The organism is Clostridium cylindrosporum DSM 605, assembly GCF_001047375.1.
GTDB lineage: Bacteria > Bacillota > Clostridia > Clostridiales > Caloramatoraceae > Clostridium_AB > Clostridium_AB cylindrosporum.
Genome location: NZ_LFVU01000003.1, coordinates 57,458 through 115,128, shown reverse-complemented (window position 1 = coordinate 115,128; position 57,671 = coordinate 57,458). Strand labels below are relative to the sequence as shown.

Below are 57,671 nucleotides of genomic sequence, written 5' to 3'. Positions count from 1 at the left end.
TATTATGGAACTCCAACACCTATTTCAGGTCTTGCGTCTGTATCAACTCCTGAAGCTAGAATGATAGTTATTCAGCCATGGGATAAAAGTGCGATGAAAGAAATTGAAAAGGCTATTCAAAAATCTGATCTTGGACTTAATCCTACAAACGATGGTCAAGTTATAAGACTTCTTGTTCCTGAGTTAACAGAAGAAACAAGAAAAAATCTTGTGAAGGTTGTTAAGAAAAACGGAGAAGATGCAAAGGTTGCTATTAGATCCATAAGAAGAGATGCAAATGATAAGTTAAAAGCTCTTAAAAAAGAAGGTGCTTCAGAAGATGAAGTGAAGTCTGCAGAAGAAGTTATCCAAAAGAAAACAGATAGTTTCGTTAAAGAAATCGATAGGCTTGTTGATGCTAAAGAAAAGGAGATTCTAACTGTATAATGGATATTTCTATTCTCCTAGGAAAAACTTTAAGTGAAGCTAAGGAATTAATAGGAAAAAATATTGAAGATTATTCTCCTTATGAATTTATTAAAATTTTAAGTCCTAAAGAAGATATAATTGGACATGAGGAAAGAGTAATAAAAGTAGAAAAAAAAGATAAGATAATTATATACTATTCTTTATTTTAAACCCCTTATTTAAGGGGTTTTTGATTATGATTTTTAGGAATTAACCTGTAAGTTTATGGAGGAAATGACTTACTATGATATTTAAAGATTTTTTGAAAAAAAAGAAAAAAATAGAGTTCCACGATTTAGATATGAATAATATACCTAAACATATTGCTATTATAATGGATGGGAATGGTAGATGGGCTAAAAAAAGAGGACTCCCTAGAAGTCTGGGGCATAAAGCTGGAGTAGAAACTATAAGAGAAATTGTTAAGACTTCATCTAAAATAGGGGTGAAATTCCTAACCCTATACGCTTTTTCTACAGAAAATTGGAAAAGACCAAAGGATGAAGTAAATGCTTTAATGAAACTATTATTAGAATATCTTAAAAAAGAGGTTGAAGAACTTAACAAAAATAATGTTATTATTAATTTTATTGGTGACATTTCCATGTTACCTGAAATTTGTCAAGATGAACTTAAAAAGGCTAAAGAAAAAACTAAAGATAACTCGGGACTTTGCTTAAATCTTGCTCTAAATTATGGAGGAAGAGATGAAATTGTTTTAGCTGTAAAGCAAATTGTAAAAGATGTAAAAAATGGATTATTAGATGAAGAGAATATAAATCAATCTACAGTATCTGAAAGACTTTTTACAGCTAATATGGATGATCCTGATATAATAATTAGACCAAGTGGTGAATATAGATTAAGTAACTTCTTACTTTGGCAGTCTGCTTATAGTGAATTTTGGTTTTCTAATATATTTTGGCCTGACTTTACTTCTAATCACCTTTACCATGCAATAATTGACTTCCAAAAAAGAGATAGAAGGTTTGGAGGAATAAAAAAATAAAAGAGGGATATTATGAATATTAGACTTATTAGCGCATTAATTGCATTTCCTATATTAGTGTTTTTTGTCGTAAGCGGAGGATATGTTTTCAAGGTAGGTATAGGAATAATTACTGCTATAGCAATTTATGAGTATACCAAGGCATATAAACCTGCTAAGATAAATGTAATTTGGCCTATAATGGCTTTAGGCTTTTTTATTTCATATTTATTAATATTTTTAAATAAACCTGGCTATAGTGATGTAATTATATATTTTATAACACTAATTTCAATGGCTACGCCAATATTTAATCAAAAGTATAATGTACTTAGCTCCGCTGTTACTGTAATAGGATATATTTATATTGTTAACTTTTTTGAGCTACTTATACCTATTAGAGCACACCAATATGGCTCTAGTCTAATATGGCTAGTTCTTTTAATTTCATTTTTCTGTGATACATTTGCCTATTACATAGGAAAAACATTTGGTAAACACAAGCTATGTCCCATAGTTAGTCCTAAGAAAACTGTAGAAGGGTCCATTGGTGGGATTATCGGTAGCGTGATTGGAGTTGTACTATGGGGAGTATTAAATCCAGGTATTAACTTTACTTGGACTACTCTAATTATTTTAGGGATAGTATCTTCGGTAATTTCCCAAGTAGGAGATCTTTCAGCATCGATTATTAAAAGATACTCAGGTGTAAAGGATTATGGAAAAATTATGCCAGGTCATGGTGGAATTTTAGATAGATTTGATAGCATACTTTTCACTGCACCAGTAGTATACTATTATATAATATTTTTTATAGGATGATTGTTATGATAAAAGAAAACAAGGCAATACTTAAGGCTGTAGTAATTACTTTTATAATTGTAATACTGCTTAAGATTAGTCTTGTTTTTTTATGGCCATTTCTATTTTCATTGATTCTAGTGCTTATAATGGAACCTATAGTAAAGTACTTTATATCAAAGGGATTTAAAAGAAATTTATCTGTTATATTTACATTTACTATTTTCTCTATGCTTATTCTTATATTCGGGGCCTATATTTGGAGTTATATCGGAGAAAGATTAGTACTATTTACAGATAGTATACCAAAGCTCATAGATTCATATAAAGATTTTCCTATTCTGAATACTTTAAATGAAAATTATGAAAGAATATTAATAGAATTAAAAAATATAATTATAGAGTATAAGGAAAAAATATTAACTACTATAATATCAACATTTAATGGGTTCATATATGTTTTTATAGTAGTTTTAGCAGCAGTATTTATGAGTATTGATCTTGATTATCTGTCTAGAAGTTTAAGGTTTTTATTAGGAGATAGTATATATAGACCTATAAGAAAGTCTTTAGTAAACATTAACATATTATTATCTATAGAGTTTAAACTAGTTAGTATTACTGTTATAGTAACTACTATTTCCTTTATGGTATTGGGATTTAAAGACCCTTTATCAATAGGAATAATTTGTGGTATACTTGACTTATTACCTATAGTAGGCCCTTTAATAATTTTCTTGCCAATTATAATATACTTAATAACAGTAAAACAAATTTTTATAGCAATGGGTTTGATTTTTACATATATTCTAATAATAGTATTAAGACAGATTGTAGAGATAAAACTTTTACAAGGAAATCTTGTTTTAAAACCTATTTTTGTTATATTCTCATTATATTGTGGAGTACTATTATTTGGAGGTTTGGGAGTATTATTGGGACCACTTGTACTAATAATGTTCAAGGAAATCTATAGGAGCTTAGAGAAAGGGGACCTTACACATATATGAAAAACTTAGTTATACTAGGGTCTACAGGTTCTATAGGAACACAAGCACTAGAAGTTATAAGACAGAAAAAGTCCAGCTACAATGTTCTTGCACTATCTGCTAACTCTAATATTGAAGTTATAATTGACCAATACAAAGAATTCAAACCTAAATACATAGTTATAAGCAATTACGAAAGTTATAAAATATTAAAAGATAAATTAAAAAATGAAAATGTTAATATTTTATACGGTGTGGAAGGTTTAATAGAAGTATCAACACTTAAAGAAGCAGACATGGTGTTAACTTCAGTTATGGGAATGATCGGATTAAAACCAACAATAGAGGCCATAAAAAAAGGAAAGCATATTGCACTAGCAAATAAAGAAACAATGGTTGTAGGTGGAGAGATTATAAAAAACCTTTTAAAGAAATCTCCATCTAAGATAATACCTGTTGATAGTGAGCACAGTGCTATTTTTCAATGTTTACAAGGAAATAGACATTGTGATGTAAATAAAGTTATACTAACAGCATCAGGAGGACCATTTAGGGGTAAAACCTTAAGAGAGCTTGAAAGTGTTACACTTTCAGATGCCCTTAAGCATCCAAACTGGAGTATGGGCCAAAAGATAACAATAGATTCTGCTACACTAATAAATAAGGCCCTTGAAGTAATTGAAGCTCACTACTTGTTTGATATGTCATATGATGATATTCAGGTAGTGGTTCATCCACAAAGCATAATTCATTCAATGGTAGAATATAAGGATGCATCTGTTATTGCTCAAATGGGAGTTCCAAGCATGAAGCATCCTATTCAATATGCTTTTGAATATCCAGAAAGGAGCACAACTTCATCTTCATATCTGGATTTTTACAGCTTATCATCTTTGACATTTGAAAAACCTGATACTAGTGTATTTAAGGGATTAAGTCTTGGATATATAGCAGGTAGAGAAGGTGGTACAATGACAACTGTATTTAATGCAGCTAATGAGGAAGCGGTTAAGCTCTTTTTAGAAGGTAAAATTTCATTTTTACAAATTCAAAGATTAGTTGAAAAGGCAATGGAGAAACATAAAGCACAACACGATTATACAGTTGATGATATACTTTTAATTGAAAGGGAAACTAGAGATTTCGTAAATTTATCTAAATAATTATTAGGTGGTGGATATTTTGACAACTTTTTTAGCGGCTATTCTAGTCTTTGGTCTTTTAATAGCAACACATGAGTTCGGGCACTTTATTACAGCTAAACTTTCTAAAGTAAAGGTTCTTGAGTTTGCAATTGGAATGGGACCAAAAATTTTCTCATTTACTAAAGGGGAAACAGACTATACTTTAAGACTTTTACCTATAGGAGGTTATGTAAAAATGTTAGGAGAAGAGGATGGTTCCGATGATCCTCGTGCTTTTTGTAACCAAAATCCATGGAAAAGACTACTAATAATAGTTGCAGGAGCTGCATTTAACATTATAACCGCAATAGTTATATTTACACTTGTTTTCTATAATCAAGGATCAATTAAACCTATTGTTAGTAGTGTAGACAAAAATTATCCTGCATATGAGGCAGGTATTTTACCTAACGATAAAATCATTCAAATTAATAATGAAAAAATTAGAACTTGGAATGAAGTTATCATGTTTATTTCAGAAAATAAAGAGAAACCTTTCAATGTAAAAGTTGAAAGAAACAATACTATAAAGGAAATAAAATTATCTCCAAAGTATAATGAAAAAGAAAAAAGATATATGATAGGAATGGCTCCAACACTAGTTAAAGGAAATATTTTAGAGGCTTTTAAGGATGGATTTACAGAAACATTTTCATCAATAAAGCAAATGGTTAGCTTTATTGGAACTTTAGTTACTGGAGGAGCATCTATGGATTCCTTCGGTGGACCAGTTGCTATAGTTGACCTTTCAGGTAAAGCAGCACAAGCAGGCATATGGACATTTTTATCCTTTGTTGCTTTTTTAAGTATAAACCTTGGAGTATTAAACTTAATACCATTCCCTGCACTTGATGGAGGATGGGTTATTATATTACTAATTGAAGCTTTAACAGGAAAGAAAATTGATCAAAATAAAATAGGAGTATTAAACTTTATTGGTTTTGCACTTCTAATGGCGTTTATTGTTTTTGTTACATATAACGATATTCTAAGATTTTTTAAATAGAAGGTGATGTACATGAGAAGAACATCTCGTAAAGTTAGGGTAGGAAACATATATATAGGTGGAAATGAAAAAATAACTGTTCAATCAATGACTAACACTAATACTAGTGATATAAGTAAAACTACTCTTCAAATATTAGAACTTGAAAAAGCAGGATGTGAAATAGTAAGGGTTGCAGTACCTAACCTAGATGCTGCAAATGCTATAAGTGAAATTAAAAAAAATATCCATATTCCACTTGTTGCTGATATTCATTTTGATTACAAATTAGCTTTAAAATCAATGGAAAATGGAATAGATGCACTTCGTATTAATCCAGGAAATATTGGAAGTCCTCAAAAAGTTAAAGAGGTAGTTAGTAGAGCTAAGTACTTTGGAATTCCAATAAGAGTAGGAGTTAATGCAGGATCTCTTGAGAAAGATATTCTAGCAAGAGACGGAAGACCTACCCCAGAGGGATTAGTGGAAAGTGCACTTAGAAATGTAGAACTTTTAGAGGATAATGGATTTTATGATACCGTAATATCAGTTAAGTCCTCAAATGTAATGGATAACATTAAAAGTTATGAACTTCTAGCAAAAAAAACAGACTATCCTCTTCACCTTGGAGTTACTGAGGCTGGAACAATATTTTCTGGAACAATAAAGTCATCAGTTGCAATAGGGCATCTTCTTGCAATGGGAATAGGAGATACCATAAGGGTATCCTTAACAGACAATCCTGTAGAAGAGATTAGAGCAGGAATAGAAATATTAAAAGCTTTAAATCTTAGAAAAGGTGGAATTGAAATTATTTCCTGTCCTACCTGTGGTAGAACTCAAATAGATTTAATAAACATTGCAAAAAAAGCTGAATTAGCTTTAAGTGATATAGACAAAAATATTAAAGTTGCTATAATGGGTTGTGCAGTTAATGGTCCTGGGGAGGCTAGAGAAGCTGATATAGGAATTGCAGGTGGAATAGGAGAGGGACTTATTTTTAAAAAAGGTGAAATAGTAAAAAAGGTTCCTGAAGATAAGCTTTTAGATACTCTCATTGAAGAAATAAAGCTACTTTAAATTTAAATTTTTAAATAGGAGGAAGTTCAGTGGAGAAAACTTTAAATAGTATACTTAACTTAAACAATGATGTAGTTGATACTTCCTTTAAAGAAATATTAGATAAAACTTATTTAAAAAAAGTATATGTAAGTAAATCAAACAAAGAGTGGAATATTGTTCTTTCCACTCTTTGTGATGTTAAGGAGGATATATTAGAAAAAATAAAACATCTAATTAAAGAATCCTTATCTATTAATGGAAGTGTACAATTATTTATAGAAAAAAACTCACAGGATATTCCAAAGCTTTCAGATATCTTAGAAGATAGTGATAAATTTAAAAACTTTATTTTTAATATCTTTAGATCAAGCCCTACAATTCTTTGCTTTTTGCAAATATCTAAATTTACATTGGAAGACAATAAAGTAATTATTGAAGTTGAAAGTGATTTTGCAAAAAAGGTTCTTAAGGATAAATCTATAGATAAAGAAATAAGAACACATATTAATTCAATTTATAATGAAAACTTATTAGTTGAATTTAAAACTATTGATAAAGCCTTTAACTATGAGGAATTTAAAGCTAAGGAAGATAGTAAAATAGAAACTGTGTCCTCTGTAGAAATACCTAAGGAGGTAAAGCCTAAAACCGTTAAAATAACCTCTACAAATAAAGTATCTAGCTCAGATGTTATATATGGTAGAGTTCCTAAGGAATACTTTAAGTGTAGTATTTCAGATTCATTAGATGAGGAAGATTTAGTAACTATAACTGGAGATCTATTTGGCATAGATACTAAAGAACTTAAAAGTGGGAAAATTCTACTTATGTTTAATGTTACTGATTATACAAGTTCAGTTAATATTAAAGTGTTTCTTAAGCCAGAGATTGCTGATGAAACTATTAGTAAGTTAAAAGAAGCTTCACGTGTAACGGTACATGGAAGGGTTACCTTTGATACATTTGCCAAAGAAACAATAATCATGGCAAGTTATGTTGTTAAAGAAGAAAAGAAGAAAGTTAAAGATAATTCAAATGAAAAGCGAGTTGAACTTCACGCGCATACTCAAATGAGTTCTATGGATGGTGTTTGTTCTGCATCATCACTGATAAAAAGGGCAAAGGAATATGGCCATAGTGCAATTGCAATTACAGACCATGGGGTTGTTCAAGCCTTTCCTGAGGCTATGGATGCTGCAGGTGAAACAGGAGTTAAGGTTATATATGGTGTTGAAGGTTATCTAGTTGACGATGGGGAGTCTATTGTTATTAACTCTAGAGAATATAATCTTGATAATGAATTTGTTGTATTTGATATAGAAACAACTGGACTTAATAAATCTTCAGAGGAAATTACAGAAATCGGTGCTGTAAAAGTAAAGGATATGAAGATTATTGATACTTTCTCAGCGCTTATAAATCCTTTAAAGCCAATTCCATATGAAATAACCAATCTTACTGGAATTACCAACGAAATGGTAAAGGACAAGGATACTATAAAAGAAGTCATGCCAAGATTTTTGGACTTTATAGGTGATTGTCCTGTCGTTGCCCACAACGCTAAATTTGACACAGGATTTATAAAAGAAAAATGTTCTAGAGAATCGCTTGAATTCAATAGCACAATAATAGATACTTTAACACTTTCAAGATGGCTTGTTAAAGGTATAAAAAAATACAAGTTAAATATTTTAGCGCAACATTTTAATGTACAACTTGAAAATCATCATAGAGCTGTTGATGATGCTAAGGCTACAGCTGAAATATTCATAAAGCTTATTGAAATTTTAAAGGATAAAGGCGCTAATACAATTGAAGATATTAACTCTTTATATTTAAATGAGTTTGATATAAATAAAGCTGAAACTCATCATGTAATTATATTAGTTAAAAACTATAAGGGTCTGTATAATTTATATAAACTAATTTCAGACTCTCATTTAAAATACTTCCATAAAAGGCCAAGGCTTCCGAAAAGTCTAATTGAAAAACATAGAGAAGGACTTATTATTGGTTCAGCTTGTGAAGCTGGGCAAATATTTAAGGGAGTACTAAACAATACCTCGGAAACCGATATAAAAAGTTTAGTAGAGTTCTATGATTATTTAGAGATACAACCTATTGCTAATAATGAATTTCTTTTGGAAAAAGGTATTGTAAAGAATAGAAGTTGTTTAAAAGACTTAAACAAGAAAATAGTTGAACTTGGAGAAAAGTATAATAGACCTGTTGTAGCAACTGGAGATGTACATTTCCTTAATCCACATGACGAATATTATAGAAGAATACTAATGGCAGGTAAGGGATTTAGCGATGCAGATAATCAACCTCCATTATATTTTAAATCAACAGATGAAATGCTAGAGGAATTTAGATATTTAGGTGAGAGTAAGTCATATGATGTTGTAATAAAAGCACCTAATGAAATAGCGGATATGGTTGAGGTTATAAAGCCAATACCAGATGGGACCTTCCCCCCTAAAATAGATGGTGCAGATGATGAAATTAGAAACATGACAATGTCACGTGCATATAGTATATACGGCGACCCACTTCCTGAAATAGTTCAAAAAAGGCTTGATAAGGAGCTAAACTCTATTATCAGCAATGGATATGCTGTACTGTATCTTATTTCACATAAAATAGTAAAAAAGTCATTAGATGATGGATATCTTGTAGGTTCTAGAGGATCTGTTGGTTCATCATTTGTTGCAACTATGACTGAAATAACAGAGGTTAACCCTCTTCCTCCACATTATGTATGTCCTAAGTGTAAGTACTCTGAATTCTTTACCGATGGTAGTATAGGGTCCGGTGCAGACCTTAAGGATAAATCATGCCCAAAATGCAATGAGAATCTTATTAAAGATGGATTTGATATACCATTTGAGGTTTTCCTTGGATTTGAAGGGGATAAGGAGCCTGATATTGACCTTAACTTTTCAGGTGAGTATCAACCTAATGCACATAAGTATACTGAAGAATTATTTGGTGAAGGTTATGTGTTTAGAGCAGGAACAATTGGAACCATAGCAGAGAAAACTGCATTCGGATATGTAAAGAATTATCTTGATGAGAGAAATGTTAAGTCAACAATGGCTGAAGTGGAAAGACTAGTTAAGGGGTGCACAGGAGTAAAAAGAACATCTGGTCAGCATCCTGGTGGAGTAATGGTTGTACCTCGAGATAATGATATTTATCAGTTTTGTCCTATTCAAAGACCTGCTGATGATGTAAACTCTGAAATAATAACTACTCATTTTGACTATCACTCTATAAGTGGTAGACTTTTAAAACTTGATATACTAGGTCATGACGATCCTACAGTAATTAGAATGCTCCAGGATTTAACAGGACTTGACCCTACAAAAATTCCACTTGGAGACGAAAAAGTATTAAGCCTATTTACCTCAACAGACATCCTAAATGTAAATAAAGAATACTTTAAGTGTGAAGTTGGAACTTTAGGTCTTCCTGAGTTTGGAACTAAGTTTGTTAGGCAAATGCTTGTAGATACCCAGCCACATACCTTTGCAGAACTTGTGCGTATATCAGGTCTATCACATGGAACAGATGTTTGGCTTAATAATGCTCAAGATCTTATTAAGGATGGATATGCTACACTGAAAGAAGTTATTTGTACAAGAGACGATATTATGAACTATCTAATCCTTATGGGAGTAAAGCCTAAAAACGCCTTTACGATAATGGAAAGAGTAAGAAAAGGAAAAGGTCTTCGTGATGGTGATATTGAGGAAATGAAGGAGAATAATGTTCCTCAGTGGTATATAGACTCTTGCAATACAATTAAGTATATGTTCCCAAAGGGTCATGCTGTAGCCTATGTTATGATGGCAATTAGAATTGCATACTTTAAAGTTTATTACCCTGAGGCTTACTATGCAACTTATTTTAGTGTTAGAGGTCTTGAAGATTTTGATGCAAGTATTGTGTCTAAGGGACAACTAGCTGTAGTATCAAGTATTAAAGAAATAGAGGCTAAGGGAAATACCTTAACTACAAAAGAAAAAGGGTTTTTAACAGTACTAGAGGTAGCAAATGAAATGTTTGCTAGAGGAATTACTATGCTCCCTGTAGACCTTTACGAGTCTGATAGTATTAGATTCAAAGTTACAGATAAAGGAATTCTCCCTCCTTTTAGAGCACTTCAAGGTGTTGGTGAAACAGCTGCTAAAAGTATAGTTGAAGCAAGAAAAAATGGAGAATTTATTTCAAAGGAAGATTTAAGACTTAGAACTAAGATATCAAAAACAGTAATCGAGATTATGAGTCAACATGGCTGTTTAAATGGAATGCCTGATACAAGTCAGCTTACATTGTTTTAACTTGGAATATAATATATATTCATAAAACCTTGATAAGACAATGGTTTAGAAAAATAGGCTTCCTAAAATAACATAACAAAATCTAATTAAATATATTACTTATTTTTTAACCGCTGATATTTTTTCATTTGGTAACACATGTGTATAAATATTGGTGGTTATTTTTATGTCGGAGTCACCTAGTAAATTAAGTTGAATATTAACTTAAAACAATCTTGTTGCGTCTTTAAAGCTCTAGATTGATATATAAGTAAAAGAGAAAAAATTAGCATAAGTGATTGTTCTATTACGGAAGCTAGAGAGTTAATTAATTATTTATTATTGGAATATGGTAATATGGTAAAGTATACAAGAGAACATGGGGTGAATTTTATTTATATAATTTGCAGACAAATAGGAATTTGCGTGAAGGTAGGTTGAGGGCTAAAATGAGCAAAACAGATGAAGTAGTGGGATTTTTATCAAAATACTCATTGGAAGATGTTCTGTCTGGAATAATCGAAATGCAGATGCTGCTATATGGTCAGGGTGTAGACTCACTAATATCTGCATCTGAGTATTTTGTAACTAATGCGTTATTCGCATGTAAAGAGAGTGGAAATGAGCCATTTGAATGGGACGATTATCTTAAATTAGAAAAGTATTGTAAAGAGGCTTTTACTCCGAATATTGAAGAATTATTTACTGAAGCACTAAAGATGGTAAATGCAACAGATGAAGAGAAAGAGGCATTTTTACAAGCACAACATATGAAAGTAAAAAATATGGCATTTCGTGGAGACGGATATATTCATCAACTTATTAGTTTTGCAGAAAACTTATATTCTCCATTAGATCATGAAATAAAAGCTAAGTTGGGATTTTCTTTTACTTCATGCAAAAAGATGATCTTATATATTTTTCATACATATGGAGTTAGAGTAGTAAGAGCTTATTCAGAAAAATATAAAATTCAAAATATGATAAAAGCATTTTGTGGAAGAATAAAACCGCAATTGCCGAGTATAAAAGAAGGATATATTTTCAGAATAAATAAAAAGAATTTGCGAAGTGCTATTGGTTCAAAAGAAGTAGATTATATTTGCGATTATTTAAGTGTTAAGGCTTTTGCAGGAGATTACAAAAAAGTAGATTTAGCGGAATTTAAAGTTTTGATATCAAAGCCATTTGTTGACTTTGGAGAATATATATACATGCCATTGCTATTTTCATCATTAATGAATTTACCAAAGCTTTTTCACTATACTTTTATAGCTGAGAAAATTTTTGATAAAAAAGTGGTAGGAATATATAGCAAAAATAGGGGTAATGTTGTAGAGGATTTAACTCAATTGTATTTTGAACGAATAGTTAACAAAGAAACTATACTCAGATCGCTAAAATATACAGATGAAGATGGCGAAGCAGATGTAACTGTATGTATGCCAGAAGGAACACTTTTTTGTGAGTGTAAAAGTAAACTTCTAACACTTAATGCGTTAAAAGGAATAAATGATGATATTAAAAAGGATGTGTATAAAGCAATTGGCACGGCGTATGCCCAAGGAGTTCGTTCAATAAAGCGAGTACAGGATGGGAAAGCATTTATAGAATGTGTTGACGGAACAGAGCAGGAGGTTCATATTGATGATACTGCAGTGAAATATATTATTTGTGTAACTGCCGAGAATTTTGGCATTATTCCTTCAGAAATTACAAAGTATGTTGAGATTGATAAGGTCGTTAACATAGTTCCATATGTTGTAAATATTTATGATTTTGATATTATTACACAGGAATGCGACTCTTACGAGGAGTTTCTCGGATATCTTAATTTTAGGCAAATAAATCACAAACTTATTTCAGCTGTAGATGAATTAGATGTGTTTGGTTTCTATAAAGAGCATGGTAATAGAGAAATAGAAATTAAAGGTGATGAACTGCATATAACAGCTTACACTCAACAGTTTGATAGAAAATATGTGAAAAAGTATAAAGAGTGTTTGCAAAATTACAAGTAATTGAAATACAAATTCCAATTTATTTAATTGATTTAATCAATTGTATCTTACTTCTCATGTTTTAATTACATAGTAAATAATTTTTTAAAATACCGTATTATTCAAATTGAATAAGCGGTATTTTTTATTACATAAAATGTTTATATTGTGAAGTAAATAGGTTCTTTGAAAAATTAATAATACGGTATTTAAAGTTGAATTATTTTCCAAATTATACTAGCATGATAATATATAGATAGGTAAGATACAATATGAGTATAATGAGTTAATTCTTATTTGTTTTATTATGTATATTAGTCTATTCATAAATATATTATAGTAACATCAGATATGTATTTTGTTAGAGTATTTATTAATAACGTTAAATTTATCTAAATAAAAAGGGAGGATGAATAAATGGCTAAAATTAATACTTTTAAAAAGGTGTCCGTAGGTGCGGGTGCTTTAATCGCACTTGGTATATTTGCTTCTTCTATTGGAAGTAAGTACATATCACAAGAAGGTTCTTCGGGTGACGTGTCAATTACTGTTTCCACCGAGACTCAAAAGCAAATAGAAGCATCACTTATTGGTGATAAGAAAGAGGGGTATTTCCCTGTTGGGTGAGGTAAGTTTATTTTTGTCAAAAGGCCCTAATATCATGTCTAAATCATAACATGTTTATTGCATGACTTAATGATAAAGTAAATATTTAATAAAGATACCGTATTATTCAGATTGAATTCTATGATATTTTTTATGTCACAAAATAAGGACAATGTGTAGTCGAATCTAATAAATTGAGAAGAGGTAAGTATAGGCATACGTACACATTAGCATATGATAATCATTATGGAGGTACAAATATATTTTTATTTATAAGTTAAAATAAATGAGTTTAATCTACACACTATATATGCAGGTGTCGGATCTGTTCATTCCAACATGTAAAATACAAAAAAGCACTTATAGCTAGGTGAATGATTCGCTCCTTACTAATTGATTATAGGTGCTTTTTCTACTGAGATAACGTTATGATTAATTTAATAACATAATAGATAATATCATAATTGATAAACAAAATAAATATAATAGAAAATAAAACACAGAAAGAAATAAAAATAAGACTACTAGGCAAGTAAATTAGTTTGTAATATTTGGAATGAATATCTTCTTTCTTGTAGATGTATGCTATGAAGAAGGAGTGATGTAAATGACTGATATTAGAAATGAAGCAATAGATGAACTAATTACTGAAGCTATAGAGGAATTAAAGCAGTTTAAATCTAATTTAAATACACAGAGAGTACTAAAAGAAAAATATGAAGTAAAATATAAATTAAAGGACTTATACAAGGACGGTGTATTTGAATCTGAATATGAAAATCTTAAAGAAGGAATAAATAAAAATATTGACTCCTTACATAATGATATAGCTAGAGTAGAAGCTATAGTAGATGAGTTGAATTCAATTAAAAGATGTAATTAAGAACTCCATAGGGGTTCTTAATTATTTGTTTAATGCCCTAGCTTGAGTATATAAGCGACATAAAAATATGGAAGTTAAATTTAATACCTGGCTCATAGCGAATAATAAGGTGTTTAAAAAGAGATGAATTTATATAATGAATGTAAGTAACAATGAGTACCTTTATATAATATATTAGTAATAATGAAACGAAATTTTAGTAATTCTGGAGATTTAAACTTCTTGCCCGTGGGGAGATTATGGATATAAATAACGACAAGAAGTAGTTTTTACGGAATTGTAAGATTATATATTATTAATTTATTTAGAAGGTGAATGAGTATGGCAACGAGACCACAAATTTTACGTGCAGGAGATACGATCGGAATAGTTACTTTAGGGAGTCCATTATCTGCGAATGTCATTAATGTAGGTATACAGACTCTTAAGAATATGGGGTTTAATGTAGTTCTAGGGAAATACGTATATTCTTCTAGTGGATATATTGCAGCAACAGAAGAACAGAGAGCCTCTGATTTGATGGAAATGTTTAAAAACCCTGAGGTGAAGGCTATTATACCCTCGAGGGGTGGAGTAGGCGTTGCAGGTATTATACCATATCTTGATTACTCTGTTATCGCACAGAATCCTAAAATTGTCACAGGGTATAGTGATATAACAATTTTATTAAATGTTTTGTATATGTGGGCTAACTTAATTACTTTTCATAGTCTTCTTTTAATAGACTTTAGGTCGACTACTCCTGCATACAACTTTAATCAATTTTTCACTGCGACGTCTACACTTACCTCACCAAGGAAGCTTGAAAATCCTCCTGGAGTACCTCTAATAAGCAGAGTCCCCGGAAATGTAACGGGAAGTATAATAGGGGGTAACCTTACATCTTTTGTAGATAATCTTGGCACTCCATTTGAAATTGATACTAGAGGAAAGATAATATTAATAGAAGAAGTCCATGAGCCTATTAATACAGTTTACAGGTATATAAACCATCTAATATTAGCAGGTAAATTTAAGGAATGTGCAGGGATTATTATGGGTGAATGTACGAATTGTGAGATTGCATATAATAAGTCATATGAAGATTTAATTAATCAAGTTATGGTGCCATTGAATAAACCTCTTATGACAAATTTAGCATCAGGGCATGGTAGATACAAGATGGCTATACCTATAGGTGCAAAGGCTAACCTTAACACTTATAACAATACATTGACAATACTTGAACCAACAGTAAGTATATAAAAAAATAACAGGGCAAAAGATAAAAACTATAAGTGCAAATAAAAATCTCTACGAGCTTTTAATACCATCGCTTGTAGGGAGTAGGTTAAAATAGATTAGAAGCCTATTATACCTTAACTTGAAATATAATATAACAAGTGTTATAATGATAATAAATAACATATAACTTAGTTTTAAAGAGTGGGGAAACCCACTCTTTAATTTATGCTTTCATGCATAAGTGATGTACTTTTATACAAATAATACAAAAAAGAGATAGGAGGGCGGAAATGAGTAAGAAAAACATAGAATTAACTATTGAAGAATTTGCTTCTCCATTGGTAGAAGGTTTAGGATATGAACTAGTTGACATAGAATTTATAAAAGAATCCGGTGAATGGTATCTTAGATTTTATATAGATAGTGATAATAGTGATGGCATCAATATTGATGACTGTACGACAGTAAGTAGAGCTTTAAGTGCTAAACTTGATGAAGTAGATCCTATTGAAGAATCTTACTATCTTGAAGTTTCATCTCCAGGACTTGATAGACCACTAAAGAAAGATACTGATTTTATTAAATACTCAGGTAAAAAAATTAAAATTAAATTCTACAAGCCTTTTATGGAAAAGAAAGTTATGGAAGGTATATTAAAAGGACTTGTAGAAAGTAAGATTATAGTTACTGTTAATAACACTGATATAGAAATAGATAAAGATATTGTAGCTTCTGTACGATTAAATGATTTTTAGAATTTTGGGAGGAATTTAGAAATGATTAACAATGAGTTTATAGACTCACTAATTGAAATAGCAAACCTAAAGGGAATTGATCAAGAGATTATATTTGAATCACTAGAATCATCTCTTATTTCAGCATATAAGAAAAACTATGGCACATCTCAAAATGCTAAGGTTACTATAAACAAAGAAACTGGAGAAACTCACGTGTACGCACAAAAGAAAGTAGTAGAGGATGTTTATGATAATCTACTTGAAATAAGTCTTGAGGATGCAAAGGCAGTAAACCTTACATATGAGCTTGATGACGTAGTTGATGTTGAAGTTAATCCAAGAGAATTTGGTAGGGTTGCAGCACAAAATGCTAGACAAAGAGTTATTCAAGAAATTAAAGAAGCTGAAAGAGACGTTATATATAAAGAACTTGTTGAGAAAGAAAATGATATAATTACAGGTATAGTACAAAAGAAGGAAAAACAAAATATCCTTGTAGATATTGGAAGATTAGAAACTTTCTTAACTCCAACAGAACAAATGCCAAACGAAGTATATAAGCATGGAGATATTCTTAAGTTTTATGTTGTTGAAGTTAAAAAGACTTCAAAGGGACCAAATATCTCAATTTCAAGAACACATCCTGGAATTATAAAGAGATTATTTGAAATGGAAGTTCCTGAAATATTTGATGGAACAGTAGAAATCAAAAGCATTGCTAGAGAAGCTGGTTCAAGAACAAAGATTGCAGTTTATTCAAAGGATGAAAATGTTGATGCAACAGGAGCATGTGTTGGACCAAGTGGAATGAGAGTTCAAAGTATAGTTTCAGAGCTAAAGGGAGAAAAAATTGACATTGTTAAGTGGAGCAAGGAACCTGCTGAGTTTATTGCTAATGCACTAAGCCCTTCAAAGGTTGTAAGTGTTAAAATTAACGAAGACGAAAAAAGTGCTAAGGTTGTAGTTCCTGACTATCAACTTTCACTAGCAATAGGAAAAGAAGGACAAAATGCTAGACTATCAGCAAAACTTACTGGATGGAAAATTGACATTAAAAGTGAATCTCAAGCTGCAGCTATTGAAGAAGAAGTAGATATTATACCTTCTGGTGATATAGTAGAAGATACTGTTATAGAAGAAAATACTGTTGAAATTTCAACTGATGCAATTGAAGGAGAGGATGCATAGTGAAGGTAAAGAAAATTCCTGAAAGAATGTGTCTTGGATGTCAAGAAATGAAGCCGAAAAAAGAACTTGTTAGAGTCGTTAAAAATAAAGATGGCGATATTAAGGTAGATCTTACTGGAAAATCTCCAGGACGTGGATCATATGTTTGTAAATGTATTGACTGTTTTGATAAAGCTTATAAAGCAAAGCGTTTTGAAAGAGCGCTTTCATCACCTATATCACCTGAAGTATATGAAAATTTAAAGAAAGAACTTCAAAGTGAATAAGCTATATAGTTTTCTAGGACTTATACAAAAAGCTGGAAAGTTATCTTCAGGTGATGATACTGTGGAACTTGATATAAAAAAGAACATGGTAAAGCTTTTAATAATATCAGAAGATGCAAGTGAAAATACAAAAAAGAAGTTCGAACATATGGCAAGTAGCAGAAAAATAAACTTCGTGTTCTTTGGAAACAAGTATGATTTAGGTGCTGCTATAGGAAAATCTCCAAGGAGTATACTGGCTATTAAAGATAGCGGTTTTGCTAAGGCCTTTACTGATAAAGCTTCTAACATAATTAATGGGGGTGAGTGTATTGTCAAAGGTTAGAATATATGAACTAGCTAAACAAATAGACATTAGTAGTAAAGAACTAATCGATCTTCTAAATAAGGAGTTTGGAATAGAAGTTAAGAACCACATGAGTGTTATAGAGGGTGATGAAGCTACTATAATTACTGAATTTATAGAAGACCTTAAAAAGTCTAAAGAAAATGGAGATGAATCAGCTCCAGTAAGTAAGTTTGAAGAACATGAAAAGTATGAAGACCATGATGTTGTAGAAAAAACTTTCGTAAAAAAGAAAAACAAAGGTAAAAGTAAGAGAGATGATAATCTTTCAAGTAAGGATGATGATGATATGGAAATAGGACTTATAGCTATTCCTGAGAGTATTAGGGTTAAGGATTTTTGTGAAAAGATAAATAAGCCAACAACAGAAGTTATAAAAAAGCTTATGCTTATGGGTGTTATGGCAAACGTAAATAATGAAATAAATTTTGAAACTGCTGAAAAAATTGCAGAACAATATGATTTATTACTTGAAGTAGAACAAGTTAAAGAAAAAGAAGAAGTACTTGTTAACGACTATGAAGATGATGAAAAAGATCTAGTAAAAAGACCTCCTGTTGTTACTGTAATGGGACACGTTGACCATGGTAAAACATCACTTCTAGACTATATTAGAAATGCTAAGGTTACGTCAACTGAAGCAGGTGGAATTACTCAGCATATAGGTGCATATACAGTTAATGTAAATGATGAAAAAATAGTATTCCTTGATACACCAGGACATGCGGCATTTACTTCAATGAGAGCAAGAGGAGCACAAGCAACTGACATAGCAATTCTTGTTGTTGCTGCAGATGATGGTGTAATGCCTCAAACTGCTGAAGCTATAAATCATGCTAAAGCCGCTGGAGTTCCAATAATAGTTGCTATTAATAAAATGGATAAACCAGCTGCTAACCCAGATAGAGTTAAGCAAGAACTTACAGAACATGAATTACTTGCTGAAGACTGGGGTGGAGATACTGTTTGCGTTCCTGTATCAGCGAAAACAGGAGAAGGTATCGATAACCTACTTGAAATGGTAATTCTTTTAGCTGAAATGCAAGATCTTAAGGCTAATCCAAATAGATTAGCTAAGGGTATAGTTGTAGAGGCACAACTTGATAAGGGAAGAGGACCAGTTGCAACTATCCTTGTTCAAAATGGAACTTTGAAAGTTGGAGACTCAATTGTAGTTGAATCTGCATATGGTAAAGTAAGAGCAATGATTAATGATAAGGGGCAAAATGTTAAGGAAGCAGGACCATCAATTCCTGTTGAAGTACTTGGACTTTCACATGCTCCATCAGGTGGAGACATAATCTATGCTGTACAAGATGAAAAAACTGCAAGACAAGTGGCCCAAATAGTAGAAACTAAAAACAGAGAAAAATACTATGCAAGTACTGCAAAGCTTTCTCTTGAGGAACTATTTAGCCAAATTCAAGAAGGTAATGTTAAGGACCTTAATCTAGTTGTTAAGGCTGACGTTCAAGGTTCAGTTGAAGCTGTTAAGCAATCACTTGAAAAACTATCTAATGAAGAAGTTAGAGTTAAGGTTATTCATGGTGGTGTAGGTGCTATTACAGAAACAGATATAACCCTAGCATCAGCTTCTAATGCTATAATTATAGGATTTAATGTTAGACCTGATTCTATAGCTAGACAATTAGCAGAAAAAGAAAAGGTTGATATCAAAACTTATAGAATAATCTACCATGCAATTGATGATATTACAGCTGCTATGAAGGGTATGCTTGACCCTGTATATAAAGAGGTAATTACAGCAAAACTAAGTGTAAGAGCTACATTTAAAGTTTCAAGTGTTGGAACAATAGCTGGGGCTTATGTTGATGAAGGTAAACTTAATAGAAATAATGGCATTAGAGTAATTAGAGACAGTGTTGTTATTTTTGAAGGAAAATTATCATCACTTAAGAGATTCAAAGATGACGTTAAGGAAGTTGCCACAGGATATGAATGTGGTGTAACTATAGATAGATTTAATGATATTAAAGAGGGAGACGTTATCGAGGGATATACTATGGAAGAAATTGAAAGAAAATAGAGGTGAAGTAGTATATGGCATTTAATAGAACTGTTAGGCTTTCTGAAGAAATTAGAAAGATCCTAAGTGAAATAATTCAAAATAATCTAAAAGATCCTAGAATACCTATTCTTACTACTGTAACAAGAGTAGATGTTACTAGAGATTTAAGATATGCAAAGGCATATATAAGTGTATTTGGAGAAAAAGAAGATAAAGTTAAGTGTATTGAAGGTTTAAGAAGTGCATCAGGATATATAAGACGTGAAGTTGGAAGTAGAATTAAAGTGAGATATACTCCAGAGATTCTATTTGAAATCGATGAGTCATTAGAACATGGCCTACACATTAATAAAATACTTTCAGATATAAATAAAGGTGAATAATATACAAGATATTATAGACCTAATAAATTCTAATAATAATTTTGCAATAGTATCCCATACATCTCCTGATGGAGATTGTATGGGTTCTATGTTAGGTCTATATAATAGTTTAGTCTCATATTCAAAGTGTGTAGATGTATATCTTGACGATGAAATTCCTAAAAGACTATCATTTATTCCTGGAGCCCCAAATATACTTAATTCATTTAGTCCCAAAGAATATGATATAATTTTTGCTCTTGACTGTGGAGATATTAAGAGACTTGGTAGTTTCTCAGAATCTCTTTTAGCTAGTGGAAAAGTAGTTAATATAGATCATCATCTTTCTAATGATATGTATGGTGATGTTAACCTCGTAATTCCTGACATGTCAAGTGTTGGAGAAATTATTTATAATATTCTAGCTGAAGGTAATCTTCCAATTAATGAAAAGGTAGCAATGTGTCTATATGTATCAATTCTTTCTGATACAGGAGGTTTTAAGTATTCTAATACTAAACCCTCTACATTGATAACTGTTTCTAAACTTTTAGAATTTAATATAGATCATTCAAAAATCTATACTAAACTTCTAAGTGAAAAAACTAAGGAACAAGTTATCCTTTCATCACTAGTTTCATCAAATCTTGAACTATATTTTAATGAAAAAGTAGCTCTTTTATATGTAACACAGGATATGTTAACGAAATCTAATGTTAATGAAAATGACTCTGGAGATCTTGTTAATATTGCAAGGGACATAGACACAGTAGAAGTTGGAATACTTATAAAGGAAAAACATCCTGAACTTTATAAAATCAGCTTAAGGTCAAAGGATTACTTTGACGTAAGATGTGTTGCTGAAACCTTCGGCGGTGGTGGTCATACTAAAGCTGCTGGTTGTGCAATAAATGGAACTTTTGAAGAAATTAAAGCAAAGTTACTAGCTGAAATAAAGGGGAATTTACTATAATATGAATGGAATACTTAACATACTAAAGCCACCTGGAATGACTTCACATGATGTTGTTTCATTTGTTAGGCGTAATCTAAGAACTAAAAAAGTAGGTCATACAGGAACACTTGATCCAGGTGCTGCTGGAGTGTTGCCTATTTGTATAGGTAAGGGAACAAAAATTGTTGAATACCTTACAGAACAAGGCAAAGAATATATATGTGAAGTTACATTTGGTAATGAGTCTGATACATGTGATAAATATGGTACTTTTATATATGAAGAAGATAAAGATTACTCTCATATAACGAAGGAAATGGTAAATGAAAAGTTAGAACTTTTTAAAGGACGAATAACACAAACTCCTCCAATTTATTCTGCAATTAAGATAAATGGTCAAAGAGCATATGACCTTGCAAGACAAGGAATAGAGTTTGAAGTTCCTAAAAGAGAGGTTACTATATATAATATAGAGCTTTTAAGCTTTAACCTTCCTAAAGCACAAATCAAAATCAATTGTTCAAAGGGAACATATGTTAGAAGTATATGTAGAGATCTTGGTAATTCACTTAATTGTCCTGCTTATATGAGTTTTCTTCTTAGAACAAAAACAGGACCTTTTGATATTGATGGATCTGTAATTCTAGATGATATTAATTTAGAAAATATAGATAATATACTTTACCCTATAAATTATGGTATCTCTATGAAAGAGTTATTCATAGATGATAAGTTTAGTGATAAAGTTTTAAATGGGAATCCTATCAAGCTTGATGGACTATCTGGATATAAAGATGGAGAAAAAGTAAAGGCATTTATCAAGCCTAGCACATTTATTGGTGTTGGACATATTAAATCAAATATTTTTAAAATTGATAAGTTAATGGTGTAAGTAACAAATTTAAAGGTGTTTATTATGAAGATATTTAAGGGGAATTTTGAAAGCCTAAAGCTAAGTGAAGAAGTGTGTATAGCCCTTGGAACCTTTGATGGAGTACATAGAGGTCACCAAGCTATTATAAGAGAAGCAGTTGAAACTGCAAAAGAAAAAAACCTAAAAAGTGCTGTTCTTACCTTTGATATTCATCCAAGAAGCTTACTTTACAAAGTAAATGCACCTAAATTAATTACAGATAATCAAAGTAAGTCTAAGATTATTGAAACATTAGGTGTAGATTATTTACTTTTCGTAAAATTTGATGAATCTTTACGTAATCTTGATGATCTAACCTTTTTAGAAGGACTTGTAAAAAGACTAAATGCTAAAGCTATAGTATGTGGTTATAACTATACCTTTGGCAAAGGTGGTAGAGGAAACTCTGATCTTTTAAATCATTATAGTGATTTATTTCACTTTGACTTAAAAGTTGTTGATAGAGTATCCTTTGGAAGTGAAAAAATATCAAGTACTGTGATTCGTGAAAAAATAAGTCAAGGTAATATTAAGGAAGCTAATAGACTTTTAGGATATAACTTATTTTGCATAGGTGAAGTAGTAAAAGGTAAGGGCCTTGCCCATACTATTGGATTTCCAACTGCAAATGTTATCATAGAAGATAATCTATGCTTTAAAAATGGTGTTTATATTACACTAACTCATATAGATAATAGTATTTATCCATCTATAACCAATGTTGGCTATACACCTACTGTTGAAAGTAAATACAGGGTTATGGAAACTAACATATTTGATTTTTCTAATAACATTTACGGTAAAAATATAAAGGTTGAGTTTTTAGAATTTCTTCGTGGTGAAACTAAATTTCCATCTGTAGAAGATTTAATAAAAAGAGTAAATATAGATATTAAAGATAGTAAAGAATACTTTAAAAATAATATTTACAACAATTAATGCGTTTGATATAATACTTAAGAACCTATGCTAAGTTTATCGATTCTCCAACGATTTTCTTGGCATATGGGGATAATAATTTATTTGGAGGTAATGACAATGGAAAAAGCAATAAAGCAAGAAGTTATACTTAAGCACCAAAGACACGAAGGTGATACAGGTTCACCAGAAGTTCAAGTTGCAATTCTTACAAAGAGAATTAACGACTTAACAGGACATCTTAAGGAACACAAAAAAGATCACCACTCAAGAAGAGGTCTACTAAAGATGGTTGGAGCTAGAAGAGGTCTTCTTAACTACCTTAAGAAGAAGGATATCGAAAGATATCGTGCTATAATAGCTGAACTAGGAATAAGAAAGTAATAAATAGGGCGGTTAATCCGCTCTATTATTTTATAGTTTTTTATTTCACCAAAATATTTAAACATTACACAATATTGTTATGATATAATATTTTTATACATAGTGTAAAAATTATAAAAAGTATCCATAATATAATTATGGTACTTTCCGTGCTGATGAAAGGAGGCTGCTTAATGCACCAAATATTTGAAACTACTTTTAAAGATAGAAAACTTAAAGCAGAAGTAGGTAAATATGCGCTATTATCTAATGGCTCAGTTCTTATAAGCTATGGAGATACATATTTACTTGTAAATGCAAACTCAACAGCAAAACCTAAGGATGGGATAGACTTTTTCCCACTAAGTGTAGATTATGAAGAAAGATTATATTCAGTAGGAAAAATCCCAGGAGGATTTATAAAGCGTGAAGGTAGACCTACAGAAAAGGCTATACTTTCAGCAAGAGCAATCGATAGACCTATTAGACCACTTTTCCCTAAGGGATATTTTAATGATGTTCAAGTGGTGTGTACTGTTTTATCAGTAGATTCTGACAATTCTCCAGAAATACTTGCTATAAATGGAGCTTCACTTGCACTTTCAATATCCGATATACCTTTCCAAGGGCCACTAGGTGCAGTTCTTGTTGGTAGAGTAGATGGGAAGCTTATTATTAACCCTACTTTAGAACAAAGAGAAAAAAGTGATCTTCGTCTAACTGTTTGTGCTACTAAGGAAAGAGTTATGATGATTGAAGCTGATGGGGATGAAATTCCAGAGGATATAATGTACGAAGCTATTATGCTTGGATTTGAAGCATGTAAGGAATCAGTAGCATTCCAAGAAGAAGTTATATCTAAGGTTGGAAAAGAAAAAGTTGTTCCAGAACTTTACAAGGTTCCAGAAGAAATTGAAACTGCAGTTACAGATTTTGCTTATGATGAACTTTGGGAAGCTATGAAGTGTACAAATAAAGAAGAAAGACAAGAGAAAGTAGATATACTTAAGGATAAAGTCTTCTCACACTTTGAAGAGATATTCCCTGAAAAAGAAAAAGACATTGATAATGTAATATATAACATGCAAAAAAAGCAAGTTAGAAAAATGGTTCTTGATGAAAAAACAAGACCTGATGGAAGAAATTTTGATGAGATAAGAGAACTTACAAGTGATGTATCAATTCTTCCAAGAACACATGGTTCAGGGGTATTCCAAAGAGGTCAAACTCAAGTACTTACAGTTGCAACTCTTGGTGCTCTAGGAGATGTTCAAGTACTTGACGGGCTTAGCGAAGAAGAATCAAAGAGATATATGCATCACTACAATTTCCCTCCATATAGTGTTGGAGAAGTTAGATTCTTAAGAGGACCAGGAAGACGTGAGATTGGGCACGGAGCACTTGCAGAAAAGGCACTTGAACCTGTGATTCCAGATGAAAATGAGTTCCCATATACAGTAAGGCTTGTATCTGAGGTTATAAGTTCAAATGGGTCAACTTCACAGGCGAGCGTTTGTGCAAGCACACTTGCACTAATGGATGCAGGAGTTCCTATTAAGAGACCTGTTGCAGGTATAGCTATGGGACTTGTAACTAATGATGATGCTAGTGAATTTGAAGTTTTAACTGATATCCAAGGTATTGAAGATTTCTTTGGAGATATGGACTTTAAGGTTGCAGGAACAGAAAAAGGTATAACAGCTATTCAAGTTGATACTAAGATTAAGGGTATCCCTGAGGATATTATAAAGGAAACAGTTGAAAAAGCTAGAATTGCAAGAATGAAAATTCTTGAAAATATGCTAGCTACTATTCCAACTCCTAAGAATGATCTTTCACCATATGCGCCAAGAATACTTTCTATGAATATACATCCTGATAAGATTCGTGATGTTATAGGACCAGGTGGAAAGACTATAAATAAGATTATAGCAGAAACAGGAGTTAAAATTGACATCGAGGATGACGGAAGACTATTTATCTGTGCTCCAAATACTGAGTCAGGTAATAATGCTAAAACTATAATCGAAGGTATAGTTAAAGAAGTAGAAAAGGGAGAAATTTATCTTGGAAAGGTTAACAGAATTACCGCATTTGGTGCTTTTGTTGAAGTTCTTCCAGGTAAAGAAGGCCTTGTTCATATTTCAAAACTTGCACATGAAAGAGTTAATAAAGTTGAAGATGTAGTTAGTATCGGAGATGAAATTCTTGTTAAAGTTGTAGAAATAGATCAACAAGGAAGAATTAATCTTTCAAGAAAAGATGCTATAAAGAAGGAAACACCTGAAAATACAGAATCAACAGATATAAATGCAGAACCAACAGATACAAAAGAATAATTTCTAAAAGGGCTTATAAAAGCCTTTTTTTTATGTTCTTTTATCAATGTATTATTAATAAAATTAACTGTATAGTAATTTTTATAAAAGGTGTAATATGTTTAAAAAGAAACCAATACTACGAATGATAACTTTTTTAGGGGTAGGAATGCTCTTAATGTTAGGTGTAGGACTTTTATTTAATGGTGATAAGCCAGTATTTAAAAGTAGCATAACCCCCATAGATAAAATTCAAACCGATAAAAAAGTTGTAGCAATTGCATGTAATGTTTATGAAGGGGAGGACCTTCTACCTTCAATGCTTGAAACACTAAAGAAACATGATACTAAAATAAGTTTCTTCATAGGAGGAGTATGGGGTAAAAAGAATATAGAAATGATAAAACAAATGAAGGACTCTGGCCATGATATTCAAAATCATGGATATTATCATAAAAAGCCTACGCAACTTAGCTTAGAAGATAATATAAAGGAAATAAACCTTACTCATGACCTTTTAAAAAGTGAACTTGGAATTGAAACTACAATATTTGAACCCCCATATGGAGATTTTGATGAGTATACACAAAAAATTGTAAATCAAGCTAATCATAAGTTAGTAACTTTTAATATTGATACAATTGATTGGAGAGATGATGCATCAACTGATATTATTCTAAAAAGGGTTAATAAGAAGCTTAATCCAGGAGGAATTATTCTTATGCATCCTAAAGAGATTACAGAAAAGTCACTTGACTCTATTATTTCATACATAAAATCACAAGGCTATGAAATAATAACTGTTAATGAGATATTAAATATTACAGAATAGTTTTTATTGATTTAACAAGTTATATAATCTATAATCGATTTATGTAATAACGACTTAGGAGGTACTTTATGTACAAAAGATACACACTAAATAACGGACTTAAAGTTATTTATGAACATATACCATATGTAAAGTCAATAAGCATAGGTGTATGGATAAAAAGCGGCTCAAGGTTTGAGAATCAAAATAACAATGGAATTTCTCACTTTTTAGAACATATGCTTTTTAAAGGAACTAAAAATAGGACTTCAAAGCAAATATCAGAGGAAATAGAATCACTTGGTGGTCAATTAAATGCCTTTACATCTAGAGAATCTACTTGTTATTATGTAAAACTGTTAGACACACATTTTGATACTGGAATTGATGTTTTATCTGATATGGTTATTAACCCTAGCTTTTTAGAAGAGGAAATAGAAAAAGAAAAATCTGTTATACTAGAAGAAATAAGTATGTATGAGGATCTTCCTGAGGACCTAATTTCAGATATTCAATTTAAAGCTTTATGGGGAGACAATACCTTATCCTATCCTATTCTTGGAACATATGATACTGTCTCAAGTTTTTCAAGAGATATAATAATTGATTATTATTCAAAAAAGTATACTCCTACTAATACAGTTATATCAGTTGTAGGAAACTTTGAAGAAGATAAATTGATTAGTGAAATTGAAAAAAGATTTTCATCATGGGAAAATAATAACGGATATAAAATAACAGAAGACTCTCCAGTAGCTCAAGGTGGCTTCCTGGTTAAAAATAAACCTATTGAACAGGTTCATGTAGCCTTAACTTTAAAAGGCCTTGAATCCGGAGATAAAGGCCTATATAGTTTGCTTGCAATTAATAATTACTTTGGAAGCGGCACTAGTTCTAAGCTTTTCCAAAGGATAAGAGAAGATAAGGGATACGTTTATAGTATATATTCATATCCATCATCTTATAAAAATACAGGAATGTTTAGTATATACTTTGCATGTAACCCATCATGTGTAGAGGACGCAATTCGTCTTGTAAAAGAAGAAATCTCTAATATATATACAGAAAAGATTTCATCAAGTGAAATAGAGAAAATTAAAGAACAACTAAAGGGAAGTTATATATTAGGTCTTGAGGGTGTATCTAATATAATGTTTGGTATAGGAAAAGCTGAACTAATCCTTGGAAGAGTACTTACTACAGATGAGGCAATGGAGAAAATTGATTCAATTACTAAGGACGATATTGATGAAGTTATAGATTATATCTTTAAAGATGGAATTATATCTGCAGTAGCTGTTGGACGTGATATAGCAGAAAATGACCTAATAAAATATGTTAATGGGAATTAATTATACTAAGGAGGTATGGCTAAGCTAAATAGCCAAAATGTTTATGAAACTTTTCATTAAAAGATTACAAAATGATATTCCCCTACCTAAATACATGACAAGTGGAGCAGCAGGTATGGATCTTTATGCTGCTGTTAATGAAGATACGGTATTGAAAAAAGGGGAAATAAAACTTATCCCAACAGGAATAGCGATATCTATAGATTCAGGTTATGAAGCACAAATCAGACCAAGAAGTGGCCTTGCTATTAAACATGGAATAAGTCTAGTTAATACCCCAGGAACAATCGATAGTGACTATAGGGGGGAAATTAATCTTATTATGATTAATTTTGGAGCTAGAGATTTTATAATCAAAAGAGGAGATAGAATTGCTCAAATGGTTATAAATAAAATTGAAACTCCAACTATTGTAGAAGTAGAAGTATTAGATGAAACATCAAGAGCAACAGGTGGTTTTGGATCAACAGGTCTATAACCACCTGTTTTTTAATATACATAATAATAATTAATAAAAACTTTAAAAGAGGTGTTTCAAATGAGTAAAAGACTATCAGAAATTATGAATCTTGAAATAATAAATATTTATAACGGAGAAAAATATGGTTATATTGGAGAATGTGAAATAGTTTTTTCCAGAGATAATGGAGAGCTTTTAGGTATAGAAGCATATGAGTCTAAAACATCTTTATTTTCATTTAAAGATTCAGGAGGCCTTTTTATGCCATGGAGTTCTAAAATGAAAGTTTGCGATAAAACATTAATTTTTGATTATAAAGTTTAAAGTTTTTTTCACACTCTTTTTATATAGGTATAATATATAATATGTAGCAATATTTGTAGTAATTAAGGAGGAGTAGTATGAATATACTAGTTCAAAAATTTGGAGGTACCTCCGTTGCAACTGAAGAAAACAGAGAACTTGTTGCAAATAAAATACAAGAAGCTAAAAATAATGGATACTTACCAGTAGTTGTTGTATCAGCTATAGGAAGGAAAGGTGCTCCATATGCAACAGATACTTTATTATCTTTAATAAACTCAAAAACTTCAAATGTTCAAAGAGAAGAAAAAGACTTGATGATGTGTTGTGGAGAAATCATCTCGGCAGTTGTACTTTCAGAGGTGCTTTCTAAAAGAAAAATAGAAACTAGGGTTCTTACTGGTGGACAAGCAGGAATATTAACAGATAATAATTTCGGTAATGCTGAAATTTTGAAAGTAGATCCTATAAAAATATATGATTTATTACTTGAGGGAATCGTACCAATTGTTACTGGTTTTCAAGGAGTTACAATTAATAACGAGTTCACAACTATTGGTAGAGGAGGCAGCGATACCTCTGCTACAGTACTTGCTGAGGCTTTAAAGGCTACAGCTGTAGAAATATACACCGATGTTGATGGAATAATGACTGCAGATCCTAAAATAGTAAGTGAAGCTAAGGTTATTGATAGCATTAGTTATAGTGAAGTATTTCAGTTAGCAGACCATGGCGCTAAAGTAATTCATCCTAGAGCTGTAGCATATGCTCTAAGAGGAAATATACCGATATATATTAAAAATACAATGACAAATGCAAAGGGTACTGAAATTTCATCAAAGGAAGAAATAAAATCTAATCATATTATTGCTGGTGTTACACATATGCCGAATAGAACACAAATAAGCATAAGATTTAATGAAGCAGTCGATAATTCTAATGACTTATTTTGTATTCTTGCAAAGGAAGGCATAAGCATAGATCTTATAAATGTATTTCCTCAATATAAGGCATTTACAATAGATGACAATGATACTGAAAAAGTTGAAAAGATTTTAAAATCTAATGGTTATGAAGCTTCTATTATAAGGAATTGTAGTAAGGTCTCTTTAATTGGAAGTGGAATGAAAGGAATTCCAGGAGTAATGTCTAAAATTCTTAAAGCACTTAATAGTGAAGATGTAAGTGTACTTCAAACTGCAGACTCCCATATGACAATATGGTGCCTAGTAAATGGAAATGATACTAATAAAGCAATTAATATTCTTCATAAAATATTTAATCTTCAAAAATAGTATGTATTAATAAAAAGGTTAAGGGAAAACGTAGATTTCTACTAATTCTCTTAACCTTTTTAGCATATTATTTTAATTTTGAAAGAAACTAATAGTACTAAAAATATAATGAGGTGAAAATATTGATAATTAATAATTTAGATAATAACAATTTCAATAATGCAGAACCAACTGTTCCAAGTGTTAATCCAGTAAGTCAAAATCCAGAACTTGAAAACTTAAAGGAGCTTGGAGGTACTACTATTCCATCTGGCTCTGAGGAGATCTTTACTATAAATATTATAGGACAAATTGAGGGACACAACATACTTCCACCTCAAAGTAAAGCAACCAGATATGAACACGTAATTCCTCAGCTTATAGCTGTAGAACAAAACCCAACTATAAAAGGAGTACTTGTTGTACTTAACACAGTTGGTGGAGATGTAGAGGCTGGTCTTGCAATTGCAGAGATGTTAAATAGTATCACTAAACCTTCTGTATCACTTGTAATAGGAGGAAGTCATAGCATTGGAGTCCCACTTGCTGTATCAACTGACTATTCCTACATATCTCCGACAGCAACAATGATTATTCATCCAGTTAGAATGAATGGTCTTGTAATAGGCGCTCCTCAAACATTTGAGTATTTTAACAAAATGCAGGATAGAATATCTAATTTTATAACTAGAAACTCTCAAATCTCACCTGATAAATTAAGATGCCTAATGATGCAAACCGACGAGCTTATGAATGATATGGGAACTATTTTAATAGGTCACCAAGCTACTGAAATCGGCCTTATAAAGGAAGTTGGAGGAATCGGAGAAGCATTAAGTAAACTTAAACAACTAATAGATGAAAAAAAAGAGGTATAAACTTTTTAAAAACTTTGTTAATATATTAAATATATTAACAAAGTTTTTAGGTCTTTTTGATAAAATATTAAGGTTATGATATAATTCATTTGCTTTAAAGGAAAAACCATACCAACTGAAGAATTAATCATAAAGGTGGTGATATATTTGCCAAAAAAAGTTAAAAAGCAGAGGAACACTTCTTCGAAAGAATCTAATAGGTTTAAAACCGAAATCTATGGATTATTCTTGCTTGCATTTTCTATACTTGTAGGCTTTAGTATATATATAAAACCATCTGGATTAATAGGTATTTGGATACGCAACTTCTTCTTTGCCTTATTCGGTATAGGAACATACTTAATTCCTATAATCATGCTTATTGCATCTGTGGTATTTATTGCTAATAAAGGCCATATAGAAATTGAAAGAAAGCTAGTAGCAATTCTTGTTTTTATATTTAATATAATATCTATGATACATATTGGATACTCAGTATCAAGTGGAGAAAAGAGATTTTCATCAAAGTTAATTTTGGCGGCAGAACATGGTATGGAGAAAAAAGGTGGTGGAATTTCTTGTGAAATTATAATATCTCCACTTATATATATGTTTGGTAAAGTAGGGGCATATATTATACTTATTTGTATTGGAATTGTACTTGCTATTATTATAACAGAGGTATCACTTACAGATCTTTTTAAATCAATAGCCCAAAAGGTTTCAATTGGAGTAAAACAAAGATTAAATGACTTAAAGTTGAAAAATAATTTTAATAATCAAGAAAATAATACTTCCTTAGAACCTAAAGACCTTAAAGAAGAAAAACCTCAAAACTTAGTTAAGAATGCTAATTTTGATCCACGCAATATAAAAATATTTGATTCACTTGAGGATTTGGAGTCTACAGTGCAAAGTAGTATTCCACCTGATATTACATCAACAGTTAAAAATCAAGGGATGTCAAGCTTAGCTTCCTCTGAAATAAGAAAAGAATCAGCAGCAACAAGTATAGAGGTAGATTATAAAGAAGAGAAAGAATATATTTTTCCTGATATAAAACTTTTATATCAGTCTAAAGTGACGTCTAATAAAGATGATAAGAAATATTTATTAGAAAATGCAAAAATGCTTGAGGATACACTCCAAAGTTTTAATGTAGATGCAAAGGTTGTTCAAGTTAGACGTGGCCCATCTGTAACAAGATACGAACTTCACCCAAGCCCAGGTGTAAAGGTTAGTAAAATAGTAAATCTATCCGATGACCTGGCACTAAGCCTTGCAACATCATCAGTAAGAATTGAAGCTCCTATACCTGGTAAAGCAGCCGTGGGAATAGAGGTTCCTAATAGTGAGGTTTCTCCCGTATCACTTAGAGAAGTTATAGAATCACACGAATTTACTGAGTTTGGTTCTAACTTATCATTTGCACTAGGTAAAGATATAACAGGGAAATGCATGGTAACAGATATTGGTAAAATGCCTCACTTACTTATTGCAGGTGCTACAGGGTCTGGTAAAAGTGTTTGCATAAACACTCTTATAACCAGTCTTATTTATAAGTCATCTCCAGATGATGTAAAAATGATAATGATAGACCCGAAGGTTGTTGAATTATCAATTTATAATGGGATACCCCATCTTTTAATACCCGTAGTTACTGACCCTAAAAAAGCGGCCTCTGCACTTTATTGGGCTGTAAATGAAATGACAGATAGATATAAAATTTTCGCTGAAAATAATGTTAGAAATATTGATGGATATAATAATCTAGTAAAAACAAAATCTATTGGCAAAAAGATGCCTAAAATAGTTATAATTATAGATGAGCTTGCAGACCTTATGATGGTTTCACCAAGCGATGTTGAAGATTCTATTTGTAGACTATCACAAATGGCAAGAGCTGCAGGTCTACACCTGGTTATTGCAACTCAAAGACCTTCTGTTGATGTTATTACTGGAGTTATCAAGGCTAATATTCCATCAAGAATATCATTTGCTGTATCTAGCCAAACTGACTCAAGAACAATTCTTGATATGGGAGGTGCAGAAAAACTTCTTGGTAGAGGAGATATGTTATTTCTTCCTATTGGCGAAAATAAACCTATAAGAGTTCAAGGTGCCTTTATCTCAGAGGAAGAAGTAGAATCTATTGTAGAGTTTCTAAAGGAATCTTCAAGCGTAGAATACAGTAGTAAAGCTATTGAAGAGATTGAAAAGGCAAAACCAGATGCTGAACTGTCATGTGATGAAGATGATGTTCTTTTAAGTGAAGCAATTAAAATAGCAGTAGATTATGGTCAAGCATCTGCTTCTATGCTACAAAGAAGACTTAGAATAGGATTTAATAGGGCAGCGAGACTTATTGAAGTTATGGAGAGCAAGGGGATAGTTGGTCCCCAAGATGGAAGTAAACCTCGTCAGGTTTTAATTAGTAAAGAAGATGCATCAAACTTATAATAATTAAGTTACTTCTTATTGTCCAACAAACTCAAATTTGATATCATTTAAATTAGATGTATTGTCAATAATGGATGTGCTTTGTAAGTATATATATTAATACGTAAAAACAAGTAAATTTAAGCAAACTATAAATAATTAATGAAATTGCATATATTTCCATAGAAATAATAATTAGGAGGACTTGACATGACTTATAATGTAGGAATGGTATCATTAGGATGCGATAAAAATAGAGTTGACGCAGAAATTATGCTGTCTATACTTTCTAGAGAAGGATATAACTTAGTTACAGACCCAAAAACAGCAGATGTTATTATAGTAAATACATGTGGGTTTATTGAATCAGCAAAGGAAGAGTCAATAAACACTATTCTTGAAATGTCAGAAAATAAAGAATTAGGTAAATGTAAATCTGTAATTGTTACAGGATGTATGGCAGAAAGATATAAAAACGAGCTTATGTCTGAAATGCCAGAAATTGACGCTATAATTGGAACAGGGACTTATAGACAAATAGCTGAAATTGTGAAGAAAACTCTAAGTGGAGAAACTGGTATAATAAATACTGGAGAAATTAACTACGATTTAGACTATGAGAAAAGAATATTATCAACACCTTCACATTACGGATATGTAAAAATAGCTGAAGGATGTAACAATAACTGTAGTTATTGTATTATTCCAAAATTACGTGGTAGGTTCAGAAGTAGAAGTATGGAAAGCATTGTTAAAGAAGTTAATGACATCGTAGATCAAGGAGTAAAAGAGATTATACTAGTTGCTCAAGATACTACTAAATATGGTATTGACATTTATGGTGAAAAGAGACTTCCTAAACTTATAGCTGAGCTTGAAAAAATAGAGAATCTTAAATGGATACGTATTATGTACAGCTATCCTGAGGATGTAACTGATGAACTTATTGATACTATAGCAAACAGCCCTAAAGCTTGTAAATACTTTGATATTCCTATACAACATATTAGTGATAATGTTCTTAAATCTATGAGAAGAACAACTTCAAAAGAAGAAATTCTAAATCTAATAACAAAGATTAAAACTAGGATTCCAAATGCTATTATTAGAACATCATTAATTGTAGGATTCCCTGGTGAAACAAAAGATGACTTTGAAGAACTTAGAAGCTTCATAAAAATGAATCTTTTAGATAGAGTAGGTATATTTACTTATTCACCTGAAGAAGGAACAGTTGCAGCAAATCTTGAAAATCAAATAGAGGAAAACATAAAGGAATCTAGAAAGAATACATTAATGCAACTTCAATCTTCAAATTCATTAGAAAATAACAAAAAACTAATAGGAGAGGTTTTTGAAGTACTAATTGAAGGAAAAAGTGATAATAATCAATACTATGGAAGAACATATCAGGATGCTCCTGGTATCGATCAAAATATATATGTTAATTCTGAAAGTAAGTTGAAGCTAGGGGACTTCGTAAATGTAGAAGTTAAAAAGGCCTATACTTACGACCTAATAGGAGATGTTTATAATGAATCTAGCAAATAAAATTACAGCACTTAGAATACTTTTAATACCTTTATTTCTATACTTTGTATATACGGATTTAAAGTACCATATTTTAATTGCAACAATAATATTTGTTTTTGCAGCATTAACAGATAGTTTAGATGGATATATAGCTAGAAGTAGAAACCAAGTTACTAAGTTCGGTAAATTCATAGATCCTCTAGCTGATAAATTAATGATTACAGCTGCATTACTCTCTTTAGTTGAACTTGAAAGAATCGAAGGTTGGATTGTTATGGTCATTATTGCCAGAGAGCTGATAATCACAGGTCTTCGTGCGGTTGCAGCATCAGACGGTGTTGTTATTGCAGCTAGTATGTGGGGAAAGGTAAAAACTGTTACACAAATAGTAGCTGTTGTATCCGCACTACTTGCTATTCCATATTACAATATATTTGTTATCATAGCCTTAATATCAACAATTTTATCAGGAGTGGATTATATATATAAAAATAGAAAAATACTTAACGCTGATAAATAACAGTTACCCCTATATTTGATATAGGGGTAACTGCATATATGTGGAAGTTAGGGATATACTCACTAATGACTTGTAAATATTTGAAAATACCTTTGACAGTTTATAAAAGTCATATTATAATATAGTTAGAACCTTTGTTCGATAACCATGAAAGGATTTGATTAGATGAACGCTGAAAAACAAAAAGCTCTTGAGTTGGCACTTGGACAAATAGAAAAACAATTCGGTAAGGGGTCAATTATGAAACTTGGTCAAGATTCAAAACTAAATCTTGAAGCAATTTCAACAGGCTCTCTAGACCTTGATATAGCACTTGGAATCGGTGGAGTTCCTAAGGGAAGAATCGTAGAAATATATGGACCTGAAAGTTCAGGTAAAACAACTGTAGCTTTACATATAGTTGCCGAGACACAAAAATCAGGTGGAACCGCTGCCTTTGTAGATGCTGAACATGCCCTTGACCCACAATACGCAAGAAACCTTGGAGTTGACACTGAAAACCTAATAGTTTCTCAACCTGATACAGGAGAGCAAGCACTAGAAATCGCTGAAGCCCTAGTAAGAAGTAATGCTGTAGATGTAATAGTTATTGACTCTGTAGCAGCACTTGTACCTAAGGCAGAAATTGAAGGAGAAATGGGAGACTCCCATGTAGGGCTACAAGCTAGACTTATGTCACAAGCACTTAGAAAACTTGCAGGTGCTATAAATAAATCTAACTGTGTTGCTATATTTATTAATCAGCTTAGAGAAAAAGTTGGTATTATGTTTGGAAATCCAGAAACTACTTCAGGGGGTAGAGCTCTTAAATTCTACTCATCAGTTAGACTTGATGTTAGAAGAATTGACTCTATAAAACAAGGTGAAGCTATTGTTGGTAATAGAACTAGAGTAAAGGTAGTTAAAAACAAAGTTGCTCCACCATTTAAAATAGCTGAGTTTGATATTATGTACGGTGAAGGTATTTCAAAGGTTGGTAATATACTAGATGTTGGTGTTTCTAATGAAATAGTACAAAAAAGTGGAGCTTGGTTCTCCTATAATGATCAAAAACTTGGTCAGGGAAGAGAGAACTCAAAATCTTTCCTAAAGGAAAATCCTAACCTAGCTTTGGAAATTGAAACAAAAATCAGACAAAAGTATTCTCTTCCAGTTTCAGATATACCAGTATCAGCTTCAACAGACCCTAAAATAAACGATAATAAACTAAAAACAGAAAGTTAATAACTTTAAAATAAATTAAGCATCCAAATGGGATGCTTAATTTTGTTTAATACTTTAATGGAGACTTTATATGAAGATTTTAAATATAAATAAAAATAAATGGAAAGATGATTATACACTTGAATTAGATAATGGAGAAACATATATAATCTCTTTAGAACAGATTGTTAAATATAAACTAAAAGAAGGTAAAGAAATTGAATATGACAACTTAAAAGAAATACTTTATGAAGAAAATGAAAAGCAAGCATTTAATAAAGCATTAGATATTATATCTCTTAGGGACAATACCTCCTTTGAAATAAAATCTAAGTTATCAATTAAAGGATATGATAGTGAAGTCATCGAAAAAGTTTTGCAAAAACTATTAGATTATAATTTTATAAATGATGAAAAATACGCTAATAACTATTTAGCCAATGCTATAAAGAATAAAAAGTATGGTAAAAACAAAGTAATAAGTATATTAAAGCAAAAGGGGATATCCTCTAACATATTAAGTAAGTTAGATTTTGATGAAAATAATGAACTTGAAACGGCTAGACTTTTATGTGAAAAAAAGCTTAGAACATTAAAAGAAGATGATAAGAAAAAAGAAAAGATATATAGATTTCTTTTATCTAGAGGATATACTCATAGCATAGCTTTAAAGATAATTCAAAGCCTATAGCTTCTTAAAATAAAATGGAAAAATATAGGGGCCTATTTACTCTCCTAAACTTGACATAAATTTAATATTATAATAAAATAAATACAAATAATGGTTTAGCTATGTTTAAATCCATTATTTTATGCTTCTAAACAAACAAAAACGAGTTTCTGTAATCCAGGTATTTTCTGCTTAATTAGGGGAGGTGTTTTTTATTCCTACAGCAGCAACGTTGTTAATGATATCTGGTGGAATTATTATAGGCCTTATAATTGGATACATAATCAGAAAGAATATCGCAGAGGGTAAACTTCATAATGCAGAAGAAACTGCAAAACGAATAGTATCTGATGCTGAAAAAGAGGCTGATTCAAAGAAAAAGGAAGCTATAATTGAAGCCAAAGAAGAAGTTCATAAACTTAGAGTAGAGTATGAAAAGGAAGTTCGTGAAAGAAGAAATGAACTTCAAAGAATGGAAAGAAGATTGATTCAAAGAGAGGAATCTCTAGATAAAAAAGTTGAATCTTTAGAACAAAGAGAAGATAATTTATCAAAAAAGCAGACAGAAGTTCAAAAGCTACAAGAAGAGGTAGACGGGATTTATAAAAAGCAAGTTGAAGAATTAGAGAAGCTTGCTGGACTTACTGTAGATGAAGCAAAGCAAATACTTCTAAGCAATGTTGAGAAAGAAGTAAGACACGAAGTAGCCATAATGATTAAGGAAATTGAAACTAAAGCACGTGAAGAAGCTGATAAAAAAGCTCGTGAGGTTATTACCTGTGCGATACAAAGATGTGCAGCTGATCATGTTGCTGAAACTACAGTTTCAGTTGTTGCTCTTCCAAATGATGAGATGAAAGGAAGAATCATTGGTCGTGAAGGAAGAAACATACGCACACTTGAAACACTAACAGGAATAGATCTTATAATAGATGATACTCCTGAAGCTGTAATTCTATCAGGATTCGATCCAATAAGAAGAGAAGTTGCAAGAATTGCACTTGAAAAGCTTATAGCAGATGGAAGAATTCATCCAGCTAGAATTGAAGAAATGGTAGAAAAAGCTAAAAGAGAAGTTGACAATGAGATTAGAGAACAAGGTGAACAAGCAACCTTTGAAACTGGTGTTCATGGACTTCATTCAGAACTTATAAGATTATTAGGTAGACTTAAGTATAGAACAAGTTATGGTCAAAACGTGTTAAATCACTCAATTGAAGTATCAAATCTTGCAGGTTTAATGGCCGCTGAACTTGGTGCAGATGTAACTCTTGCTAAAAGAGCAGGACTACTACATGACATTGGAAAGGCTGTTGATCACGAAGTAGAAGGACCGCATGCACTTATTGGTAGTGATTTAGTTAAGAAATATGGTGAATCACCTGCTATTATTCATGCAATTGCTGCGCATCATGCAGATGTTGAACCTCAAACAATTGAAGCTATTTTAGTTCAAGCAGCTGATGCTATTTCAGCAGCTAGACCTGGAGCTCGACGTGAAACTCTTGAAGCATATATTAAGAGATTACAAAAACTTGAAGAAATTGCTGATTCATTTGACGGTGTAGAAAAGTCATATGCTATTCAGGCAGGACGTGAAGTAAGAATAATGGTTAAGCCAGAACAAATTTCGGATTTAGAGGCTATGCAAATGGCTAGGGATATTGTTAAAAGAATTGAGAATGAACTTGAATATCCTGGACAAATTAAAGTTAACTTAATTAGAGAAGTTAGAGCAATAGAATACGCGAAGTAGATAACAAACGGGACTTATGTCCCGTTTTTATATTATATGTAGTTTTTATGATAATATTTATATTAATTGCTTAAATAATTACAATTTACCTAGGGGAGAGATAATCTTCCCTTTTTTTAATAAATTCTTAAAAAAATATTGACATGAATAGTAAATTACGTGCAAAATAGAATATGATATTAATTCAGTTATTATATCCTAAATCTTTTGAAAAAACTAATATAGTAGACACTAACTACTAATAATGATATATTTAATTTAAAATATGGAAAAGTGGTGATTTTATGATTAATTATGATATGCACGTTCACTCCACTTACTCTGATGGCACACTTTCCTTAAGAGAGATAATAGACACTTGTAAGGAAAATTCTCTTAAAGGAGTAGCGATAACAGACCATGATACAGTTGCTGCGTTTAGTGATGAAGCCTTTATAAATGAGAAAGAAATTGATATTATACCAGGAATCGAACTTAGTACCATATATGATGGACGCGAAATCCATATACTTGGTTATTATATTGACTATAATAATATAAAACTTCTTGAAACACTTGATAAAATTAGAAACTTTAGATTTAATAGAACAGAAATGATTATATCAAAGCTAAACAGCCTAGGATATGATATTAGTATTGAAGACATTTCGGGTCATGTTGATAAGTCATCTTCGCTTGGAAGACCTCATATTGCAAGATGTTTAGTAGAAAAAGGTTATTTCAAGGATACACAGGAAGTTTTTGATAAAATTTTAGGAAATGGTAAACCTGCGTGTGTAGACAGATATAAGATTCATCCTAAGGACGGTATAAATCTTATAAAGGAGGCAGGGGGAATCCCTGTTTTGGCACATGCATTTGTTAGTAAAAATAGCTTAACTAGTTCTGACTTTAAGGAACTTATGGAAGATATGATAAGGTATGGAGTGATAGGAATTGAAGTATATCATTCACTTCACTCTAAAGTGCAAGAGGGCACACTTCTTAACTATGCGATTAAACATAACCTTTTAATTACCGGTGGAAGTGACTGTCATGAGAAGCTAGATTCTCATGGAAACCTCATATTAGGTAGCAAAGGTATAGACACAGAAAATATCATTAAACTCAAATCTGCGAGGTAAAAACTATGTCAAAGGGGACAGATAGAAATAGACAACTGCCAAACAAGGTAAATACTACGACTCTTGTAAAGATATTCATACTACACTTTCTATCAGAAAAGTCTTGTTATGGTAATGAATTAATAGATGGTATAGAACAAAATCTTAACTATCTTTGGAAGCCAAGTCCTGGAATGATATATCCTCTTCTAAGAAATATGGAAGAAGATATGTTAATTGAAGGTTGGTGGTTAGAACCTGATAAAAAAACAAAACGAAATTATAAAATTACAGAGACTGGACTAAAGCATTATGAAAGGCTAAAATTAATTTACAAGCCACAGCTTGAGGAGTCTCTTACAATTATACAAAACACTTTAAAAATAATATATTAATGTATTTGGAGGTTTGGCTTTATTATGGAACTATCAAGAAGAGCAAAGGACATTTCAGCATCAGTAACTCTAGCTATAACAGCAAAAGCTAAGAAGTTAAAGTCTGAAGGGGTAGATATTATTAGTTTTGGAGCAGGGGAACCAGATTTTGATACTCCAGCTAACATATTAAAGGCAGCAGAAGATGCTCTTAAGCAAGGTTTAACTAGATATACAGCTGCATCAGGTATATCAGAACTTAAAGCAGCTATATGCGAAAAACTAAACTCAGATAACAATCTGAGTTATAAAGAAGAACAAATTGTAATTTCTAATGGTGCAAAGCATTCATTATACAATGCTTTATTTGCTATATGTAATGAATCAGATGAAGTTATTGTTCCTCTACCATACTGGGTAAGTTATCCAGAACTTGTTAAATTAGTTGGAGCTAAACCTGTATTTGTTGAAACTCCTGAAGAAAATGACTTTAAGTATATAATATCAGAACTTAAAGCAGCTATTACAAACAAAACTAAGGCTATTATTCTTAACAGCCCTAATAACCCAACAGGTGCAGTATATAGTGAAGAAGAATTAAAAGAAATAGCAAAAATGGCAATAGAAAATGATATATTTATAATTTCAGATGAAATATACGAAAAACTTGTTTACAATGATACAAAGCACATAAGCATAGCTTCTCTTTCAGATGAAATTAAAGAAAGAACAATAGTAGTTAATGGAGTATCTAAGGCTTATGCTATGACAGGCTGGAGAATAGGATATACAGCTTCTAATTCAGAAGTTTCAAAAATAATGTCAAATTTCCAAAGCCATGCTACATCAAACCCTAATTCAATAGCACAATACGCTAGTGTTGAAGCTATAAATGGACCTCAAGAACAAATAGAAGTAATGAGAGTAGAATTCGAAAAGAGAAGAGATTATATGGTTGATAGAGTAAATGCTATTCCAGGTCTTTCATGTAAAAAACCTAAAGGAGCTTTCTATGTTATGGTTAATATAAGTAGCTTCATAGGAAAAACTATAAATGACAAGAAAATTTCTTCTTCTGTAGACTTTTGCGATGCTTTAATAGATGTTGCTAAGGTTGCAGCAATTCCAGGTGCAGGTTTCGGAAGTGATAATTACATTAGGCTTTCATATGCAACTTCTATGAAAAATATAGAAGAAGGTTTAAATAGAATAGAAAACTTTGTTAAGTAGTATAATATAAATAGAGGGGAGGAATTCCCTCTATTTTTCTTTTTAATCATATGATATAATTCGATATAAATATATATTGCGTACTGAATTGAACATTTTACATACTTTTTCAAATAACTTAAGATAAAGGAGAGTGTTATTATGTATAATAAGTATGAAAGTCCATTAATATCTAGATATTCTAGCAAAGAGATGTCTTATCTTTTTTCAGAAGAATATAAAATAAAAAACTGGAGAAAACTTTGGGTTGCACTTGCTGAAGTAGAAAAGGAGCTTGGTCTTAACATCTCTGAAAGTCAAATCAATGAATTAAAAGCAAACATAGATAATATTGATTTTGAATTAGCTAAGAAAAAAGAAAAAGAAACTAGACATGATGTAATGTCTCATGTATATGCATATGGAGCTGTATGTAATGAAGCAAAAGGGATTATACATCTAGGTGCAACAAGTTGCTATGTTGGAGATAATGCAGAAGTAATAGCTATGAAAGAAGCTATGCTACTTGTTAGAAAGAAGCTTATACAAGTTATTAAAAATCTTTCAAACTTTGCACTTAAATACAAATCTCTACCAACACTTGGTTTTACCCACTTTCAAGCTGCACAGCTTACTACAGTTGGAAAGAGAGCAACACTTTGGATTCAAGAACTTTTAATGGACCTTGAAAATCTTAACTTTGCTATAGATAACCTTAAATTATTAGGAGTAAAAGGGACAACAGGAACTCAAGCTAGCTTCTTAAGTTTATTTGATGAAGATCACGAAAAAGTTAAACTTCTTGAGAAAAACATATGCAAGAAAATGGGATTTGAAAATAAATACTTCAAAGTAACAGGGCAAACATATCCAAGAAAACAAGATATGCTAGTTCTTAATTCTTTAAGTAGCATTGCTCAAAGTGCATATAAATTTGGTAATGACATAAGGCTACTCCAAAACCTTAAGGAAGTAGAAGAGCCCTTTGAAAAAAATCAAATAGGTTCATCAGCTATGGCATATAAGCGAAATCCTATGAGAACAGAAAGAATATGTGCCCTTTCTAGATTCGTAATAATTAACTCTCTAAACCCTGCAATTACAGCTTCAACTCAATGGTTTGAAAGAACTTTAGATGATTCAGCTAACAAAAGACTTTCAACCTCAGAAGCCTTTTTAACTTTAGATGCTATACTTAACCTATATATTAATGTTTCATCTAATCTTGTAGTTTATAGTAAGGTAATCGAAAAACATATTTATGATGAATTACCATTTATGGCTACTGAAAACATACTTATGGAAGCAGTTAAAAAAGGCGGGGATAGACAAGAATTACATGAAAAAATAAGAGTATACTCTATGGAATCCGCAAGAGAGGTTAAGGAGTTCGGTAGAGAGAATGATTTAATTGATAGAATATGTAATGATCCTGTATTTAACCTTGAAAAAAATGAGATCCTATCTGTTTTAAAGCCTGAAAACTACATAGGAAGATCAACTGAACAAGTAGAAGAATTTATAGAAGAATGTGTAAGCCCTGCAATATCAGACTTTGAGGAAAGTTCTGAAGTTACAGTTAGTATAGAAGTATAGTTAAATATAAAAGAGCAATAAGGAACAATTGTAATATAATTTCTTATTGCTCTTTTTTCAATATTTTTCTTACACATTTTTAAATAGCCTTTTGACTTATTAGTTAGATATGCCATAATATTCAGTATATAATTAGTATTACTAATATTCTAAATATTTTTACTATATATTAAATACTGAATTATCATAGTATTACAATTAATTATACAGTTTAATTCATACTTTCTAATTATTCTAATGAATATCATTACCACTTATTAATGGAAAAATAGGGTATATTTTAAACATTTTTTACATTAATATTAGTAAATTTGCTGAATAAGGTTGCTTGTTACAATGTATTTTCATTATAATTGTAGTAGTACTATTATATTATAAATACTTGGAGGTAATGATTATGATAGGTTTTATTGGTGCTGGAAATATGGGATTTGCTATTATAAAAGGAATGATTAATAAGGGTATTTCCCCTAAAGATATATGTGTTTATGATAAAAATAAAGATGCTTTAGAAAAACTTAATGCCTTAAATATAGACATATATGATACTGAAATTGAGGTTTCAAAAAAATCAAAATATCTTTTTATTGCAGTTAAACCAAATATATATGACTACATACTAAACAAAATCAACACCTCAATAACCGAAGATACTATTATTATAAGTATTGCCGCAGGATATGAGGTGTCAAGGATTTCAGACATTATAGGTAATAAAAAAATAGTAAGAACAATGCCAAATACACCTGCTTTATGTGGTGAAGGCTTTACAGCAGCCTATTTTAATGAAAATATTAGTGAAAGTGAGAAAAATCAAGTTTTAGAACTTTTAAAAACCTTTGGAAAATGTTGCGTTGTAGAAAAAGAAGAGCTAATAAATTCATATTCAGCTGTTTCGGGAAGTGGTCCTGCCTATGTTTCTATTATAATTGAAGCTATGGCAGATGCAGCTGTTCTTTTAGGTGTTCCAAGATCCGACGCATATATCCTAGCAGAGCAAACAATTCTAGGGACAGCGAAACTTGCACTAGATACAAATCAACATCCTGCTATCTTAAAGGATATGGTTTGTTCACCTGGTGGAACAACAATTGAAGGAGTTAGAACTCTTGAAGAAAAAGGATTTAGAAGTGCTTTAATCGAATGTATAGTAAATACTTATAAAAAAAATATTGATATTAAAAACATTAGATAAGGTAGGATTACTTAATGATTGTAAGAATTATATTTTTTTTACTTGTTATAACTATATATTTACTGTTTCTTTTTTTTCTTATAAAAGATATAGGGCTTAATAATAAAAAAATTTCAAAAAAAACTAAAAAAGCTAAAAAGAACTAAAATAATAACTTTAAAACTTATTTTGGGAAATAATCATTTTGTAAATCCGATGATTATTTCCCAAAATGTCTATGGATATATATATATATTTTTATACCTTAAATATATATATATATAATTGATTAAAGGTATTTTATGGGTAAACTTACCTTTATTAACGTAAATTCAAAATAAACATCTATATTTCTTAAGAAAAAACCTAAAGAAACCTTTAAATTCAAATATATTAGGTTTTTTCTATACAGCAATATAAATACATTAAAAGCTAAAAATATCTCTTTAAAACCCATTATAACTATTCGCTAAATATCAATTTAGCGAATAGTGTAAAAAACTACGAAAAAGGGGATGATAATTTGCAAGAAATTTACTCAGATGATCTTCCATATATGCTTACCGAATTCCTTGGATACCTTTCAACTATAAAGGGAAAATCTCCAAATACAGTTGAGGGCTATAAAATAGATATAAGATTATTTTTAAAATTTGTTTTAAAACAAAAACATAGGTTAACTTCAGATGTCGAGGGAGTTTCTATTAGAGATATAGATGATGAGTTTATAAAAAATATCAGACTTGGAGATATATATTCCTTTATGAATTATGTAAATACCACAAGGGGTAACAGCCCCTACGCTAGAGCTAGAAAAGTATCTTCTATAAGGGTTTTTTTCACTTATCTAGAGCGACGTGTTAAGCTTATTACAGATAATCCAGCCAAAGACTTAGAATCACCTAAAATAAACAAAAGACACCCTGTTTATTTAACATTAAATGAAAGCAAAGACCTTTTAGAAAGCGTATTTGGCACTGTTGTAGGCAGAAATAAACAAAGAGACTTTGCTATGCTTACTCTTTTCCTTAACTGCGGGCTACGTCTCTCAGAACTTGTAGGCATTGATATTAGTAGAATTAAAGAAGATATTTTAACAGTTATAGGTAAAGGAAACAAGGAACGAACCGTTTACCTTCCTCCCATTTGTGTAAATTCTATTAATTCCTACCTTCAAGAAAGACCAATACCAATCACAGGTCACGAAGATGCATTGTTTTTAAGCGAGCAAAGACGCAGAATCAACAAGAGAACTGTAGAAAAACTAGTAAAAAAATATGCTGAATTCGCAGGACTTGACTCTACAAAGTACACTCCTCACAAACTAAGACATACAGCAGCTACTTTGATGTATAAACACGGAGGTGTTGATATTAGAGCCCTCCAACAGATTCTAGGTCACGAAAGTATATCAACAACTCAAATTTATACCCATGTTGATGATGAACAACTTAGAAAAGCTGCAAAGTCAAATCCACTTGCAAACTTCAATTTAGATTAATTAGTTTACGTAAATAATATTATGTAAACTAATTAAAGGATACATAATCATTTATGTATCCTTTTATAGATTATTTATTCATTTATATTTAATATATCCTCTAAATCCTTATAATATTGGTCTCTAATTTCCTCATGATCCTCAATAAAATCATATGGCATATCATCTTCTTCATCATTTTCCCTTTGAAAAACTTCAAAATCCTCGTATTCTCTATAGGAATCTACCTGATCCTTTATTATTCCTTCTATTTTTATTTCCATATAATCATTATCTTCAAACTCTATGCACTTTCCGCAACTATTACATATACTCATACCATCCAAGTCACATAAATCATTTATATCATTTTCATCAAAAGCCATTTTATACTTCACCTCTTTTTAAAAATAATCAATATACCTATTTTAATAAAACTAACCATCGTTGTCTACCCCTAACCTCAATTCTAAATATTTAAAATATTTCTTCATCTATCAATTTTAATTCTATTAATAATATTTAAATTATAGTTAATAATAAAAATATTATTATTTTTCACATATTTCAAACTAGTCATATTATATAAAAAATTAGAACTATATAGTCATAACTACATATTCAAAAAGTGTAATAAAGATATGTTTTTTCACTTTATTAAAATTCTGTTTTTTTACCAATTAATACGAACATAAGTTTGCAAATACAATGATGCCTATGATATAATGGATATAAAATATACTTGTAATAATAATTTAAAGTACATCTGAGTATAAACGAAGGGAGAACTTAAAATGCTAACTATAGACCTAACTGATAAGCAGGAAAAAGTACTAGAATATATTCGCAAAGAAGTTTATTCTAAGGGCTATCCCCCATCTGTTCGAGAAATTTGTTCTGCATTAGGCTTTAAGAGCACTTCAACCGTCCACGCTCATCTAACAGCTTTGGAAAAAAAAGGTGCAATTAGAAAAGATCCTACCAAACCACGTGCTATTGAAATAATCGAGGACTCAAAAATGAGACGTGAAATAGTTAGTGTACCAATTGTAGGAGAAGTTGCAGCAGGGGAACCTATTCTAGCTATAGAAAATGTTATAGACACCTTCCCTATTCCTCTCGACTACATAAAGTCTAATAATAAACTATTTATGCTTGAAGTTAAAGGCGAAAGTATGATTGAAGCAGGAATTAATAATGGAGATTATCTTATATTCGAAACATCTTTAACTGCTAATAATGGAGATATAGTTGTGGCTTTAATTGAAGACAGTGCTACGGTTAAAAGATTCTACAAAAAAGAGGATTATTTTGTGTTAAGACCTGAAAATGCTTCTATGGATGACATAATAGTAAAGGAATGTTCTATACTTGGAAAAGCCGTAGGCCTTTTTAGATCTATGAAATAACACGTTATAAAAATACTTACTAAAAAGGAATTACATACTATGTCTTTTATACTTTTTATTTCTATGTGTATTTCAACTTGCTTTCTTATATATTATACATATAATTTATTTAAAAACAGAAAATTAAAGACAAAACCAATAACCAGCTTTCCCTTTTCACTTACAGGAATAGCTGGTTATTTTACTATTCTTAACTAATTTTAATTTGCGAATAAACTTATTCCCTTTTGAAAATCATAAATACATATAAAACTTTTTAAGGAGTAAGTTATGAGTATACCATATGTTAGAGGAAAATCTATATTCAATTGCATTAATACCGTTCCAAAACAATATCCTTATCTTGTAAAGGACATAGAAACTGAAGTTATAATAGTTGGTGGAGGTGCTACAGGTGCAATTTTAGGATATTACTTTACAAAAAACGGAATTCCTTCTGTTGTACTTGAGAAAAGCAGAATTGCCCACTGTAGTACAGGAATAACTACTTCCCTACTTCAATACGAATTGGATTCTAGACTTGAAGAACTTAAAAACTACGGTTCCTTAGATAAGTTTATAAATGCTTATAAACTTGGACTTAAAGCTCTAGATGAAATAAAAGATTTTATAGATGCATACGGAAATAAATGTGACTATAAAGTTAGGGACACCTTATTTTATACTTCTAAGTCTCTAGAATATAACCAAGTTGAAAATGAATATAAATTAAGACAAGATAGTGGCTTTGATGTTGAATTTATTACTCCATCAAACAACCCATTTAGTTTTAATGTAGAGGCAGGTGTATATTCTATTAATGGTGGAGCAGAGCTTGATCCCTATAAATTTACACATCAACTACTTGATGCTTCTACTCAAAATGGTTTAAGGGTCTATGAAAATTCCGAGGTAATAGATGTAAATTTCCTTGAAAATGAAGTTGAAGCTATAACAAAATATAATCACAAAGTTAAAGGAAAGATTTTAATAGTTGCAACAGGATATAATACCTCCCTTTTTACAAATAGAAATTTTGGAACAAAGTATACGACTTTCAATGTTGCTACAAAGCCATTGAAAGAAATTAAGGGCTGGCATAATAATGCGCTTATCCGCGATAATAAGGGAACATATAATTACTTTAGAACCACAAACGATAATAGAATAATTGCAGGCGGTGAGGATATCTCCTTCTTACCTGATATATTTAATGAAAAAGCTGCTAGAGAAAGTTATGATATACTTGAACAAAAGATTAAACATATGTTTCCAAGTATACCTAATATACAGATTGAGTATAAATATTGTGGCACATTTGCATCTACTAAGGATAACCTAGGCTTTATTGGAAAAGATCCTAAACAAGATAAACTTTTGTATTGTCTCGGCTACGGTGCAAATGGAATCCTATTTGCAATTTTAGGAGGATTAATGTTACCTAACTTATATAAAGGTAGCTATAATACTGATTTAGACTTATTTAAAGTAGATAGATTTGATTCTTAAAAATTAGAAAAGGAGCTGTTTCAAAACGATTCTCTAAAATCATTTTAAAACGACTCCTTCTTTAATCTTTATTTTACAAACCCAAGCAGTCTTAGTACTTTTTCTGCAATTTTTCTTTCTACTCCTTTATAAGGGAATGAATGAATGTGTATTGCAGGATTGAAGTTTAGTTCTATTATTGCATATGGGGAATTTTTATCTGTATAGTCCTCTATCATAAGGTCTACTCCACATATTTTTGCATCTACTGCTCTTGCAGAGGCTACAGCTATATCCTTAAATCTTTGAGGCATAGTATCAGTATAATCAATACTGTCTCCACCTGTGCTTATATTAGAATTTTCTCTTAAATATACAATTTCATCTACCTTTGGTATATATTTTGTATCTAGACCTCTTTGGCTTAAGAATAAATCTACATGCTTATCAAGTTTAATCTTTTCAAGAGGTGTCTTATATCCTTTTCCTCTTAAGTAACTTTTATTCTTTTCTTCTACAAGCTCTTCAATATTCATTGTACCGTTTCCAATTACATTTGCAGGTACTCTATTTAATACTCCTGCAACTTCGTCTCCTATAACAAGAAACCTAAATTCTTTCCCCTTAATAAATTCTTCTATAAGAACAGTTACATCATTTTCAAATGCAATTTCAAATGCCTTTATAAGGTCACTTGCTCTTGTTCCATCTGGGAATATACTTATACCAATTCCAAAGTTAGTACTCTTAGGTTTTATAACTACTGGAGTATTAATAAACCTTTTAACAGAAGAAATCGCATCATCCAAACTATCAAATTCTTCTCCAAGTGGCACTCTAATTCCATGCTCTTTTAACACCTTCTTAGTTACTACCTTATTCTCCATCATTAGAACTGTAGAATAACTGTCCATTGATGTTTCTGTTGCCTGCTTTATATATTCTTTCTTATTTCCCTTTGAAAGAGAAATAAAGTTTTCCTTCCTATCTAAAATATCAACTGTAATTCCTCTTTTAATAGATTCTTTCATAAGAATTTGAGTTGAAAGCTCCATATCTTCAAATCCTACCATTTTAAATCTATTTTGATATGCACTATCTTTATAAGCTTTAGCTAAACTCATATTAGCCTTTATATAGCCTTCTTCTTTAGTTTTTTCAGTTATTTTATTTGCATATGTAAGTGATGAACTAAGTACTTTGTTTCTTATTCTTTCTATATTATCATTTTCTCCAAGAGATAATTCCTTATTAATTCTTTCAATCTCAGAGAGTATTTCTAAAGCATATTCATTTTTATCTACTAAATTCCCATCTCTTTTTAGTTCTATTTTATCCTGTCCATACTTTGCTATAGCTCTTTGGTTAAATAGCCCTTCTTCCTGCCATAAATCATAGTTATTTTCTTCTTTTATAGATAAATAGATAACAAATAAGTGAATAAACCTCAAGTCTTCAATTGAAATTCCTGATTTTTCAAATGGATTTATATCTATACTTCTTATTTCTAGATACTGTACACCATCCCTTAATAAAGATTCAATAAGATTTTTATTATCCTTAGACTTTAACCTTACTTGACTATATAATTCTTTGCTATTCTCAATGACTCCCTTGTCAATAAAGTTAATGATGCTTTTTACATGAGATTCTACACTTGAATAGCTTGGAAATAAGTCTATTTTATTTTCATAACCACATTCACTATTTCTTATAGATATTACACCTTTACTTGTATAGCTTTCATGTGATATCCTTTGTAAAATTTTAAGGCACTTATCAGAATAACTCTCATGTAGTACAGGTGTACCACCTAATAGATAAATAAGAAGCCATCTATATCTTAGATAATTTCTTGCAATTTTAAGATAGAATTCATTCTTAAACTGTTTATAGGACTTACCCTCTCCTAAATTACTATAAAGTTTTTCAATAATATTTTCTTTAAAGGAAAAGTTATAGTGAATTCCTGATATAAGCTGTTTTTTACCTCCATATTTTTCAAGAAGATTTTGCCTATATTCTGTTGCATTTTTCCCCTCTTCACCGTCTCCAAAATTAGCTACAGGAATATTACCATCTAGAGGAATATCACATGGCATAGATTGCGGCCATAGATATTCATCTTCTATTTCATTTGAAACAATATCATAAAGAACCTCTAAAAAATCCCTTGCTTCAGCTAATGTTGATAGTGCAGGAGTTATCATTTCAACCTGACTTTCTGAAAAATCAGTTGTAATATATGGATTATCTATTTTATCTCCTAGAACACTTGGATGCTCTTTAAAGGAAATATATCCATTTGAATCTACCCTAAGTGCTTCACGTTCTAGACCAAAGTTTCCATTTAGAAGTTCATTTTTATTAAATAAATTCTTATATATATTTAGCATTTTACACCTTCCGAGTTTATATCAATTTTTAACTTAGTTTATGTGCTTTTTACTTTTAGATACTTAAGTTTAATATCTAAAAAGCTAGAGCGTATACTCTAGCTTAGATTATATATCAAATTCTTTAATTTATATACTACCTATAAGCTTTTCATCTATCTTATAAATGTACTTTTCCTTTAAATTCATAAAATCTTCTTTATATGTAACTTTCTTTACATGCTGTTTTGCAAGATTTATGTTATGTTCTACATATCCATACTTTTCAACATGATGTTTAATTTTATACGCATATGTTAGTTCAGTATTTTCTGTTTTATTTATCTTATCTTTTATTACTTCCTCTTCATAAAGTCCAAAGAATTTATTAATGTTCTCAATTTCTCGTAGTATTTCCCTTGAATATGATAACCTATCAATATTCTTCCCATCTTTTTTTAAGCTAATATCAGCAAGACCATACTTAGCTATTTCCCTTTGATTAAATGCAGCATCTTGTTGCCACATTTTATAATCTGATTCCTCTTTAATACAAAGAAATATAACAAAAATATGAAGAAATTTTAAATCATTAAGGCATATTCCTGCTTTTTTATATGGATTAATATCAATGCTTCTAATTTCAAGATAATTAATACCATCATATTTTAAAGATTCCAAAAACCTAGTATTATCCTTAGCCTTTAATCTTACCTGAGAATAAAGTTCCTTATGATTATAAAGAAGTCCCTTATTTATGAATTCCTCTATACTTTCAACATATTCATCTACACTATTATAGTTTGGATATATGTCTACTAGGTTTTCGTACCCATACTCACTATTTCTATATGAAATTGAATTTAAATTCGAAAATTCTTCATTTCCCCATTTTTCTAGCTTCTTTACACATTTTTCATCAAAGGTTTCATGTACTATTGGTGTTGATCCTAACAAATATACTATAAGCCATCTATATCTTAGGTAATTTCTTGCTATTCTTAGATAAAACTTATCTTTAAACTCCCTATAGCTTTCTTCACCAAAATAATCATATAATTTTCTTACTACTTCCTCACTAAATGAAAAATTATAGTGAATACCTGATATCAACTGCTTTTTCGCACCATACTTAACTACAAGTTGCTGTCTATATTTTTTTGCATCTTGTCCACCATTAGTGTCTTCAAAGTCTGCAACCTTAATATTCCTATAATCATTAATTCTACAAGGCATAGATTGTGGCCAAAGATATTCATCTTCAATATTTACAGCTACATAATCATAAAGTTTGTCTAGGCAATTATATACATCTCCAATATATTGATATATTGGGGTTATCATCTCTACCTGACTTTCTGCAAAATCTACTGTAACATAAGGGTTCTCTAATTTTTTCCCAAAAATCTTAGGATGGTTCTTTGTTGATAGATCTCCATTTTCACTTACCCTTAGAGCTTCTCTTTCTATTCCAAAATTCCCTTTAAGTAATTCTTCCCTAGTAAACAACTCTTTAAATATGCTAAGCATTTTCCACACCCTTCCGTCCTTAAATAGTTAAGTATGATATTAAAGCAGATTATTTTAAACTATTTTAAGTTACCTTTAATTTAAGAATTACTTGTTATTTAGAACATTTGAAAGTCCTATCATAACACCTGTTTTTCCATGGTCAAATGTAAGTCCACCTTGCATATAAGCTATATATGGCTCACGAATCGGACCATCTGCACTTAGTTCAATTGATGACCCTTGATTAAATGCCCCTGCTGCCATAATAACTTTACTTGTATAACCTGGCATTTCCCAAGGTTCACACTCTACAAAGGAATCAACAGGTGAACCCTTTTGAATACCTTTACAAAAGTTAACAAGGTCCTTTTCATTTCCAAACTTAATAGCAAGTATAATATCACTTCTTTTATCAAATGAACCTGGACAAACATCATATCCTGATAACTCCATCATTCTACTACAAAATATAGCTGTTTTTAATGCTTCTGCTGTAACATGAGGAGCATGGAAAAGTCCTTGGATCATGTGTCTTATAACCCCTAGCGTTGCCCCTGCTTCCTTTCCTATTCCAGGAGAAGTCAATCTATATGATGCTTGAGTTACATATTCTCTTTTTCCTACAATATATCCTCCTGTTGGTGCAATCCCTCCACCAATATTTTTTATTAGTGAACCTGCAATTAAATCTACACCTACATCTGTTGGTTCTAGTACATCAACAAATTCTCCATAACAGTTATCTACAAATACAATCACATCTTCTCGAGCTTCCTTTACAGCCTTAGTTGCCTCTTTTATTTCATCTATAGTAATTGAAGGTCTATAATCATATCCTGTAGACCTTTGAAGCCCTACCATTTTTATAGAAGGATCTTTTTTTAATTCTTCAACTACCTTTTCAACATCAATTTTGTTGTTTTTAAGGGCTATTTCTTTATAATCTATATTAAATTCCTTTAAAGATCCAAGGTTTTCTCCCTCAACTCCTATTACCTGTAGTAGAGTATCATATGGTGCACCTGTTATGTACATTAAAGTATCACCAGGTCTTAGATTACCTGTTAAGGCCAAAGTTATTGCATGTGTTCCAGAGATTACATTAGGACGAACAAGTGCGTCCTCTGCATTAAAAACCCTAGCATAAATAGCTTCTAGTGCATCACGACCAATATCACCATAGCCATAACCTGTTGAGTTAGTGAAATGAGTATCACTAAGCCTTTCACTTTGCATAGCTTTCAAAACCTTTATTTGATTATATTCACGAATCTTATCTATTCTATTAAATACACACTCTATATCACCTAAAGCTTTCTCTGAAAGCTCTAAGACCTTATCACTTATATTAAAATTGTTCTTTAAAAATTCTTTTGTAACAGATAACATTTTGTTCCCCCTAAGTTTATTTTTATACACTAGACTATTTTATCATAAGACGTAAAACCCTTCTACACCATAAGGCATAGAAGGGTTCTATTCTTAAGGCTAATGCACTTAAAATCCCTTATTATTTTTCTATTGATTGTTGTATAAAACAGGTTTTGCAGGAGTTACTGTTGATATAGCGTGTTTGTAAACCATTGTTTGTTTTCCGTCTACTTCTAAAATAACCGTAAAATTATCAAATCCCTTTACAAATCCATTAAGCTTATATCCGTTTAGGATGTGTACCGTAACCTGTATTCTATTTTTTCTCGCTTGATTTAAAAAAACATCTTGTAGATTGTTTGACGTTTTGTTCATGTGTATCATCCTCCAGAATAAAATACTATTGATATAATAGTTCTATAAAGTTTTTAATTCTCCTTCAATGTATTCTACAATATTTTCTAAAAGACAGTGTTTATCTTCATATTTATCCGTTTCAAACCATCTTACTCTTTTATCTTTTCTAAACCAAGTTAGCTGACGTTTTGCGTATCTTCTACTACTTTGCTTAATAATATAAATTACCTCATCTAAGGTTAGCTTGCCGTCAAAATAATCTAAAACTTCTTTATAGCCAATTGCTTGCATAGATGTCATGTCTTTAGTGTAACCCATATTTAAAAGTGACTTTACCTCTTCAACAAGGCCCTTTTCAAACATAATATCTACTCTTTTATTTATTCTCTCATAAAGAGTCTCCCTATCCATTGTCAAAGTTATATATGCTAAGTTATAATCTATATCCTTTTCCCTAGATTCTCTTTGAACCTCAGAAATTGTCTTACCTGTTAGCTTATATACTTCAAGGGCTCTAATGATTCTCTTAGTATCATTCGGAAACAGTCTTTCATATGACTCTATATCAACTTCCTTTAATTTGCTATGAAGATATTCATTTCCCTTTTCCTTTGCTAGATTCTCAAGATATTCTCTATATTCCTTATCCTCCGCCCCTGAAAAATCAAGTGCATATGTTAAAGAATTTATATATAGTCCTGTACCACCAACTACTATAGGGAGTTTACCTCTTGATAAAATATCATCGATATAAGCACCTGCCTTCTCTCTAAAAAGAGCAACGCTAAATTCCATGTCCGGTGTAACCTCATCAATCATATAGTGAGGTACTCCCTGCATTTCCTCCTCAGTTATCTTAGCAGTTCCTATATCCATATACTTGTACACCTGCATTGAATCAGCTGAAATTATTTCTCCATTTAATCTTTTTGCAATCTCTATAGAAGTTGCTGTTTTTCCTGATGCTGTAGGTCCAGCAATTATAACTAGATTTTTTTTCATTTTATCACCTTACTGAATTCTTTTAAACTTCTTTTCAAGCTCTTGATGGCTCATTTTAATTATCGTTGGTCTTCCATGTGGACATGTAAATGGGCTTTTACATTCCCTTAAAGAATCTATTAATTTCTCTATCTCCTGGCTAGTTAAGGTATCCCCTGCCTTAACAGAAGACTTACAGGCCATAGAGTAAATTATCTTATCTATACAAGATGTTACCTTCTTTTCCTTTGAGCCTAATACATCTTCTAAAATTTCATTAAACATATCTAAAGGATCAGGATTTCCATATAGTATTGGAACCTCTCTTATGGCTATAGAAGTACTACCAAAATCCTCTATAATAAAACCTATCTTTTTAAAATTATCTAAATTAGATAAAAGCATTTGCTTCTCACTAATAGTTAATTCCTGAACTATTGGAGCAAGAAGTGGCTGAGATTTTATAGAAAAATCATTAAATTCCTTCATATACTTTTCATAATAAATTCTCTCATGTGCCGCATGTTGATCTATAATATACATTTCACTTAAAGCCTCTGCAATAATAAACGTAGAGTTTATCTGTCCTAGTATTCTAAGTGTAGGTATCTTGTCTTCTTTTTCCTTAACTTCTTCTTTATTTTCAAAGGAAATAGTGTTATTTCTTATATTATCTAGCTTTATTTCTGTTTGAGGTTTATTTACTATTTCCTTAATTTGCTTAGGATTTTCAAGAACAACTGAGTCTTGTTCTTTTACTTCCTCATTCTTATAAAGTGGGGTGTTCTCACCTTCAGAACATTTGTTCTTAATATCATTTTTATCCACTTTTTCTTCTAAGGAAGGATTACTGTAAGTTATATCCTCTGCTTCTTCCTTTACTGTCTTAGCTATGTTCTCTACTGCATTATAGTTTACTTCTCCTTGAACATAACTTACATTTTCCTTAAAGATTTCTTCATCAAATGCATTTTTTATATCGAAATCCTCTTCAATATATCTTTTTATAATCCTATATATTTTACTATATATTAAATGATCATCTTGAAACTTTATTTCAGCCTTAGTTGGATGAACATTTACATCTGTGAACCTTGGATTTATTTCTATATTTATAACGAAGAAAGGGAACTTGTTTATTGGAAGCATTGATTTATAGGCTTTTTCAACTGCAGAGGATATTAACGGACTTTTTATGATCCTTCCATTTACAAACACTATCTCAAGTGATCTATTTCCTTTTACAAGTGAAGTATTCCCTATATATCCTGTGAGCTTAAAATCTTCATCCTCTTCTTCTATGGGAATTATATTGTTATAGGCGTTTTTGCCAAATATAGTCCTTATAATCCCTTTTAAATCTCCCTTTCCAGGTGTTAAGAATATAAGCTTTTCATCAATTTTATATCTAAAGGATACATTTACATTAGAAAGTGCTATTTTCTCTACAAGCTCTGTTATTGAAGAAAGTTCCCTCGATGTAGATTTTAAAAACTTTAGTCTTGCAGGTGTATTAAAAAACACATCTTTAATAGTTATTATAGTCCCCTTTGGACACCCTGCATCCTCTTTATATATAAGTTTTCCACCTTTTACTAGAACTTTTTGTCCAATCTCTTCACTTTCTACTCTAGTTAGCATTTCAACCTTACTTATAGCTGATATACTAGATAAGGCCTCACCACGAAATCCTAAACTTCTTATACATTCTATATCATTTATACTCTTGATTTTACTTGTTGCATGGCGCATAAATGCTGATTCAACATCATCGGCTAATATTCCACTTCCATTATCAGATATTCTAATATATCTTAAAGGGTCTTTTTTAACCTCTATTGTTATTTCACTTGCACCTGAATCTATAGAGTTTTCAACTAATTCTTTAACTATAGATAAAGGTCTTTCTACCACTTCTCCAGCTGCTATTTTATTTATAGTTTTTTCATCTAGTAGGTTTATTATCTTCATTTATATCACCTATTTACTTTTAAGTTTTTCCTTTAACTTATAGATATAATTGATAGCGTCTAAAGGTGTCATGTTTATAATATCTATATTTTCTATCTCCTTAAGCACATCTCTCTCTTTTTTAGAGATTATATCCTTGGAATTTTCCTTATCTATTGACCTAGCCTCATATCCCTTGTCTTCACTATTTGCATCAAAGAGCGATAGTTGTCCCTTATTACTTTT

General features: G+C 30.9%; 52 protein-coding genes (2 of these 52 running past the window's edge). 44 read left to right on the top strand and 8 right to left on the bottom strand.

Features of this window, described 5'->3' with window-relative positions:
- From frr to CLCY_RS01740, 42 genes are all read left to right on the top strand, one after another.
- Window positions 1-426 carry the 3' portion of a ribosome recycling factor gene (frr, locus tag CLCY_RS01945; protein ID WP_048569455.1) on the top strand. 129 nt of this gene lie to the left of the window's left edge, so 426 of the gene's 555 nt are visible here — the last part of the coding sequence; the start codon falls outside the window, past its left edge; its stop codon occupies window positions 424-426.
- Complete coding sequence (locus CLCY_RS01940) at window positions 426-617, top strand: hypothetical protein (RefSeq protein WP_048569454.1); 192 nt, start codon at window positions 426-428, stop codon at window positions 615-617. The genes frr and CLCY_RS01940 overlap by 1 nt, the downstream gene beginning before the upstream one ends.
- A 74-nt stretch (window positions 618-691) precedes the next feature.
- Entirely contained in the window at window positions 692-1,456 is a 765-nt protein-coding gene (locus tag CLCY_RS01935) for an isoprenyl transferase (protein ID WP_048569453.1), read from the top strand.
- A gap of 12 nt (window positions 1,457-1,468) precedes the next feature.
- Window positions 1,469-2,257, top strand: coding sequence for a phosphatidate cytidylyltransferase (locus tag CLCY_RS01930; RefSeq protein ID WP_048569452.1), 789 nt, complete (start codon window positions 1,469-1,471; stop codon window positions 2,255-2,257).
- A 5-nt stretch (window positions 2,258-2,262) separates the two neighbouring features.
- Window positions 2,263-3,246: an AI-2E family transporter gene (locus tag CLCY_RS01925; RefSeq protein ID WP_048569451.1), complete on the top strand. Its 984-nt coding sequence runs from the start codon at window positions 2,263-2,265 to the stop codon at window positions 3,244-3,246.
- On the top strand, window positions 3,243-4,388 hold the full coding sequence (locus CLCY_RS01920; protein ID WP_048569450.1) for a 1-deoxy-D-xylulose-5-phosphate reductoisomerase: 1,146 nt from the start codon (window positions 3,243-3,245) through the stop codon (window positions 4,386-4,388). The genes CLCY_RS01925 and CLCY_RS01920 overlap by 4 nt, the downstream gene beginning before the upstream one ends.
- A gap of 19 nt (window positions 4,389-4,407) precedes the next feature.
- Window positions 4,408-5,415, top strand: a complete 1,008-nt coding sequence (rseP, locus tag CLCY_RS01915; RefSeq protein WP_242844925.1) for an RIP metalloprotease RseP — start codon at window positions 4,408-4,410, stop codon at window positions 5,413-5,415.
- A gap of 12 nt (window positions 5,416-5,427) precedes the next feature.
- The gene (gene ispG / locus CLCY_RS01910; protein ID WP_048569449.1) at window positions 5,428-6,474 is read left to right on the top strand and encodes a flavodoxin-dependent (E)-4-hydroxy-3-methylbut-2-enyl-diphosphate synthase; all 1,047 of its coding nucleotides are present in this window, start codon (window positions 5,428-5,430) and stop codon (window positions 6,472-6,474) included.
- 29 nt (window positions 6,475-6,503) lie between these two features.
- Window positions 6,504-10,802: a PolC-type DNA polymerase III gene (locus CLCY_RS01905; protein ID WP_082141658.1), complete on the top strand. Its 4,299-nt coding sequence runs from the start codon at window positions 6,504-6,506 to the stop codon at window positions 10,800-10,802.
- Between the two features lie 428 nt (window positions 10,803-11,230).
- Window positions 11,231-12,802: a hypothetical protein gene (locus CLCY_RS01900; RefSeq protein ID WP_048569448.1), complete on the top strand. Its 1,572-nt coding sequence runs from the start codon at window positions 11,231-11,233 to the stop codon at window positions 12,800-12,802.
- Window positions 12,803-13,198: 396 nt separating this feature from the next.
- A complete protein-coding gene (locus tag CLCY_RS01895; protein ID WP_048569447.1) occupies window positions 13,199-13,408 on the top strand; it encodes a hypothetical protein in 210 nt (69 codons plus the stop codon).
- 586 nt (window positions 13,409-13,994) lie between these two features.
- Window positions 13,995-14,270 (top strand): hypothetical protein, encoded by a 276-nt coding sequence (locus tag CLCY_RS01890; protein ID WP_048569446.1) that lies wholly within the window; start codon window positions 13,995-13,997, stop codon window positions 14,268-14,270.
- 321 nt (window positions 14,271-14,591) lie between these two features.
- Window positions 14,592-15,515: a S66 peptidase family protein gene (locus CLCY_RS01885; RefSeq protein ID WP_048569445.1), complete on the top strand. Its 924-nt coding sequence runs from the start codon at window positions 14,592-14,594 to the stop codon at window positions 15,513-15,515.
- Window positions 15,516-15,784: 269 nt separating this feature from the next.
- A complete protein-coding gene (locus CLCY_RS01880) occupies window positions 15,785-16,249 on the top strand; it encodes a ribosome maturation factor RimP (protein WP_048569444.1) in 465 nt (154 codons plus the stop codon).
- Between the two features lie 24 nt (window positions 16,250-16,273).
- Entirely contained in the window at window positions 16,274-17,419 is a 1,146-nt protein-coding gene (nusA, locus tag CLCY_RS01875) for a transcription termination factor NusA (RefSeq protein WP_048569503.1), read from the top strand.
- A complete protein-coding gene (gene rnpM / locus CLCY_RS01870; RefSeq protein ID WP_048569443.1) occupies window positions 17,419-17,685 on the top strand; it encodes an RNase P modulator RnpM in 267 nt (88 codons plus the stop codon). Before nusA ends, rnpM begins: the two co-directional genes overlap by 1 nt.
- On the top strand, window positions 17,678-18,010 hold the full coding sequence (locus tag CLCY_RS01865; protein ID WP_048569442.1) for a L7Ae/L30e/S12e/Gadd45 family ribosomal protein: 333 nt from the start codon (window positions 17,678-17,680) through the stop codon (window positions 18,008-18,010). The genes rnpM and CLCY_RS01865 overlap by 8 nt, the downstream gene beginning before the upstream one ends.
- On the top strand, window positions 17,997-20,078 hold the full coding sequence (gene infB, locus CLCY_RS01860; RefSeq protein ID WP_048569441.1) for a translation initiation factor IF-2: 2,082 nt from the start codon (window positions 17,997-17,999) through the stop codon (window positions 20,076-20,078). The genes CLCY_RS01865 and infB overlap by 14 nt, the downstream gene beginning before the upstream one ends.
- A gap of 14 nt (window positions 20,079-20,092) precedes the next feature.
- Window positions 20,093-20,443, top strand: coding sequence for a 30S ribosome-binding factor RbfA (gene rbfA / locus CLCY_RS01855; protein ID WP_048569440.1), 351 nt, complete (start codon window positions 20,093-20,095; stop codon window positions 20,441-20,443).
- On the top strand, window positions 20,436-21,395 hold the full coding sequence (locus CLCY_RS01850; RefSeq protein ID WP_152668068.1) for a DHH family phosphoesterase: 960 nt from the start codon (window positions 20,436-20,438) through the stop codon (window positions 21,393-21,395). Before rbfA ends, CLCY_RS01850 begins: the two co-directional genes overlap by 8 nt.
- Window position 21,396: 1 nt before the next feature.
- A complete protein-coding gene (gene truB / locus CLCY_RS01845; RefSeq protein WP_053083230.1) occupies window positions 21,397-22,269 on the top strand; it encodes a tRNA pseudouridine(55) synthase TruB in 873 nt (290 codons plus the stop codon).
- 24 nt (window positions 22,270-22,293) lie between these two features.
- Window positions 22,294-23,229 (top strand): bifunctional riboflavin kinase/FAD synthetase, encoded by a 936-nt coding sequence (locus tag CLCY_RS01840; RefSeq protein WP_048569438.1) that lies wholly within the window; start codon window positions 22,294-22,296, stop codon window positions 23,227-23,229.
- Between the two features lie 99 nt (window positions 23,230-23,328).
- The gene (gene rpsO / locus CLCY_RS01835; RefSeq protein ID WP_053083228.1) at window positions 23,329-23,592 is read left to right on the top strand and encodes a 30S ribosomal protein S15; all 264 of its coding nucleotides are present in this window, start codon (window positions 23,329-23,331) and stop codon (window positions 23,590-23,592) included.
- Between the two features lie 173 nt (window positions 23,593-23,765).
- On the top strand, window positions 23,766-25,910 hold the full coding sequence (locus tag CLCY_RS01830; RefSeq protein WP_048569436.1) for a polyribonucleotide nucleotidyltransferase: 2,145 nt from the start codon (window positions 23,766-23,768) through the stop codon (window positions 25,908-25,910).
- Between the two features lie 148 nt (window positions 25,911-26,058).
- Window positions 26,059-26,721, top strand: a complete 663-nt coding sequence (locus CLCY_RS01825; RefSeq protein WP_048569435.1) for a polysaccharide deacetylase family protein — start codon at window positions 26,059-26,061, stop codon at window positions 26,719-26,721.
- Between the two features lie 68 nt (window positions 26,722-26,789).
- A complete protein-coding gene (locus tag CLCY_RS01820; RefSeq protein ID WP_048569434.1) occupies window positions 26,790-28,052 on the top strand; it encodes a M16 family metallopeptidase in 1,263 nt (420 codons plus the stop codon).
- Between the two features lie 43 nt (window positions 28,053-28,095).
- Window positions 28,096-28,530 (top strand): dUTP diphosphatase, encoded by a 435-nt coding sequence (gene dut / locus CLCY_RS01815; RefSeq protein WP_200899955.1) that lies wholly within the window; start codon window positions 28,096-28,098, stop codon window positions 28,528-28,530.
- Between the two features lie 60 nt (window positions 28,531-28,590).
- Complete coding sequence (locus tag CLCY_RS01810; RefSeq protein ID WP_048569432.1) at window positions 28,591-28,836, top strand: PRC-barrel domain-containing protein; 246 nt, start codon at window positions 28,591-28,593, stop codon at window positions 28,834-28,836.
- A gap of 77 nt (window positions 28,837-28,913) precedes the next feature.
- Window positions 28,914-30,110 carry an aspartate kinase gene (gene dapG / locus CLCY_RS01805; RefSeq protein WP_048569431.1) on the top strand — a complete coding sequence of 399 codons (1,197 nt, stop codon included), beginning with the start codon at window positions 28,914-28,916 and terminating at the stop codon, window positions 30,108-30,110.
- 128 nt (window positions 30,111-30,238) lie between these two features.
- Window positions 30,239-30,967 (top strand): ClpP family protease, encoded by a 729-nt coding sequence (locus CLCY_RS01800; protein ID WP_082141662.1) that lies wholly within the window; start codon window positions 30,239-30,241, stop codon window positions 30,965-30,967.
- A gap of 147 nt (window positions 30,968-31,114) precedes the next feature.
- On the top strand, window positions 31,115-33,406 hold the full coding sequence (locus tag CLCY_RS01795) for an FtsK/SpoIIIE family DNA translocase (RefSeq protein WP_048569429.1): 2,292 nt from the start codon (window positions 31,115-31,117) through the stop codon (window positions 33,404-33,406).
- Between the two features lie 189 nt (window positions 33,407-33,595).
- The gene (gene rimO / locus CLCY_RS01790; protein ID WP_048569428.1) at window positions 33,596-34,936 is read left to right on the top strand and encodes a 30S ribosomal protein S12 methylthiotransferase RimO; all 1,341 of its coding nucleotides are present in this window, start codon (window positions 33,596-33,598) and stop codon (window positions 34,934-34,936) included.
- Window positions 34,920-35,438 carry a CDP-diacylglycerol--glycerol-3-phosphate 3-phosphatidyltransferase gene (gene pgsA / locus CLCY_RS01785; protein ID WP_048569427.1) on the top strand — a complete coding sequence of 173 codons (519 nt, stop codon included), beginning with the start codon at window positions 34,920-34,922 and terminating at the stop codon, window positions 35,436-35,438. Before rimO ends, pgsA begins: the two co-directional genes overlap by 17 nt.
- 165 nt (window positions 35,439-35,603) lie before the next feature.
- Window positions 35,604-36,662: a recombinase RecA gene (gene recA / locus CLCY_RS01780; protein ID WP_048569426.1), complete on the top strand. Its 1,059-nt coding sequence runs from the start codon at window positions 35,604-35,606 to the stop codon at window positions 36,660-36,662.
- A 70-nt stretch (window positions 36,663-36,732) separates the two neighbouring features.
- Window positions 36,733-37,332, top strand: a complete 600-nt coding sequence (locus CLCY_RS01775; protein WP_048569425.1) for a regulatory protein RecX — start codon at window positions 36,733-36,735, stop codon at window positions 37,330-37,332.
- Between the two features lie 217 nt (window positions 37,333-37,549).
- On the top strand, window positions 37,550-39,067 hold the full coding sequence (rny, locus tag CLCY_RS01770) for a ribonuclease Y (protein ID WP_048569424.1): 1,518 nt from the start codon (window positions 37,550-37,552) through the stop codon (window positions 39,065-39,067).
- Window positions 39,068-39,351: 284 nt separating this feature from the next.
- Complete coding sequence (locus tag CLCY_RS01765; protein ID WP_048569423.1) at window positions 39,352-40,191, top strand: PHP domain-containing protein; 840 nt, start codon at window positions 39,352-39,354, stop codon at window positions 40,189-40,191.
- Between the two features lie 5 nt (window positions 40,192-40,196).
- Window positions 40,197-40,565 carry a PadR family transcriptional regulator gene (locus tag CLCY_RS01760; protein ID WP_048569422.1) on the top strand — a complete coding sequence of 123 codons (369 nt, stop codon included), beginning with the start codon at window positions 40,197-40,199 and terminating at the stop codon, window positions 40,563-40,565.
- 24 nt (window positions 40,566-40,589) lie between these two features.
- Complete coding sequence (locus CLCY_RS01755; protein WP_048569421.1) at window positions 40,590-41,774, top strand: pyridoxal phosphate-dependent aminotransferase; 1,185 nt, start codon at window positions 40,590-40,592, stop codon at window positions 41,772-41,774.
- 141 nt (window positions 41,775-41,915) lie between these two features.
- Window positions 41,916-43,349 (top strand): adenylosuccinate lyase, encoded by a 1,434-nt coding sequence (gene purB, locus CLCY_RS01750; RefSeq protein WP_048569420.1) that lies wholly within the window; start codon window positions 41,916-41,918, stop codon window positions 43,347-43,349.
- Between the two features lie 397 nt (window positions 43,350-43,746).
- Window positions 43,747-44,544: a pyrroline-5-carboxylate reductase gene (proC, locus tag CLCY_RS01745; protein ID WP_082141656.1), complete on the top strand. Its 798-nt coding sequence runs from the start codon at window positions 43,747-43,749 to the stop codon at window positions 44,542-44,544.
- Window positions 44,545-45,079: 535 nt separating this feature from the next.
- On the top strand, window positions 45,080-46,024 hold the full coding sequence (locus CLCY_RS01740) for a tyrosine recombinase XerC (protein WP_048569501.1): 945 nt from the start codon (window positions 45,080-45,082) through the stop codon (window positions 46,022-46,024).
- Window positions 46,025-46,098: 74 nt separating this feature from the next.
- On the opposite strand, the gene CLCY_RS01735 is transcribed toward CLCY_RS01740, so the two are convergent.
- A complete protein-coding gene (locus CLCY_RS01735) occupies window positions 46,099-46,389 on the bottom strand; it encodes a hypothetical protein (protein ID WP_048569418.1) in 291 nt (96 codons plus the stop codon).
- Window positions 46,390-46,797: 408 nt separating this feature from the next.
- Between CLCY_RS01735 and lexA the strand changes: the two genes are divergently transcribed.
- Together lexA and CLCY_RS01725 are read left to right on the top strand one after the other, a co-directional pair.
- Window positions 46,798-47,412, top strand: coding sequence for a transcriptional repressor LexA (lexA, locus tag CLCY_RS01730; RefSeq protein WP_048569417.1), 615 nt, complete (start codon window positions 46,798-46,800; stop codon window positions 47,410-47,412).
- Window positions 47,413-47,682: 270 nt separating this feature from the next.
- Window positions 47,683-48,900: an NAD(P)/FAD-dependent oxidoreductase gene (locus CLCY_RS01725; protein WP_048569416.1), complete on the top strand. Its 1,218-nt coding sequence runs from the start codon at window positions 47,683-47,685 to the stop codon at window positions 48,898-48,900.
- Window positions 48,901-48,968: 68 nt separating this feature from the next.
- Here the strand turns inward: CLCY_RS01725 and gshAB are convergent, their stop codons facing one another.
- The 7 genes from gshAB to mutS form a co-directional block, all read right to left on the bottom strand.
- Window positions 48,969-51,275 (bottom strand): bifunctional glutamate--cysteine ligase GshA/glutathione synthetase GshB, encoded by a 2,307-nt coding sequence (gene gshAB / locus CLCY_RS01720; RefSeq protein WP_048569415.1) that lies wholly within the window; start codon window positions 51,273-51,275, stop codon window positions 48,969-48,971.
- 129 nt (window positions 51,276-51,404) lie between these two features.
- The gene (locus CLCY_RS01715; protein WP_053083226.1) at window positions 51,405-52,784 is read right to left on the bottom strand and encodes a hypothetical protein; all 1,380 of its coding nucleotides are present in this window, start codon (window positions 52,782-52,784) and stop codon (window positions 51,405-51,407) included.
- 87 nt (window positions 52,785-52,871) lie between these two features.
- Window positions 52,872-54,155, bottom strand: coding sequence for a methionine gamma-lyase family protein (locus tag CLCY_RS01710; RefSeq protein ID WP_048569414.1), 1,284 nt, complete (start codon window positions 54,153-54,155; stop codon window positions 52,872-52,874).
- Between the two features lie 129 nt (window positions 54,156-54,284).
- Entirely contained in the window at window positions 54,285-54,512 is a 228-nt protein-coding gene (gene hfq / locus CLCY_RS01705; RefSeq protein ID WP_048569413.1) for an RNA chaperone Hfq, read from the bottom strand.
- Between the two features lie 42 nt (window positions 54,513-54,554).
- Window positions 54,555-55,496 (bottom strand): tRNA (adenosine(37)-N6)-dimethylallyltransferase MiaA, encoded by a 942-nt coding sequence (gene miaA / locus CLCY_RS01700; protein ID WP_048569412.1) that lies wholly within the window; start codon window positions 55,494-55,496, stop codon window positions 54,555-54,557.
- 9 nt (window positions 55,497-55,505) lie between these two features.
- Window positions 55,506-57,446, bottom strand: a complete 1,941-nt coding sequence (mutL, locus tag CLCY_RS01695; RefSeq protein ID WP_048569411.1) for a DNA mismatch repair endonuclease MutL — start codon at window positions 57,444-57,446, stop codon at window positions 55,506-55,508.
- Window positions 57,447-57,455: 9 nt separating this feature from the next.
- A protein-coding gene (gene mutS, locus CLCY_RS01690) for a DNA mismatch repair protein MutS (protein WP_048569499.1) crosses the window boundary here: on the bottom strand, window positions 57,456-57,671 show its end. 2,415 nt of this gene lie beyond the right edge of the window; the window shows 216 of its 2,631 coding nt (coding positions 2,416-2,631); the start codon falls outside the window, past its right edge; the stop codon is at window positions 57,456-57,458.

Bases quoted from the DNA above. Each gene is read 5' to 3' on its own strand.
- CLCY_RS01755 (WP_048569421.1), top strand. From the start codon at position 40,590: ATGGAACTATCAAGAAGAGCAAAGGACATTTCAGCATCAGTAACTCTA.
- CLCY_RS01735 (WP_048569418.1), bottom strand. From the start codon at position 46,389: ATGGCTTTTGATGAAAATGATATAAATGATTTATGTGACTTGGATGGT.
- gshAB (WP_048569415.1), bottom strand. From the start codon at position 51,275: ATGCTAAATATATATAAGAATTTATTTAATAAAAATGAACTTCTAAAT.
- CLCY_RS01775 (WP_048569425.1), top strand. From the start codon at position 36,733: ATGAAGATTTTAAATATAAATAAAAATAAATGGAAAGATGATTATACA.
- CLCY_RS01810 (WP_048569432.1), top strand. From the start codon at position 28,591: ATGAGTAAAAGACTATCAGAAATTATGAATCTTGAAATAATAAATATT.
- CLCY_RS01900 (WP_048569448.1), top strand. From the start codon at position 11,231: ATGAGCAAAACAGATGAAGTAGTGGGATTTTTATCAAAATACTCATTG.
- purB (WP_048569420.1), top strand. From the start codon at position 41,916: ATGTATAATAAGTATGAAAGTCCATTAATATCTAGATATTCTAGCAAA.
- truB (WP_053083230.1), top strand. From the start codon at position 21,397: ATGAATGGAATACTTAACATACTAAAGCCACCTGGAATGACTTCACAT.
- CLCY_RS01880 (WP_048569444.1), top strand. From the start codon at position 15,785: ATGAGTAAGAAAAACATAGAATTAACTATTGAAGAATTTGCTTCTCCA.
- CLCY_RS01920 (WP_048569450.1), top strand. From the start codon at position 3,243: ATGAAAAACTTAGTTATACTAGGGTCTACAGGTTCTATAGGAACACAA.
- dut (WP_200899955.1), top strand. From the start codon at position 28,096: ATGAAACTTTTCATTAAAAGATTACAAAATGATATTCCCCTACCTAAA.
- ispG (WP_048569449.1), top strand. From the start codon at position 5,428: ATGAGAAGAACATCTCGTAAAGTTAGGGTAGGAAACATATATATAGGT.
- CLCY_RS01930 (WP_048569452.1), top strand. From the start codon at position 1,469: ATGAATATTAGACTTATTAGCGCATTAATTGCATTTCCTATATTAGTG.
- mutL (WP_048569411.1), bottom strand. From the start codon at position 57,446: ATGAAGATAATAAACCTACTAGATGAAAAAACTATAAATAAAATAGCA.
- CLCY_RS01890 (WP_048569446.1), top strand. From the start codon at position 13,995: ATGACTGATATTAGAAATGAAGCAATAGATGAACTAATTACTGAAGCT.
- rny (WP_048569424.1), top strand. From the start codon at position 37,550: ATGATATCTGGTGGAATTATTATAGGCCTTATAATTGGATACATAATC.
- CLCY_RS01765 (WP_048569423.1), top strand. From the start codon at position 39,352: ATGATTAATTATGATATGCACGTTCACTCCACTTACTCTGATGGCACA.
- CLCY_RS01840 (WP_048569438.1), top strand. From the start codon at position 22,294: ATGAAGATATTTAAGGGGAATTTTGAAAGCCTAAAGCTAAGTGAAGAA.
- recA (WP_048569426.1), top strand. From the start codon at position 35,604: ATGAACGCTGAAAAACAAAAAGCTCTTGAGTTGGCACTTGGACAAATA.
- rbfA (WP_048569440.1), top strand. From the start codon at position 20,093: ATGGCATTTAATAGAACTGTTAGGCTTTCTGAAGAAATTAGAAAGATC.
- CLCY_RS01885 (WP_048569445.1), top strand. From the start codon at position 14,592: ATGGCAACGAGACCACAAATTTTACGTGCAGGAGATACGATCGGAATA.
- hfq (WP_048569413.1), bottom strand. From the start codon at position 54,512: ATGAACAAAACGTCAAACAATCTACAAGATGTTTTTTTAAATCAAGCG.
- CLCY_RS01760 (WP_048569422.1), top strand. From the start codon at position 40,197: ATGTCAAAGGGGACAGATAGAAATAGACAACTGCCAAACAAGGTAAAT.
- CLCY_RS01935 (WP_048569453.1), top strand. From the start codon at position 692: ATGATATTTAAAGATTTTTTGAAAAAAAAGAAAAAAATAGAGTTCCAC.
- lexA (WP_048569417.1), top strand. From the start codon at position 46,798: ATGCTAACTATAGACCTAACTGATAAGCAGGAAAAAGTACTAGAATAT.
- CLCY_RS01740 (WP_048569501.1), top strand. From the start codon at position 45,080: ATGCTTACCGAATTCCTTGGATACCTTTCAACTATAAAGGGAAAATCT.
- dapG (WP_048569431.1), top strand. From the start codon at position 28,914: ATGAATATACTAGTTCAAAAATTTGGAGGTACCTCCGTTGCAACTGAA.
- rimO (WP_048569428.1), top strand. From the start codon at position 33,596: ATGACTTATAATGTAGGAATGGTATCATTAGGATGCGATAAAAATAGA.
- CLCY_RS01830 (WP_048569436.1), top strand. From the start codon at position 23,766: ATGCACCAAATATTTGAAACTACTTTTAAAGATAGAAAACTTAAAGCA.
- CLCY_RS01895 (WP_048569447.1), top strand. From the start codon at position 13,199: ATGGCTAAAATTAATACTTTTAAAAAGGTGTCCGTAGGTGCGGGTGCT.
- CLCY_RS01925 (WP_048569451.1), top strand. From the start codon at position 2,263: ATGATAAAAGAAAACAAGGCAATACTTAAGGCTGTAGTAATTACTTTT.
- CLCY_RS01825 (WP_048569435.1), top strand. From the start codon at position 26,059: ATGCTCTTAATGTTAGGTGTAGGACTTTTATTTAATGGTGATAAGCCA.
- CLCY_RS01715 (WP_053083226.1), bottom strand. From the start codon at position 52,784: ATGCTTAGCATATTTAAAGAGTTGTTTACTAGGGAAGAATTACTTAAA.
- rpsO (WP_053083228.1), top strand. From the start codon at position 23,329: ATGGAAAAAGCAATAAAGCAAGAAGTTATACTTAAGCACCAAAGACAC.
- proC (WP_082141656.1), top strand. From the start codon at position 43,747: ATGATAGGTTTTATTGGTGCTGGAAATATGGGATTTGCTATTATAAAA.
- CLCY_RS01820 (WP_048569434.1), top strand. From the start codon at position 26,790: ATGTACAAAAGATACACACTAAATAACGGACTTAAAGTTATTTATGAA.
- CLCY_RS01940 (WP_048569454.1), top strand. From the start codon at position 426: ATGGATATTTCTATTCTCCTAGGAAAAACTTTAAGTGAAGCTAAGGAA.
- miaA (WP_048569412.1), bottom strand. From the start codon at position 55,496: ATGAAAAAAAATCTAGTTATAATTGCTGGACCTACAGCATCAGGAAAA.
- CLCY_RS01725 (WP_048569416.1), top strand. From the start codon at position 47,683: ATGAGTATACCATATGTTAGAGGAAAATCTATATTCAATTGCATTAAT.
- pgsA (WP_048569427.1), top strand. From the start codon at position 34,920: ATGAATCTAGCAAATAAAATTACAGCACTTAGAATACTTTTAATACCT.
- CLCY_RS01710 (WP_048569414.1), bottom strand. From the start codon at position 54,155: ATGTTATCTGTTACAAAAGAATTTTTAAAGAACAATTTTAATATAAGT.